This window comes from Geomonas propionica (assembly GCF_016458235.1).
Taxonomy (GTDB): Bacteria; Desulfobacterota; Desulfuromonadia; order Geobacterales; family Geobacteraceae; genus Geomonas; species Geomonas propionica.
In genome coordinates, this window is sequence record NZ_JAEMHK010000001.1 from 169,542 (window position 1) to 227,212 (window position 57,671).

The 57,671-nt window shown below is 61.3% G+C and carries 44 protein-coding genes (1 of these 44 only partly in view); 21 read left to right on the forward strand and 23 right to left on the reverse strand.

Features of this window, described 5'->3' with window-relative positions; all coding sequences use genetic code 11:
- Positions 1–77 precede the first annotated feature (77 nt).
- The 6 genes from JFN90_RS00815 (at position 78) to JFN90_RS00840 (ending at position 6,262) form a co-directional block, all read left to right on the forward strand.
- Positions 78–266, forward strand: a complete 189-nt coding sequence (locus tag JFN90_RS00815) for a hypothetical protein (protein WP_199393203.1) — start codon at positions 78–80, stop codon at positions 264–266.
- Positions 267–433: 167 nt separating this feature from the next.
- Positions 434–1,990, forward strand: a complete 1,557-nt coding sequence (locus JFN90_RS00820; protein ID WP_199393204.1) for a bacteriohemerythrin — start codon at positions 434–436, stop codon at positions 1,988–1,990.
- A 224-nt stretch (positions 1,991–2,214) separates the two neighbouring features.
- The gene (gene hemH, locus JFN90_RS00825) at positions 2,215–3,171 is read left to right on the forward strand and encodes a ferrochelatase (protein ID WP_199393205.1); all 957 of its coding nucleotides are present in this window, start codon (positions 2,215–2,217) and stop codon (positions 3,169–3,171) included.
- Entirely contained in the window at positions 3,168–3,347 is a 180-nt protein-coding gene (locus JFN90_RS00830; RefSeq protein ID WP_199393206.1) for a hypothetical protein, read from the forward strand. The genes hemH and JFN90_RS00830 overlap by 4 nt, the downstream gene beginning before the upstream one ends.
- A gap of 135 nt (positions 3,348–3,482) precedes the next feature.
- Positions 3,483–4,301, forward strand: a complete 819-nt coding sequence (locus JFN90_RS00835) for an AAA family ATPase (RefSeq protein ID WP_199393207.1) — start codon at positions 3,483–3,485, stop codon at positions 4,299–4,301.
- 8 nt (positions 4,302–4,309) lie between these two features.
- Complete coding sequence (locus JFN90_RS00840; protein ID WP_199393208.1) at positions 4,310–6,262, forward strand: TraB/GumN family protein; 1,953 nt, start codon at positions 4,310–4,312, stop codon at positions 6,260–6,262.
- Positions 6,263–6,370: 108 nt separating this feature from the next.
- Here the strand turns inward: JFN90_RS00840 and selB are convergent, their stop codons facing one another.
- The 3 genes from selB to JFN90_RS00855 all read right to left on the reverse strand — a co-directional run bounded on the left by selB (position 6,371) and on the right by JFN90_RS00855 (position 12,196).
- Positions 6,371–8,281 (reverse strand): selenocysteine-specific translation elongation factor, encoded by a 1,911-nt coding sequence (selB, locus tag JFN90_RS00845; protein WP_199393209.1) that lies wholly within the window; start codon positions 8,279–8,281, stop codon positions 6,371–6,373.
- A 241-nt stretch (positions 8,282–8,522) separates the two neighbouring features.
- Positions 8,523–10,328, reverse strand: coding sequence for an ABC transporter ATP-binding protein (locus tag JFN90_RS00850; protein WP_199393210.1), 1,806 nt, complete (start codon positions 10,326–10,328; stop codon positions 8,523–8,525).
- A 158-nt stretch (positions 10,329–10,486) separates the two neighbouring features.
- Entirely contained in the window at positions 10,487–12,196 is a 1,710-nt protein-coding gene (locus tag JFN90_RS00855; RefSeq protein ID WP_199393211.1) for an ABC transporter ATP-binding protein, read from the reverse strand.
- Between the two features lie 578 nt (positions 12,197–12,774).
- Here JFN90_RS00855 and JFN90_RS00860 point away from each other — a divergent pair.
- The 11 genes from JFN90_RS00860 (at position 12,775) to JFN90_RS00910 (ending at position 25,195) form a co-directional block, all read left to right on the forward strand.
- Entirely contained in the window at positions 12,775–13,359 is a 585-nt protein-coding gene (locus JFN90_RS00860) for a 4Fe-4S dicluster domain-containing protein (protein ID WP_183344161.1), read from the forward strand.
- The gene (locus JFN90_RS00865; protein ID WP_199393212.1) at positions 13,356–14,309 is read left to right on the forward strand and encodes a CoB--CoM heterodisulfide reductase iron-sulfur subunit B family protein; all 954 of its coding nucleotides are present in this window, start codon (positions 13,356–13,358) and stop codon (positions 14,307–14,309) included. The genes JFN90_RS00860 and JFN90_RS00865 overlap by 4 nt, the downstream gene beginning before the upstream one ends.
- Positions 14,310–14,342: 33 nt before the next feature.
- A complete protein-coding gene (locus JFN90_RS00870) occupies positions 14,343–16,340 on the forward strand; it encodes a CoB--CoM heterodisulfide reductase iron-sulfur subunit A family protein (protein ID WP_199393213.1) in 1,998 nt (665 codons plus the stop codon).
- Between the two features lie 171 nt (positions 16,341–16,511).
- A complete protein-coding gene (locus JFN90_RS00875) occupies positions 16,512–17,045 on the forward strand; it encodes a hydrogenase iron-sulfur subunit (RefSeq protein WP_199393214.1) in 534 nt (177 codons plus the stop codon).
- A gap of 145 nt (positions 17,046–17,190) precedes the next feature.
- Positions 17,191–18,135 carry a 4Fe-4S dicluster domain-containing protein gene (locus JFN90_RS00880; protein WP_199393215.1) on the forward strand — a complete coding sequence of 315 codons (945 nt, stop codon included), beginning with the start codon at positions 17,191–17,193 and terminating at the stop codon, positions 18,133–18,135.
- A 145-nt stretch (positions 18,136–18,280) separates the two neighbouring features.
- Positions 18,281–19,285, forward strand: coding sequence for a 4Fe-4S dicluster domain-containing protein (locus tag JFN90_RS00885; RefSeq protein WP_199393216.1), 1,005 nt, complete (start codon positions 18,281–18,283; stop codon positions 19,283–19,285).
- A gap of 191 nt (positions 19,286–19,476) precedes the next feature.
- Positions 19,477–20,319 (forward strand): FAD/NAD(P)-binding protein, encoded by an 843-nt coding sequence (locus tag JFN90_RS00890; protein WP_199393217.1) that lies wholly within the window; start codon positions 19,477–19,479, stop codon positions 20,317–20,319.
- Between the two features lie 181 nt (positions 20,320–20,500).
- Positions 20,501–21,376 (forward strand): DMT family transporter, encoded by an 876-nt coding sequence (locus JFN90_RS00895; protein ID WP_199393218.1) that lies wholly within the window; start codon positions 20,501–20,503, stop codon positions 21,374–21,376.
- A gap of 358 nt (positions 21,377–21,734) precedes the next feature.
- A complete protein-coding gene (locus JFN90_RS00900; RefSeq protein WP_199393219.1) occupies positions 21,735–22,577 on the forward strand; it encodes a sulfide/dihydroorotate dehydrogenase-like FAD/NAD-binding protein in 843 nt (280 codons plus the stop codon).
- The gene (gene gltA, locus JFN90_RS00905) at positions 22,574–23,983 is read left to right on the forward strand and encodes an NADPH-dependent glutamate synthase (protein ID WP_199393220.1); all 1,410 of its coding nucleotides are present in this window, start codon (positions 22,574–22,576) and stop codon (positions 23,981–23,983) included. Before JFN90_RS00900 ends, gltA begins: the two co-directional genes overlap by 4 nt.
- Before the next feature lie 168 nt (positions 23,984–24,151).
- Positions 24,152–25,195: a cytochrome-c peroxidase gene (locus JFN90_RS00910; RefSeq protein WP_199393221.1), complete on the forward strand. Its 1,044-nt coding sequence runs from the start codon at positions 24,152–24,154 to the stop codon at positions 25,193–25,195.
- 25 nt (positions 25,196–25,220) lie between these two features.
- On the opposite strand, the gene JFN90_RS00915 is transcribed toward JFN90_RS00910, so the two are convergent.
- The 20 genes from JFN90_RS00915 to dnaA form a co-directional block, all read right to left on the reverse strand.
- The gene (locus tag JFN90_RS00915) at positions 25,221–25,511 is read right to left on the reverse strand and encodes a response regulator (protein WP_199393222.1); all 291 of its coding nucleotides are present in this window, start codon (positions 25,509–25,511) and stop codon (positions 25,221–25,223) included.
- A 6-nt stretch (positions 25,512–25,517) separates the two neighbouring features.
- A complete protein-coding gene (locus JFN90_RS22480) occupies positions 25,518–28,187 on the reverse strand; it encodes an ATP-binding protein (protein WP_199393223.1) in 2,670 nt (889 codons plus the stop codon).
- Positions 28,184–29,242, reverse strand: coding sequence for an ABC transporter substrate-binding protein (locus JFN90_RS00925; protein ID WP_199393224.1), 1,059 nt, complete (start codon positions 29,240–29,242; stop codon positions 28,184–28,186). Before JFN90_RS00925 ends, JFN90_RS22480 begins: the two co-directional genes overlap by 4 nt.
- 232 nt (positions 29,243–29,474) lie before the next feature.
- Complete coding sequence (locus JFN90_RS00930) at positions 29,475–30,704, reverse strand: OmpP1/FadL family transporter (RefSeq protein ID WP_199393225.1); 1,230 nt, start codon at positions 30,702–30,704, stop codon at positions 29,475–29,477.
- Positions 30,705–30,817: 113 nt separating this feature from the next.
- Positions 30,818–31,771: a magnesium/cobalt transporter CorA gene (corA, locus tag JFN90_RS00935; protein WP_199393226.1), complete on the reverse strand. Its 954-nt coding sequence runs from the start codon at positions 31,769–31,771 to the stop codon at positions 30,818–30,820.
- Positions 31,772–31,887: 116 nt separating this feature from the next.
- Positions 31,888–32,907, reverse strand: a complete 1,020-nt coding sequence (hemE, locus tag JFN90_RS00940) for a uroporphyrinogen decarboxylase (RefSeq protein WP_199393227.1) — start codon at positions 32,905–32,907, stop codon at positions 31,888–31,890.
- Between the two features lie 122 nt (positions 32,908–33,029).
- Positions 33,030–34,106 (reverse strand): radical SAM/SPASM domain-containing protein, encoded by a 1,077-nt coding sequence (locus JFN90_RS00945; RefSeq protein ID WP_199393228.1) that lies wholly within the window; start codon positions 34,104–34,106, stop codon positions 33,030–33,032.
- A 215-nt stretch (positions 34,107–34,321) separates the two neighbouring features.
- Positions 34,322–35,077 (reverse strand): ABC transporter permease, encoded by a 756-nt coding sequence (locus JFN90_RS00950; protein ID WP_199393229.1) that lies wholly within the window; start codon positions 35,075–35,077, stop codon positions 34,322–34,324.
- Positions 35,078–35,097: 20 nt separating this feature from the next.
- Positions 35,098–36,024 (reverse strand): ABC transporter ATP-binding protein, encoded by a 927-nt coding sequence (locus JFN90_RS00955; RefSeq protein WP_199393230.1) that lies wholly within the window; start codon positions 36,022–36,024, stop codon positions 35,098–35,100.
- Between the two features lie 142 nt (positions 36,025–36,166).
- Positions 36,167–38,314 (reverse strand): hybrid sensor histidine kinase/response regulator, encoded by a 2,148-nt coding sequence (locus tag JFN90_RS00960; RefSeq protein ID WP_199393231.1) that lies wholly within the window; start codon positions 38,312–38,314, stop codon positions 36,167–36,169.
- 107 nt (positions 38,315–38,421) lie between these two features.
- Entirely contained in the window at positions 38,422–39,510 is a 1,089-nt protein-coding gene (locus JFN90_RS00965) for a PAS domain-containing sensor histidine kinase (RefSeq protein WP_199393232.1), read from the reverse strand.
- 183 nt (positions 39,511–39,693) lie between these two features.
- The gene (locus tag JFN90_RS00970) at positions 39,694–41,226 is read right to left on the reverse strand and encodes a hybrid sensor histidine kinase/response regulator (protein ID WP_199393233.1); all 1,533 of its coding nucleotides are present in this window, start codon (positions 41,224–41,226) and stop codon (positions 39,694–39,696) included.
- A complete protein-coding gene (locus tag JFN90_RS00975; protein ID WP_199393234.1) occupies positions 41,198–43,483 on the reverse strand; it encodes an ATP-binding protein in 2,286 nt (761 codons plus the stop codon). The genes JFN90_RS00970 and JFN90_RS00975 overlap by 29 nt, the downstream gene beginning before the upstream one ends.
- 109 nt (positions 43,484–43,592) lie before the next feature.
- The gene (locus JFN90_RS00980; protein ID WP_199393235.1) at positions 43,593–44,600 is read right to left on the reverse strand and encodes an NAD(P)H-dependent glycerol-3-phosphate dehydrogenase; all 1,008 of its coding nucleotides are present in this window, start codon (positions 44,598–44,600) and stop codon (positions 43,593–43,595) included.
- Positions 44,601–44,670: 70 nt separating this feature from the next.
- Positions 44,671–46,194: a HEAT repeat domain-containing protein gene (locus tag JFN90_RS00985; RefSeq protein WP_199393236.1), complete on the reverse strand. Its 1,524-nt coding sequence runs from the start codon at positions 46,192–46,194 to the stop codon at positions 44,671–44,673.
- A 204-nt stretch (positions 46,195–46,398) separates the two neighbouring features.
- Entirely contained in the window at positions 46,399–48,912 is a 2,514-nt protein-coding gene (gene gyrA, locus JFN90_RS00990; protein WP_199393237.1) for a DNA gyrase subunit A, read from the reverse strand.
- A 235-nt stretch (positions 48,913–49,147) separates the two neighbouring features.
- A complete protein-coding gene (gene gyrB, locus JFN90_RS00995; RefSeq protein WP_199393238.1) occupies positions 49,148–51,538 on the reverse strand; it encodes a DNA topoisomerase (ATP-hydrolyzing) subunit B in 2,391 nt (796 codons plus the stop codon).
- Positions 51,539–51,721: 183 nt separating this feature from the next.
- Positions 51,722–52,816, reverse strand: coding sequence for a DNA replication/repair protein RecF (gene recF, locus JFN90_RS01000; RefSeq protein WP_199393239.1), 1,095 nt, complete (start codon positions 52,814–52,816; stop codon positions 51,722–51,724).
- A gap of 116 nt (positions 52,817–52,932) precedes the next feature.
- Positions 52,933–54,051 carry a DNA polymerase III subunit beta gene (gene dnaN, locus JFN90_RS01005; RefSeq protein WP_199393240.1) on the reverse strand — a complete coding sequence of 373 codons (1,119 nt, stop codon included), beginning with the start codon at positions 54,049–54,051 and terminating at the stop codon, positions 52,933–52,935.
- Positions 54,052–54,268: 217 nt separating this feature from the next.
- Positions 54,269–55,654 carry a chromosomal replication initiator protein DnaA gene (dnaA, locus tag JFN90_RS01010; RefSeq protein WP_199393241.1) on the reverse strand — a complete coding sequence of 462 codons (1,386 nt, stop codon included), beginning with the start codon at positions 55,652–55,654 and terminating at the stop codon, positions 54,269–54,271.
- Between the two features lie 272 nt (positions 55,655–55,926).
- Between dnaA and rpmH the strand changes: the two genes are divergently transcribed.
- The 4 genes in view from rpmH to yidC are tightly spaced (at most 18 nt apart) and all read left to right on the forward strand, a layout consistent with a single transcriptional unit that may run on beyond the window.
- Positions 55,927–56,076 carry a 50S ribosomal protein L34 gene (gene rpmH / locus JFN90_RS01015; RefSeq protein ID WP_183344104.1) on the forward strand — a complete coding sequence of 50 codons (150 nt, stop codon included), beginning with the start codon at positions 55,927–55,929 and terminating at the stop codon, positions 56,074–56,076.
- An 8-nt stretch (positions 56,077–56,084) separates the two neighbouring features.
- Entirely contained in the window at positions 56,085–56,438 is a 354-nt protein-coding gene (rnpA, locus tag JFN90_RS01020; RefSeq protein ID WP_199393242.1) for a ribonuclease P protein component, read from the forward strand.
- Complete coding sequence (gene yidD, locus JFN90_RS01025) at positions 56,428–56,640, forward strand: membrane protein insertion efficiency factor YidD (protein WP_199393243.1); 213 nt, start codon at positions 56,428–56,430, stop codon at positions 56,638–56,640. The genes rnpA and yidD overlap by 11 nt, the downstream gene beginning before the upstream one ends.
- Before the next feature lie 18 nt (positions 56,641–56,658).
- A protein-coding gene (gene yidC / locus JFN90_RS01030) for a membrane protein insertase YidC (RefSeq protein ID WP_199393244.1) crosses the window boundary here: on the forward strand, positions 56,659–57,671 show its 5' portion. 598 nt of this gene lie beyond the right edge of the window; only the first 1,013 of its 1,611 coding nucleotides appear in the window; its start codon is at positions 56,659–56,661; its stop codon lies off the right edge, out of view.

The following is a 57,671-nucleotide window of genomic DNA, read 5'->3' on the forward strand; positions in this document are numbered from 1 at the left end:
CTGTGCCAATATTTTTCCTCATATGGCAGTCTGGCCGGGGGCTCTCTTATGCATTCCCGGCAACAAGGAGGCCGACTATGAAGAGTTTTCCCTGCAAGATCGTGATGGCAGCCATCATCCTCTCATGTGGTTTTGTGATGCAGATCGAACAGTCGGAAAAAACTCAGCACAGAGAGAGAAACCACCAGATCACCAACCCCGAAGTCGCCGCCAATCTCGCCGCCGTGCAGGATCGACTGCACCAAAGCGGTCGCCCTTCCTGGTAACAACGACCCATCTGGACATGCCAGTAACATTCGACTGCGCCCTCAGATCGGGTTGCCGCAGGATCAGTTGCGGATTTTTATTGTAAACAACTCGATACCTTTAAAGTTTTAGTCTTGTGCAGACGATAATCTCCTTGAGTGTGAAAAGCCAAAAAAGGAGATCGTTCATGTCTTTTAGTGCCCGCCTTATCACGATCAACCTGATTGCTGTCTGTGCGACGGTCACCTCTACCATTGCTTTGGGGAACTGCGGCAATATCCTCATGATGGTGGGGGCCGGAACCTTCATCTTTTTGATTTCAGGGCTGGCCAGCTGGTTCGTGGCCCGCTCGGAATCCCGAATCCTGCGGGAGATCGCCGACGCGATTGAGGCCGCTGCCCAAGGGACCCTATCCCGACGCGTCGAAAAGATCCCAAGCGGCGAGATCGGGCGCATTGCGACCGCCTTCAACAACATGATGGGGGACTGGAACAAGACCATGCACCAGTTCTTCACCGTCACCGACCTGGTCCGCGACTCGGTCGCGCTGGTGAGCGCCACCAACGACGCCATGGCGTCGGCCGCTGAAGACGTCGCCATGCAGGCGTCCACTATCGCAACCGCCAGCGAGGAAATGTCCGCCACATCCGCCGACATCGCGCGCAACTGCATCTACGCCGCCGAAAACGCGCACAAGGCGACCGCGGAGACCACGGCCGGCGCGGAGATCGTCAGTAACAGCGCGCGGCTCATGGAGAACATCGCGCAGCGGGTGACCTCCACCTCGACCTCCGTAGCGGGACTCGGCGAGCGATCCGACCAGATCGGCGCCATCGCCGGCACCATCGAGGACATCGCCGACCAGACCAACCTGCTCGCTTTGAACGCGGCCATCGAGGCGGCCCGCGCCGGGGAAACCGGCCGCGGCTTCGCGGTCGTGGCCGACGAGGTACGCGCCCTGGCCGAGCGGACCACCCGCGCCACCAAGGAGATCGACAGCATGATCAAGTCGATCCAGAGCGAGACCCGGGACGCCGTCGGCGCCATGAGCGAAGGGGTGCAACAGGTGAACCAGGGAACCGCGGAGACCTGCCGCTCGGGCGAGGCGCTGAACGGGATCCTGAGCATGATCAACGACCTGACCATGCAGCTGTCCCAGATCGCCACCGCCGCCGAAGAACAGACCGCCACCACCCACGAGATCACCGGTAACATCCAGATGATCACCTCCGTGGTGAACAGCAACGTGGAGAGCGCCCGCAACACCAAGGCGGCCACCAGCAAGCTGGTGCAGCAGGTGGACGAACTGCACGAGCTGGTGTCCCACTTCCAGCTCTCCGACGCCATGGTCTGGGACCAGAGCTTCGCCACCACCATCAACACCTTTGACGAACAGCACAAGAAGCTTTTCGCCATGATTAATGAGCTGGCGCAGGCAATGCAGCAGAAGCGCAGCAAAGAAGCGATCGGCACCGTCCTTCAGCGCCTGATCGAGTACACCGGCAGCCACTTCGCCGCCGAGGAGGAAGTCTTCCGTAAGTTCGCCTATCCCGAGGAAGCCGCGCACGTCCAGCAGCACAAGGCACTGGTGAGCCAGGTGCTCGAGTTACAGGCGAAGTTCAACGCCGGCGAGACCGTGCTCACCCACGACGTCATCGAGTTCCTGCAGAACTGGCTGGTGAACCACATCAAGGGAACCGACAAACGCTACGCCCCCCACCTCACCAAGGCCGGCGTCCGGTAAAACCGTTTAACAGGGATAAAGGGGATGAAAGGGATAACTGCACAGACCTTGGAACCTTAGGTTTCCAGGTCAAGCTGTCCGGCTTTTGCTTTCATCCCTTTTATCCCTTCTATCCCTGTTTCATTTGTTTTTGTCTCTTCTTCCTCCAATGAATTAAACCGGTTCTACTTCCCCGCGTTTTCTGCTACATTTCTTGGGCCACTATTCTCGCCCAAGAGGTTGCCATGTCAGACAAAACCGCACTCCTGCTGCTCCAGATGGGAGGCCCCGATTCTCTCGATGCCGTGCACCCTTTCCTCATGAACCTGTTCACGGATCGCGACATCATCAAGATCGGCCCCGCCTTTTTGCAGCCCTTCATCGCCCGGCGCATCGTCAACAAGCGGGCACCGGAGGTCACCGAGTTTTACCGCCAGATCGGCGGCAAGTCCCCGATCCGCGAGCTGACCGAGGCGCAGGGCGCGGGGCTGCAGGCGCTTTTAGGCGACCGCTTCCGCTCCTTCGTGGCCATGCGCTACTCCCGCCCCACCACCATCGACGCCCTGGCGGCGATCAAGCGCGAAGGGATCAAGCGCGTGGTGGCGCTCTCGCTCTACCCGCACTACTCCAAGGCGACCACCGGCTCCAGCGTCAATGAACTGCAGCGGGTGATGAAGGAGGCGAAAGCCGACTTCGAGGTCATCTACGTCGACCGTTTCTACAACCACCCGCTCTACATCAAGGCGCTGGCCGGCAAGGTGATGCGCGGCCTACAGGCCTTCCCGGACCGCAACGACGTCGAGATCGTCTTCTCGGCCCACTCGCTGCCGCAATCCTTCATCGATGAAGGGGACCCGTATCTCGCGCACATCCAGGAGACGGTGCGGCTGGTGATGGAACAGGTCGGCGAAGCGAGCCATTTGCTCTGCTTCCAGTCCAAGGCGAGCAAGGTGAAGTGGCTGGAGCCCTCCACCGAGGCCACCATCCAGCGGCTGGCGAAAGAGGGGAAAAAGAACGTGTTGATGGTGCCGCTCTCCTTCGTCTCCGATCACATCGAAACCCTGTACGAGATCGACATCCAGTATGCGGAGGAGGCCAAGGCGCACGGCATCAAGCGTTTTGTCAGGACCGAGTCGCTCAACTCCGACCCCATCTTCCTGGACTGCCTGGCGGACCTGGTAAGGACCACGGTAAAAGCATGAAAATCTGCAGCATCTGCAAGACCGAGTACGACGAGAACGAGCCGGATTCGCTGTACGGAGAGGCGGGGGAGTGGCTGGCGGAGGAATTCTTCAAAGACGCCGGTGAACTCTGCAAAAGCTGCCGCGAGAACCGCGCCCGGCTGGTCATGATGTATGGGCACGAGATGAATACCTAAAACCTAAAACCGTTAGCCACGGAGCACTTCGGAGAAAGTCTGAGAGAACCAAAACAAAATCTTTGGGTTTAGGTTTTCTCAGATGTCCTCAGATGTTCTCCGTGGCCAATGGTTTGGTTTTTTTCTGGAGTTTTTATGGATCGCATAACCCTGGATGGCATCAACCTGACCCTCGCCAACCCCATCGAGCTCCCCCTGCGCTGGGTGGGCGACGAGGAACTGCTCCGCCAGCTCCTGGCTGCCTGGATGGTGATCGACGAGCGCGACATCCCCTTCAACCCGCGCCTGATCGGCAAACCCGGCGTCGGCAAGACCACCCTCGCCTACGCCGCAGCGAAGAGACTGGAACGCAAGGTCTACCTGTTCCAGGCCACCATGGATACCCGCCCCGAGGACCTGATCGTCACGCCGGTCATCGGCCCGGAAGGGACCATCCAATACGCCGCTTCGTCCCTGGTCTCGGCCATGATCTCCGGGGGCGTGCTGATCCTGGACGAGGGGAACCGGATGAGTGAGAAGGCGTGGGCCTCGCTCGCGCCGCTTCTGGACGACCGCCGCTACGTCGAATCGATCATCACCGGCCTCAGGATCCAGGCCCACCCGGACTTCCGCATCGTGGTGACCATGAACGAGGACTCCTCCACCTTCGAGGTGCCGGAGTACATCCACTCCCGGCTGCAGCCGCAACTCTTCATCGACTTCCCCGAGGCGGAGGAGGAACTGGCCATCCTGAAGGAGAACCTCCCCTTCGCCAGCACCTCCATTCTCAACTATGTCGTGCAGTTCCTGCAGCGCGGCCACGCGGCCGACGAGCCGTACTCGGTGCGCGACGGCATCAACATCGCCCGCTACGCCCTCAAGATGATGACCGCGACCGAGAAGGACCCGCGCGAATTGCTGCCGCTCGCGGTGGAGCGAATCCTCGGCGAGGAAGCACTGCGGTATCTGAAGTAGCGGTTCTTATGACCGACCAACTCTACCTGGAACATTTCGGCAACGTTCACGCCCTCCCGATCCTGCATTACCGGATGGAGTTCGCCCACCTGGTGCGGGAGGCGTTCGAGACGGTGAAGCCGGACTGCATCGCGCTGGAGCTCCCGCAGACGCTGGAACAGCAGTTCCTACGCGGTGTGCGGCGGCTGCCCGAGATCTCGGTGCTCGCCTACCACGTCGCCGCTCAATCCGTGTTCCTGATCATCGAGCCGGCCGACCCCCTCATCGAGGGAGCGCGTCTTGCTCTCGACAACGACGTTCCGCTGCACCTGGTCGATATCGACCTGGACTCCTATCCTTCCCACCCGGAACAACTCCCCGACTCCTACTCGGTGCAGCGCATCGGCCTGGAGCCGTTCTACCGCGAGGTCGCCAAGCTGTACCGGGAGATCCCGCCCGGCGAGGAGGACCTGCGCCGGGAGCGCGGCATGGCGTACCGCTTGCGGCAGCTTTCCGCCCAGCACGAGCGCGTCCTCTTCATCTGCGGCATGGCGCACCTGGAGCGGATCCGGCAGGATTTTGAGGCACCGCAGGCCCAGCCCCTGACCCGCACCCACCGCGAGGGGATCACCATCTTCAACCTGCACCCGGAATGCTGCCACGAGGTCTTGGCCGAATATCCCTTCCTCTCCGCCCTCTACGAGACCAGGCGCTCTCCCCTAACACCGGAACCCGCACCGGGTGGCCCTTCGCTGCGAAAGAGCTTCAACGCTTTCGAGCTGATCCTGGGAGGGAAGCAGAATATCCCCGAGGAGGAGGCGCTGGCCGAATCGGTGCAGAGGAGCGCGCACCGCATCGGGCCGGAGGGGGAACTGCCGGACCGGCAGAAGATCATGCTGCGGCTGTTCCTGGAAGCGGCGCGGCACTACCGGCAGGAAACCGGTGACAAGGTGCACTTCTGGCAGAAGCGCGCTTTCTTCCGCTTCGCCCGTAACTACGCGCTGTTGTCGCGCATGCTGCTCCCGGACCTGTTCCAAATGTTAGCGGCCGCGCGCGGCTGCCTGGACGACAACTTCGCCTACGCCTTCTTCCGGCTCGCCGCCCATTACCCCTGGCAGCGCGAGACCGCCGACATCCCCACCCTGCGCCTCTCCGCCGCCGAACTCTGGTCCGCCACCAAGCGGATCCGGTTCCGTCCGCGCGAGCAGGTGCGCGCCAAGGGGCTGTCGCGACTCAAGATGATGAACCGGAAGAAGGAAAAGCGGCCCGGGGACTGGCTGGAAGGGTTCGACGATCCCTACATCTGCTCCTTTCCGCCGGAGGACCTGAACATCGAGGAGTACGGACGCAACCTGAAGCGGATCGGGGCCCGGCAGTTGAGCGAAGAGGCCAGCAAGTCCGAGCCGTTCAGTTCGTCGCTCCTGGACGGGATCGACATGCGCGAGACGCTGCGCAACGTGCACGAAGGAAAGATTTACGTCCGGGAGAACAAGCGGCTGAAGAGCGGCGTGGGGTGCGTGGTGGTGATCCTCGACGAGGACAAGGAGGGGACGAAATACCCGTACTGCATGACGTGGCTCGGCGAGCACGCGCAGGAGTCCGACATGGCCTTCTACGCCACCCCGCCCACCGACAACATCGTTGGCCCCGGGATTTCGCGCTGCGAGTACGGCGGGTTCCTGTTGAGCTATCCGCCACGGCGCATGCTGGATGTCTGGCACGACCCGGACTACCGGTACGCAGTGAGTAAATCGGAGCTCCTGCTGATGGCAGCGCTCGATTATTCTTTGGAGAAGGATGTGGTGTATGCCGCCGCCAAGCCGCCGCGCAGTTTCCTGAAGCAGCACGCCGCGCGGCTGGGGAAGCGGATCGTCTACCTGCCGCTCGGGAGCCTCTCCCCCGTCGCCCTCAAGAAGCTGCGCGCTTTCCACATCCTCTACGGGCGGGACAAGCGCGACATCGCCAGGGATTACATCTGGTAACAGCAAAGCATTAACCACAGAGGGCACAGAGGACCACAGGGTAAAACCTGTCTGTCCTCTGTGCCCTCTGTGAACCTTCGTGTCCTCTGTGGTAACGCTTTTCCGTCCCTATCCTTTCCTCAACACCCTCTTATCCCCCATCCGGATGGTGAGCTTCTCCTGGTCGAAGTATTCCAGGAGTGGGATCATGAACTTCCTGGAGAGGCCGGTGATCTCCCGGAACTCCGGCGGGGTGATCTCCCCCTTTTCCTTCAGATGCGCCACCAGCTTGTCACGCAGCTCGTTGACGGCGCCGGGAGCATAGAAGATGTCCCCCTTGATCTTGGCCACCCTCCCCTCGCGGAACATCATGTTGGCGTGATCGAGCACCTGCTTCTCGGTCGCGCCGACCAAGTCGCAGAGCTCCTTCAGGGTGGGGGGCTCGAACCAGGCCTTGGTGAGCGCCTCCTCGAGGGCGCGCTGCACGCTCGCCTGGTCCTGGGTGACGCCGACCTTGCGGCCCGGAAGCTTCACCAGCTCCCTGTCGGACAGCGCCAAGCCGTCCTTTTCCAGGCTCGCCAGCACCGGGCCGAAGAAACGCGCGTCGCTGCGCTTCGGAATCCGGGACTTCAACTCTTCCTTACCGATACCTTCCTGCATCGGGTTTTCCTGGAGGTACTCGTGCAACTCCTCGGAAAGCTTTTGCTTCAACTGGGCAAAGGCGTCCTTGCTGAGGAAGATGCGCGGCTCCTTGACCACCTGCAACACCGCACCGCTCGATAGCAGCGGGGCCAGGGCTCCCTCGATCCGCTTACCCGACATGCCGGAGCGGTTCACCATCTCCTGGATGGAAATGCCCGAAAGCAGCGACGACTCGACCAACAGCCTGATGCGCTCCTGGTCCACGCCGGATTCGACGGCCTCCAAAAGCGCGAGCGCCTCCGCGGACCGGCGGCGCCGCCGCGGCGGAGCGGGGTCCAGAACGGTCCCGCCACCAAGAGTGGCCTGTGGCGAATAGGTGCGCAACACGAAGGGGTCGCCCGGCAAGAGCAATACCGGGTGGTCGAGACGGAGCTGCACGTAGGCACTCTCGCCAGGCTGCAGCGTGTCACGGTCGAAGAGGATGATTTTGGCGGGAACCTCGTAGGTGGCGGAGTGCAGGCGGACGCCGGCGCGGTGCTTAAGCTCCTTCCCCATGGAGGCGAGATAGTTGAGCCGCACATCGACGGCGCTGGTCGGCTTATAGAGCCCCTTGGGCACCACCACGTCGCCGCGCTGCACGTCGGTATGATCCACCCCCTGGAGGTTGACCGCAAGCCTTTCGCCAGCGCCACCTTTCTCCACCTTGGAGCCGAAGGACTGCACGCCGCGCACGCGGCAGGCAATGCCGGAGGGAAGGATCTCGACCTCGTCGCCGACGGTGACGGCACCCGAGAGGAGGGTGCCGGTGACCACGGTGCCGAAGCCGGTCACGGTGAAGACGCGGTCTACCGGGAGCCGGAAGGGCGAATCGACCCGCTTCTGCTCGATCTCCTTCGCCATCTTGGTGAGTTCGGTTTTCAGGTTGTCGATGCCGTCGCCGGTGCGGGAGGAAACCGCAACGATGGGAGCGGCGGCGAGAAAGCTTTCCGCGAGGTAGTCGCGCACCTCCTCGGTGACCAGGTCGAGCCAGTCCGGTTCCACCATGTCCTTCTTGGTGAGCACGACGATGCCGCGCTTTACCCCCAGCAACTGGCAGATCTCCAGGTGCTCGCGGGTTTGGGGCATGATTCCCTCATCCGCAGCGATCACCAGGAGCACCAGGTCCATACCGCCCACGCCGGCCACCATGGTGCGCACGAAGCGCTCGTGGCCTGGCACGTCGACGATGCCGAAGCGGAGGTCTCCCGGGAGTTCCAGGTGGGCGAAGCCGAGCTCGATGGTGATGCCGCGAGCCTTCTCCTCTTTGAGACGGTCCGTATCCATGCCGGTCAACGCCTTCACCAGCGAGGTCTTGCCATGATCTATGTGTCCGGCGGTGCCGAGAATGAGATGCTTCATGGTGGCGCTCCGTGAAAAAATTCTTTCCTATATCTCAATTTTTGAATCAAAGGTCAATCGGTCTTTCCGGATTCGCGAATTGAAGCGGACCACCTGTAGGGGCGAATAATCATTCGCCCCCCTTGATCGCGTCATAACCTCTGTCGCCAAGCAGCGGAGGTCGGGGCACCGGCGCCCGGGCGAATAATTATTCGCCCCTACAGATCAGGTTATTCGCCCGTACAGATCAGGTGACTAAGGACTAATCCTTGAACTGCAGCTGGTAAAGCCGGTAATAGACACCCTGTGCGGCCATGAGCTCGGCGTGGGTCCCCTCTTCCGCCTTCTCGCCCCGGTGGATGACGACGATGCGGTCGGCGTCGCGGATGGTGGAAAGCCGATGGGCGACCACCAGCGTGGTGCGCCCCTGCATCAGCCCTTCTAGTCCCTGCTGGATCAGCCGCTCGCTGGCTGTGTCCACGCTGGCCGTCGCCTCGTCCAACACCAGGATTTCCGGATCAAAGGCCACCGCACGGGCAAAGGAGATCAGCTGACGCTCGCCCGCCGAGAAGTTCACCCCGCGCTCGCGCACTTCCTCCTCGTATCCCTTGGGCAGTTCCCGGATGAAACGATCGGCCCCAACCACGGCCGCCGCCTGCTCGACCCTTTTCAACGCCTCAGGGTCGCCCAGCGAAATGTTGTAGGCGATGGTGCCGGAGAAGAGATAAGGATCCTGCAGCACGACGCCGATGCGCTTGCGCAGCGCCGGGAGCTGCAGCTCACGGATGTCGGTGCCGTCGATGGTAATGGAGCCGCGTTCTACGTCGTAGAGCCGGGACAGGAGCCTGGTCACCGTGGTCTTACCGCCGCCGGTCTCCCCCACCAGCGCCACTTTCTCGCCGCGCTTCATCTGCAGGGAGAATCCTTTGAGCACGTAATCGCGTTCCTTGTAGGCAAACCAGATGTCGTTGAAGCAGATGCTCTGGAGTGCGTGCCCCGGAGCGCCCCCGCAGGCGGGCGCTGCTCCGGCCGGTTTATCAGTCGCCGGTAGCGCGCCGGGCTCGCGGTCCTGGTTGTCCAGCAACGCGAAGATCCGCTCCAGCGAGGCCATCGCTCCCTGCATCACTGAGTACTTGGCGGACAGGTCGCGGATCGGGGAGAAGAACTTCTCTATGTACTGAATGAAGGCGACCAGCGATCCGAAGGAGAGCGTCCCCTTGACGATCTCGCCGCCACCATACCAGATGATCAGCGCCACGGCGACCGAGGACAGGGATTCCACCACCGCGTAGAGCGCCGCGTCCCAGGTGATGACGGGGAGGTTGGCCTCGATGTAGGAGGCGTTTAGCCTGCGGAATTCCGCCGCCTCATCCCGTTCGCGGTTGAAGAGCTGCACCACCGCCATGCCGCCGATGCTCTCGGCGAGAAAGGCGGAGAGGTTGGCCTGGCGCGCGCGTACCTGACGGAAGGCGAGTCGCATCCACTTGCGGAACGCGAAGGCGACCCAGATCAGCACCGGCAGCACCGAGAAGGTGACCAGCGAGAGCTGCACGTTCATATAAAGCATGATGCCGACGATACCCGCCAGCACCAGGATGTCGCCGACCACCGTCACTATTCCCGCGGCGAACATCTCGCCTAGGACCTCGATATCGCTGGTAAGCCGGGAGACCAGGCTTCCCACCGGCGTCTGGTCGAAGAAGCGGGTGGAGAGGCGCTGGATATGGCTGAAGAGGCGGACCCTTATGTCGTACATGACCCGCTGCCCCACCCACTGCAGCAGGTAGACCTGGGCAAACATGAGGATGGATTCGGCGAAGATGATGGCCAGGAAGGCCGCGGCAAGGGCGGGAAGTCCCTCCATGCGCCCCTTCACGATGTGCTCGTCGATGGCGACCTTGATGATCCAGGGCTGGGCGAGTTTGGAGGCGGCGATCAGGGGGAGCACCATGAGTGCCGTGACCAGCATGCGGCGATAGGGGAGGACGTAAGCGAAGAAGCGCCCCATCAGGCGGCGATCGTACATCTTACCTACCGTTTCATCCTCGTATATACCGCCAAAGTGCATGCTGCTCCCTTAAAACCGAAAAGCTCATTATTTAACGCAAAGCCGCAAAGGCGCAAAGAAAAGCATTGGGGACGTGAAAACTCAAAGCCCCAAAAGCCTTTACTCCAGATTTAAGGTTCTCTTAGCGCCTTTGCGTCTTTGCGTTACAAATTTGGTCGTTAAAGCCTCTCGATTTCGGCTTTGAGCTGTTCTTCCCTGTGGATCGCCGCGTAGCGGCCGGCCAGTTCCAGGAGCTCGGCGTGGCTCCCCTGTTCGACGATGCTCCCCTGCTCCAGCACAATGATCCGGTCGCAGTTGCGCAAGGGCGAGAGCCGGTGCGACACGATCAGCACGGTCCTTTTGCCGTAGTAGCCGGAGAGCGCGGAGAGAATCTCCTCCTCGGTATCGGCATCGACGGCGGAAAGGGGATCGTCCAGTATCAGTATGCTCGGCTCCTTGATTAAGGCCCGCGCGATGGAGACGCGCTGCTTCTGCCCCCCCGACAGGGTCACCCCCCGCTCTCCCACCAGCGTGTCCAGGCCCTGTGGGAACCGGGTCAGATCGCCGGAAAGCCCCGCAATCTTGGCGGCACGCTCTATCTCGTCACGTGTCGCCCCCGGCTTGCCGTAGCCGATGTTTTCAGCGATGGTGCGGGAAAAGAGGAAGGTCTCCTGGGGCACGAAGCCGACTGCCTCCCGGACCCGCTTGAGCGGGAGCCGGTTCAGATCGATGCCGTCGATGAACAGCGTCCCCTCGGCAACCGGGAAGAGCCGCGGAATCATGCGCACTAGGGTGGACTTGCCGCTTCCCACCACGCCGACAATGCCGATGCGGGCCCCTTTGGGGATCTTCAGGTCGATGCCGCGCAGCATCTCGGCGCTGCCGTAGCTGAAGCTGAAGTTGCGGTACTCGATCTCCCCCTTGATCTCGCCGGGGTCGACTGGCTGCTCCGGTTCCACCACCTGGGGGCAGGCGTTTAGTATCTCGCCCAGGCGTGTCATGGACGCCGCTCCCCGCTGCAACAGGTTCAATATCCAGCCGAACATGATGGTGGGCCAGACCAGCATGGCAAGGTAGCCGTTGAAGGCGACAAAGCCGCCCAAGGTAAGCTCGCCCCGGATCACTTGGTTGCCGCCGACGAAGAGAATAACGAGGGTGCCGATGGCGCCGGTCGCCGCCATCACCGGCAGCATCAGGCCGCGGATCTTGGCCATTGCCATGCTGGCGTCGCTGTAGCTGTCGCACACGGCGCCGAAGCTTTCGATCTCACCGTCCTCCCGGCAATAAGCCCGCACCACGGCCGCAGCGGAAACGTTCTCCTCGACCCGGGTGGTGAGACGCGCCAGCGCCTCCTGGGTCCGCTTTGATATGCGGAACATGGAGGCGCTCATCTGCTTCACGATCAGGATCATGACCGGGAACGGGAGCACGGCACACAGGGTGAGAAACGGGGAGATCCGGGTCAGCAGGATCAACGAGGCGGTGTAGATAACTACGGTGTTGAGCAGGCTCAAGACGCCGAAACCGAGCAGCATCCGGACGTTGCTGAGATCGTTGGCAAGTCGGGAGAGGATGTCGCCGGTACGCCAGCTGGCAAAGTAGGTGCGGTCAAGGGTGAGCAGATTGGCGTAGAGGTCTTCGCGCAGCTCGTACTCGATGCGACGGCCGGCGTTGAGGAGGGTGGTGCGGGAAAAGACGCGAATGATCCCTTGTGCCACGGCGGCTGCGGCGATCATGGCGCCGTACTGGGCGGGGGTGTACCCTGCCTTGGCGGGAGTCTGCAGCGCCTCGATGGCCAATTTCAAAAGCCACGGGATGGCAAGCCCGCACAGGTTGGTCCCCACCAGCAGCAGGGCCCCCAGCAGGTAAGCCCCCCGGCGAGTGCGCATGTAGCTGTATAATCTTCTCAATTCGCCGATGGCTCACCTCACGGATAACGCCCCGGTAGTATTATTACATTTCAGTTTTTCTGTCAAAGTATTATCCGATTCCAATGATTTAGCTTCCTTGTTTTATAAAGATGTAAACACCTGCTTTTGACCTCATCAAACGGCTGTGCAGCCAAATTTTCCTCGCATCGGAATTTTCTAACCACTAACCGCGCTACTTCAAGCACTTCCGGCTCAAGCGAACCCGAGAGGACGGTTGTTCTAAAATTTCACTTTTTGGCACAAATTTCCTGCTCCGCGAAGGGCCGCAAAAACTCATTTTTCGGCATTTTCGGACAAAAACCTTTCATTTTCAGACAGTTCCATTAAAAACAATTGCTTGCTTTTTTGTTTTAAAATGGCGTATAGTCCACTCCAATTTTTGTATGACAGAAAATTTCACTATTATAAAACAACGTTCTCCAGCATGACGTCCAGCCGATACAAAGGGCTTGCTCTTTCGCTTTCCTTGGGCGTATGATTTCGAACTGTTTATTAACAAAATGGTCGCCGACCATGAACCAGTCACGAGGTCCGCAGTGAAAAACAAGTTGATGCACCTCTCCAACGAGACCATGAACATCGGGTTCGTGAAGAAGGTGGAGGCACTCTCCGGCAGTTCGGTGCGGCGCTGCTTCCAGTGCGGCAAATGCTCCGCCGGCTGCCCCATGTCCACCTTCATGGAGCATCCCCCCAACCGGGTGGTGCGCCTGCTGCAGTTGGGGCAGGGCCAGCGCATCCTGGCGGGGCGCTCCATCTGGTACTGCGCTTCCTGCGAGACCTGCACCACCCGCTGCCCCAACAAGGTCGATCTCGCTGCGATCATGGATGCGCTCAGAAAACTCTCCTGGGATGCCGACGGCCCCTCGAAAGAGAGCTACGTGCAGCTCGCCAACCGGCTCTTCATCGAGAACATCCGCACCTACGGCCGCCAGTATGAGCTGCGCCTGGGCGCCGCCTTCAACATGAAGAGCGGGCAGTTCCTGAAGGACCTCATGCTCGGACCGAAGCTGATCTCCAAAGGGAAGCTGAAGATGTTCCATTCCAAGAACAAGAACATCGCGGAGATCGAAGGGATCTTCAAGCGGATCGAGGAGATGCGCAAGAAAGGGGAGGCGCTGTGACACCTGGCAAGAAACGTCTTAGTTATTCCTATTACCCGGGGTGCTCGCTGCACGCCTCCGGGCGCGAATACGATATCTCCACCCGGGCGCTGTTCAAGGCGCTCAACGTGGGGCTGAAGGAAGTACCCGATTGGTTCTGCTGTGGCGCCACCCCGGCCCACAACGTGGATGAACTGCTGTCGCTGTCGCTTTGCGCCAAGAACCTCTCCCTAGCCGAAGAGGTCGAGGGAGACCTGGCCGTCGCCTGCGCCGCCTGCTTCTCGCGCCTGAAGACCACACAGCACCACCTGAAAGAGGACGACAGCAAGAGAAAGCAGGTCGAGGTCGCCATCGACGGCCCGGCGGCGCTGAACAAGCCGGTGAAGCACATCCTGGAGATCCTGGCCCGCGAGTACGGATTGGCCAAGCTCGAGGAAAGCGTGAAGAAGCCGCTTTTGGGGCTCAAGGTCGCTGCTTACTACGGCTGCCTGCTGACCCGCCCGCCGGAAGTGCCGGAGCTGGACGACTGCGAGGATCCGAGCATCATGGAGGACCTCCTGCGCGCGCTGGGGGCCGAGCCGGTCAAGTGGAGCCACCGCATGGAATGCTGCGGCGCGAACTTCACCCTGTCCCGTCCGGGCGTGGTGCTCAAACTCTCCAACGCCATCCTGGAATCGGCGAGGTTCGCGGGCGCGGACTGCATCATGGTCGCCTGCCCCTTGTGCCACGGCAACCTGGACATCCGCCAGAAGGAGATCAAGGATGCCTACGGCGCTCCCGATTCCACCCTGTTCGGCAATATCTTCGGTTCCGAACTGCACGGCGGCAGCGCCCCCGACCAGCGTGACCTCCCCATCTTCTACGTCACCCAGTTGGCGGCGCTCGCCATGGGTGTGGCATCGGGGAGCCTCGGTTTCGAGAGCGTCATCACCGACCCGAAACCGCTGTTGAGAGATAAACAGCTGCTGTAGCCCGCGGGCGGCAGCGCATGGATTGAGGAGCTTATGTCCAGAATCGGCGTTTTTGTGTGCCACTGCGGTGAGAATATCTCCCGCACGGTGGATGTGGAGCAGGTGGCGAAGGCCGCCGGGGAGATCCCCGGGGTAGCCTATTCCTGCGATTACAAGTACATGTGTTCCGACCCGGGGCAGACCTTGCTGAAGAAGGCGGTCGCCGAACACAAGCTTGACGGCGTGCTGGTGGCGGCGTGCAGCCCGCGCATGCACGAAAAGACCTTCCGCAAGGCGGCCGAAGCCGCCGGGCTGAACCCGTACCTGTGCGAGATGGCCAACATCCGCGAGCACTGTTCCTGGGTCCACGAGGACCGGGACATGGCGACCGCCAAGGCCAAGGACATCGTGAAGCTCATGGTGGAGCGGGTCAGGAAAGGCAAGTCGCTGGCACCGATCACCGTTCCGGTCACCAAGCGCGCGCTGGTCATCGGCGGCGGCATCGCCGGGATCCAGGCGGCGCTCGACGTCGCGGACGCCGGCCACCATGTGATAATGGTGGAGCGCGATCCATCCATCGGCGGCCACATGGCCCAGCTTTCCGAAACCTTCCCGACACTCGACTGCTCCCAGTGCATCATGACCCCGAAGATGGTCGACGTGGCCAACCACCCGAACATCACTCTGTACACCTACTCGGAGATCGAGAAGGTCGAGGGGTACATCGGCAACTTCCAGGTGACCGTGAAGCACAAGGCGCGCTCGGTGGACGAGTCCAAGTGCACCGGCTGCGGCGTCTGCATGACCAAGTGCCCGAAAAAGAAGATCCCCAACGAGTTCGACCAGGGGCACGGCATGCGCCCCGCTATCTACGTCCCCTTCCCGCAGGCGGTCCCCAACACCCCGGTGATCGACCGCGAGAACTGCACCATGTTCCAAAGCGGCAAGTGCGGCGTCTGCGCCAAGGTTTGCGGCCCCGGGGCGGTGGACTATGAGCAGAAAGATACCTTTACCGTCGAGGACGTCGGCGCCATCGTGGTCGCCACCGGGTTCAAGCTCTACACCATCGACAGGAAACCGGAAGGGAGCCCGATCCAGGGGTACGGCGAATTCGGCTACGGCACCATCCCCGACATCATCGACGGCATGACGTTCGAGCGTCTCGCCTCCGCCTCCGGCCCGACCGGCGGCAAGATCCTGCGTCCCTCGGACGGCAAAGAGCCCAAGCAGGTGGTCTTCATCCAGTGCGTCGGTTCGCGCGCCAGGGAGAAGGGGATCTCCTACTGCTCCAAAGTCTGCTGCATGTACACCGCCAAGCACACCATGCTCTACCACCACAAGGTGCACGACGGACAGGCCTACGTCTTCTTCATGGACGCAAGGACCCCGGGCAAGGGGTACGACGAGTTCTGGCGCCGGGCGGTTGAGGAAGAGGAAGCGGTCTACATCAGGGGGATGGTGTCGCGCATGTACCAGCGCGGCGACAAGATCGTGGTGATGGGGAGCGACATCCAGGTTGGCACCCAGGTAGAGATCGAGGCCGATCTCGTGGTGCTCGCCACTGCGGTGCAGCCCCAGGATGGCGCGGATCTCTTGGCCCAGAAGCTCGGCATATCCTATGACAAGTACAACTTCTACTCCGAGGCGCACGCCAAGCTGAAGCCGGTCGAATGCGCCACCGCCGGGATCTATCTCGCCGGCGCCTGCCAAGGGCCCAAGGATATTCCCGACACGGTGAGCCAGGCGTCCGCCGCGGCCGCCAAGGTGATGACCCTGTTTGCCAAGGACAAGCTGGAGCGCGATCCGGTAGTCGCCAAGGTGAACGAGAAATACTGCGTCGGCTGTTTCGCCTGCAAGAAGGTCTGCGCTTACGGGGCTATCGAGGAGAAGGAAATCCGGGATCGCCAGGGGAACCTGGTGAAGAAGGTCGCCTACGTGAACCCGGGTGTCTGCGGCGGTTGCGGCACCTGCCAGGCCACCTGCCCGTCCAAGTCCATCGAACTCGACGGCTACACCGACGAGCAGATCATGGCGATGATAGAGGCGCTTTAAAATCAAAACCCCAAAGCATTACCACAGAGTACACTGAGGCCCACGGAGGGCACAGAGGAAAGCGGAACCAGGAGAAAATCAAAAACCTGATCTTTGATTTTCTGCGTGACCTCTGCGATCCTCTGAGACCTCTGTGTTGAGCTTCTGACCCAGTTTTTAAAAGGACTTTTCATGCACGCTGAACACATCAAGCATGACTTTGAACCGAAGATTGTCGCCTTCGTCTGCACCTGGTGCACCTACGCGGGGGCGGACCTCGCGGGGACCAGCAGGATGCAGTACCCGTCCAACGTCCGGGTGCTCAAGTTCCCCTGCACGGGGAGGATCGACCCGGTGTTCATCCTGCGCGCCTTCCAGAAAGGTGCGGACGGGGTGCTGGTGTCGGGGTGCCATCCAGGCGACTGCCACTACATGGCCGGGAACTTCCACGCCCGGCGCCGCTTCGCCGCCTTCCGTGCCCTGCTGAGCTTCGTCGGGGTCGACCTGAACCGGCTCCAGTTTTCCTGGGTTTCCGCGGCCGAGGGTGGCAAGTGGGTCGACGTGGTGACCGAGCTGACCGAGCGGGTGCGCACCATGGGGCCGATGCCGGAGTTCAAGGAACTCGAGCACGAGGAACAGTGGTCCACCTTCGCCGGGGCTTCGGTGGACAAGTCCACCGTGCTCAATTCGCCGGAGTTGAAAGAGGCGTACGACAGCATCGGGTAATGCCAGATCATCGGGCGCTGTAGGGGCGAATAATTATTCGCCCAGCCGCCGGTGCCCCGGCCATCGCAATTTCGGTCAGGGCGATGATGCGACAAAGGCGGGCGAATGATTATTCGCCCCTACAATCCTTCACACGGAAAACGACATGAACGCTAAAGCAAACAAGAACCAGGTGACCAGCATCGAACCGGCCTACTACCAAGCGATAACCGAGGCTATCCGCAAGGAAGCGGTTCAGATCCTGAAGGATGAGACCGTAGTCGGCGTGGTCGGCTACCTCCCCGGCCGCCGCAAAGGGACCGCCAGCCCCGCGCTGGTCACCACGGTGGAAGAGGCGGAAAAGCTGATCTTCTCACCCGCCTGCGTCAACAACCTCTCGGTCTACCTCACCAAGGCCAAGAAAGGGGTACTGAAGCAGGGCAAGGTCGGCATCGTCGCCAAGGGGTGCGACATGCGCGCCCTGGCCGGGCTGATGACGGAATCGCAGCTCCAGCGCGAAGACCTGTTCATCATCGGCGTGGTCTGTCCCGGCGTGTACGGCTTCGGTGTCGAGCGGACCGGAACCCTGACCGAGGCGAACATCGCCCGCAAGTGCCGCGAGTGCACGGTGCATATGCCGGAAGGTTCCGACGTCGCCGCCGGAACCCACACCGAACTTGCCGACCTGACGCCGGAGGAGGCGGAGGAAATGGCCCGCATCGAGGCGATGCCGCAGGCGGAGCGTTGGGCCTTCTGGAAGGAGCATTTCTCGCGCTGCATCCGCTGCATGGCCTGCCGCCAGGTCTGCCCCTTCTGCTATTGCGAACAGTGCCTGTGCGACAAGAACCGCCCCCAGGCGGTGGAAAGCTCGCCGCGCCCCGCGGGCAACATGGCCTGGCATCTCGTGCGCGCCATGCACCTCGCAGGGCGTTGCGGCGGCTGTGCCGAGTGCGAGCGCGTCTGCCCGATGGACATCCCGCTGAACCTCTTGAATCGCCGCATGGCCCAGGAACTGAAGGAGCTCTATGACTTCGAGGCCGGCCTGACTCCGGTGGAGAAGGGGCCGCTGAACGAGTACAAGGAAAACGACGACCAGTCGTTTATTAAGTAGGAACAAGGTCCCCTCCCCCGGAGGGGGAGGGACAGGGAGGGGGCTTTTCACCGTTAGCGCCCCCCCTCCCAGCCTCCCCCCTCCGGGGGGAGGAGCTGACACCACCACGGCAGCCCGGTAACGGGCGCTATGAAAGAGAAAACCTATGCCGCAGATCATTACGGAACAGAACCTTCGCAGTCTGATCGACCTCCTGGTCAAGGAAGCCAAACTCGTGGTGGGCCCGAAGCTGTCGGGATCGGTGGTGCTCTACGAACCGCTGACGGCGGGATCGGACCTCACCCTCGACGCGCTGCCGCGCCGCTCCTCCAAGGAGCTCTTCTTCCCGATCTGCGAGGACATCCTCTCCTACAAGCGGGAAAACGGCGCGATGAAGGTGGCCGACGTCGATCGTTCCAAGTTTCCGGAGACGGTCCTGATCGGCCCGCCCCCCTGCGATGCCGGCTCCCCCGCCATCCTTGATGCGGTGATGTCCTGGGACTACAAGGACGAGTTCTACCTGGAGCGCCGCAGAAAGAGCACCATCGTCGGGATCGCCTGTACCAAGGGCGACGACGCCTGCTTCTGCCGGGCCGTAGGCCTCGCACCGGACGCCGAAGCGGGAAGCGACCTGTTCCTGACCCCGCTCAAGGACGGCTCCTACTCCTGCAAGGCTGTCACCGAGAAAGGGGAGGCGCTGGTAGCCGCGCACCTGAACCTTTTCGCGGAGGGAGCGGGCGCCGAGCCGGTGCCGTTCGTGGACCAGGCGGTCGAAAAGCTCGACCTGGTCAAGATCAAGAAGTGGCTGGAAGAGCATTTCGAGGACCCGCTCTGGGAGAAGATCGCCGACATCTGCGTCGGCTGTGGCGCCTGCGCCTTCATCTGCCCGGCCTGCCACTGCTTCGACATCAACGACGAGGGAAGCACGGACGACGGCGTCAGGCGCAAGCACTGGGACGCCTGCGGCTTCTCCAAGTTCACCAACCACGCTTCCGGCCATAACCCGCGCGACGTGCAGAACAAGCGCTACAGAAACCGGATCATGCATAAGTTCAAGTACTACGACGACAAGTTCGGCAAGACGCTGTGCACCGGCTGCGGTCGCTGCATCCGCGCCTGCCCGGTCGGCATCGACATCGCCGACATCCTGGCGCAAATAAACAGAGGTTAAAGACAGGTACACCAACACCAGGTTAAAAGCAGGTTACGCAAAGAACGCTGAGTATTCGCGAAGAACGCAATGAAACCAAAAGCGCCTTCAGGTTTTAAACCATAGTGCCTTTCTTTGAGTCCTCAGCGGATTCTTCGTGTCCTTTGCGTAACTGCTTTTGATTGTTCCCTTCGCCTTTTGGAGAGATTTCCATGTGTAAATCCGACAACATCTACCTTCCCAACCTCGCCACCATAGAAGCCATCGTCGACGAGACGCCGGACGTCAGGACCCTGCGCCTGGTGTTCCAGGACGAGCAGGTCCGGGAGAACTTCAGCTTCCGCGCCGGCCAGTTCGCCGAGTACTCCTCCTTCGGCTTCGGCGAATCGACCTTCTGCATCGCCTCGGCACCGACACGCAAGGGGTACATCGAGTGCTGCTTCCGGAGCGTCGGCCGCGTGACCGAATCGCTGAGAAGGCTGGAGGTCGGCGATACCGTCGGCGTGCGCGGCCCCTACGGCAATTCTTTCCCGATCGAGGAATTCTTCGGCAAGAGCTTGGTCTTCATCGCGGGAGGCATCGCCCTGCCGCCGCTTAGGACGGTGATCTGGAACTGCCTCGACCTGCGCGACAAGTTCAAGGACATCACCATCGTCTACGGCGCCCGCTCCGAGGCGGACCTGGTCTACAAGCACGAGCTGAAGGAGTGGCAGGAACGCGGCGACGTGCGCCTGGTGAAGTGCGTGGACCCCGGCGGTGCCGGCCCCGATTTCGACGGCAAGGTTGGCTTCGTCCCCACCGTACTGGAAGAAGCGGCGCCCAGTGCCGAAAACACCATAGCCCTGGTGTGCGGCCCGCCGATCATGATCAAGTTCACCCTCCCCGTGCTCGAGCGTCTCGGTTTCACCGATGACAACATCTACACGACCCTGGAGAACCGGATGAAGTGCGGCGTCGGCAAGTGCGGCCGCTGCAACGTGGGCAATGTCTATGTCTGCAAGGACGGCCCGGTCTTCACCGCGCGCCAGGTGAAGGCGATGTCGCAGGAGTTCTAAGGCCCGCTGCTGCTTCAACAGGCTTCATTTCCCCCTCCCCTGCCCTCCCCCTCCGGGGGAGGGTTTTGTTTTCTATCCGCCTTTATCCCTTTTATCCCTGTTCAATTCGCTTGACACAAGTGCCTAAAATGAGAGAGTCTTTCGCCTTTGGCGCCACCCTTACTCTGTGACAGGATATGCAATGCCGTACCTTCTCCTAACCCTCAGCGCCCTGATCTGGTCCGGGAACTTCGTGATCAGCCGGGCCATGAACAACGTGATCCCTCCTGCCGGCTTTGTCTTTTGGCGCTGGGTGGTGGCGCTTATCGTGCTCCTCCCGGTGGTGCTGCCGCGACTGCGCGAGCAGTGGCCCATCGTGCGCGCCAACCTGCCGCTGGTCGGGATCTCCGGGCTCTTCGGCGTCACCCTCTTCAACTTCCTGATCTACACAGCCATGCACTCCACCACCGCCATCAACGCGGCGCTGGTGAATTCGGCCATCCCCATCTTCATCATCATGTTCGCCCGCATCTTCTACGGTCAGCGGGTCATGCTGCGCCAGCACGCGGGCATCGCCCTTTCCCTGGTCGGTGTCGCCGCCATCATCCTGCGGGGAAATCCCGCCCGAATCCTCACTCTCAGCTTTAACCGCGGGGACCTGCTGGTGCTCCTCGCCGCCATCGTGTGGGCGCTCTACTCGGTGGCGATCAAGCGCTACCCGCAGGGGCTGAACCCGTTCGTGTTCCTGTTTTGCATGACAGTGTGCGGCCTGGTGCTGCTGATCCCGTTCTACGGCTACGAGATTTCCCAGGGACACCTGATGACCTGGAACCTCCCCACCATCCTCAGCATCCTGTATGTCGGTGTCCTTGCCTCCGTGGTCGCCTTCACCGCGTGGAACCACGGGCTACGCGTGGTCGGCCCCCACGTCGGCGGACAGTTCGTGCACCTGATGCCCGCGTTCAGCACCATCATGGCGGTCGCCTTCCTGGGCGAGCGGCTACAGTCCTTCCACGTGGCCGGCATAGTCCTCATCTTCGCCGGGATCATCTGCGCAACGTACAAGGTAAAAGTGTAAAAGCAGTTACGCAAAGAACGCTGAGAATGCGCGAAGACCGCAGAGAAAGACCCTTTGGGGTTACCCCAAAAGCTTTTTCTCTGCGTACTTTGCGGATTCTTTCCTCACCCACTTTGCGTAACCGCTTTCAAAGCTTTTGTCCTTTCAGCTCAGCCTTCATCCACGCAGTAAGGGGACTGGCACCTGACGGAGCCAGTCCCCCTCAGCCCTCACCCCGACCATTGTCAATTTTCCATTGTCAATTGTTCATTACCCCAACCTTTCCGTATACTTCCTTGCGCTTTTTCCCCCGCAGCTGATATCGTATTCACTACGCTAAAACAGCTGCAACACACTCTCTCTCCAAGAAGGTGACCCAATGTTCGAAGTTGTAAGCAACGAGATTCTCGCGGAAAACCTCCACAAGATGGTGTTGGTCGCGCCCCGGATCGCCAAGGCCAGGAAGGCGGGACAGTTCGTCATGGTCCGGCTGGCACAGGGCGAAGAACGGATCCCGCTGACCATCGGCGACGCGGATCCGGCCGCCGGAACCATCACCCTGTTCATCCAGGCCATCGGCGCCTCGACGCGCAAGATCGTGGAGACGCCCGTCGGCAGCTTCATCCGCGACGTCGCAGGCCCTTTGGGCAAGGAAACCCATATCACCAACTGGGGGCGGGTCGCCTGTGTCGGGGGGGGCGTCGGCACGGCCGTGCTCTTCCCGCTGGTGAAGGCGCTGGCCGAAGCCGGCAACGAGATCACCACCATCATCGGCGGACGCTCCGAGCGCTACGTCATACTGGCCGACGAACTGGGCGCGCTTTCCAAAAACCTGCTGATCACCACCGAGGACGGCAGCCTGGGCTACAAGGGCTTCGTCACCGGTCCCCTTTCCGAAATGATCGCGGATCCGGCCCGCGCGCCGCAGGCGGTCTTCGCCGTGGGCCCGGTGCCCATGATGAAGGCGGTGGCCAACCTGACTCGTGAGCCTGGTATCGAGACCATCGTGAGCCTTAACCCGATCATGATCGACGGCACCGGGATGTGCGGCGGCTGCCGCGTCCAGGTGGGCACGGAGACCAAGTTCGCCTGCGTGGACGGTCCCGAGTTCGACGCGCACCTGGTGGACTTCGACGGTCTCTCCGATCGCCTCACCAGCTATCGCAAGGAAGAGGCGCACGCGGCCGAGGGCTGCAAATTGGCTAAGGAGGTAGCAAAGTGAGCAACAACCTGTCCCCCAAAGAGAGGATGGCTATAGATAGGGTCCACATGCCGGAGCTGCCGGCGGACGAGCGGAGCACCAATTTCGAGGAAGTGAACCTGGGGCTCTCCGCGGATCAGGCGCTTTCCGAGGCGCAGCGCTGCCTGCAGTGCAAAACCAGGAACTGCGTGGCCGGCTGCCCGGTCGGCGTTTCCATCCCCGAGTTCATCGACGCGCTGGCCTGTGACGACCTCCCGAAGGCCGCCCAGATCCTGCGCGGCGACAACGCCCTTCCTGCGGTCTGCGGCAGGGTCTGCCCTCAGGAAACCCAGTGCGAGGCGCTCTGCGTGCGCGGGAAAAAAGGCGACGCGGTGGCCATCGGCTACTTGGAGCGCTACGTGGCCGACTGGGCCATGCTGCACCCGGATCGCCTGCTCAAAGAAGCGAAGCCCGCGTCAACCGGCAAAACCGTGGCCGTGGTCGGCTGCGGCCCCGCCGGTCTCACCGCTGCCGGCGAGCTGGCACGGATGGGGCACCAGGTAACCATCTTCGAGGCGCTGCACGACACCGGCGGCGTGCTCCGCTACGGGATCCCCGAGTTCCGTCTCCCCAAGGAGATCATCGACCGCGAGGTTGCCGTTCTCGCCGACCTGGGCGTCACCATCGAGTGCAACGTCATCATCGGCAAGACCCTGACCGTCGCCGAACTGACCGAGGACTTCGACGCCGTCTTCATCGCCAACGGCGCAGGTCTGCCGACCATGCTCAACATTCCGGGCGAAAACCTGAAAGGGGTCTATGCCGCCAACGAGTTCCTCACCCGCGTCAACCTGATGGAGGCCGGGCGCAGGGAGGACAGCGCAACGCCGATCCTGCAGCGCGACGAGGTCGCCGTCATCGGCGGCGGCAACACCGCCATGGACTGCGTCAGGACCGCGCGCAGGCTGGGCGCCAAGCGCGCCATGATCATCTACCGCCGCGGCGAGGCCGAGATGCCCGCCAGGGTCGAGGAGATCAAGCACGCCAAGGAGGAAGGGGTCGAGTTCGTCATGCTGACCGCCCCCCTCGCCATCGTCGGCACCGAGAACGGCTGGGTCCAGGCGCTGCGCTGCCAGAAGATGGAGCTGGGGCCGGCGGATGAGTCCGGGCGCCGCCGTCCTCAGGCGATCGCCGGGTCGGAGTTCGACATCCCGGCAGGGATCGTGATCAACGCGGTGGGCACCAACGCCAACCCGCTCTTGACCGCCACCGCTCCGGACCTCAAGCTGAACAAGTGGGGCAACGTCGTGGCGGACGACGAAGGGCAGACCAGCATCCCCGGCGTCTTCGCCGGCGGCGACATCGTCAGGGGCGGCGCGACCGTCATTCTGGCCATGGGCGACGGCAAGCGCGCCGCAGCCGCCATCGACCAGTACCTGAAGCGCTGATTACGGCGCAAAAGACGTGAACCAGAAGGGGGGCCGCAAGGCCCCCTTTTCTTATATCCATTCTTCCCTCTCCTCAGAGAAATGGATGAGGGCACCCGGGAGTTGACAACAACCATTCCCAAAGTACCTTTTTATAGTTTGCCACTCTACCAGTAACGAGGAGGCCACATGAAAAGGATACTTTTGTCGCTGTTAGTGCCGCTCTGCCTCAGTCTCTGCCTGTCCGCATACGCTGCGGATGACCTGATGTCGCGCGCCAACAAGTTGTTCAAGCCGATCCCAACCAAGGCCCCATCTCTCAAGGGGAATCCCGCCACTGCTGCAAAGCTTGAACTGGGCGCGAAACTGTTTTTCGATCCCCGACTTTCCTCCTCGCAACTCATCAGCTGTAACACCTGCCACAACGTCGGATTGGCCGGGGCCGACCTCCAGGAAACCTCGACCGGGCATGGCTGGCAGAAGGGGCCGCGCAACTCCCCCACCGTCTTCAACGCCGTGTTCGACGCGGCGCAGTTCTGGGACGGCCGCGCCAAGGACCTGCAGACCCAGGCCAAGGGGCCGGTGCAGGCAGCGGTGGAGATGAACAGCAATCCGGAACTGGTGGTGAAGACACTGAAAAGCATTCCGGGCTACGCGCCGCTGTTCAAGGCTGCCTTCCCCGGGGCCACCGACCCCATCACTTTCGACAATATGGCAAAAGCCATCGAGGTCTTCGAGGCGACCCTGCTCACCCCGAACTCCCCGTTTGACCGTTTCCTGAAGGGTGACGCCGCGGCCCTTAACGCTAAAGAGAAACGGGGGCTGCGCATCTTCATGGACAAGGGGTGCGCCCCGTGCCATGCCGGCACCAACGTGGGAGGCGCAGACTACTACCCCTTCGGCGTCAGGGAGACCCCAACTACCGAAATCCGCCCCGCCGGCGATACCGGCCGTTTCATGGTCACCAACACCGAAAGCGACCGCTACGTCTTCAAGGCCCCTTCGCTGCGCAACGTTGCCGTAACACAGCCCTATTTCCATTCCGGAAAGGTCTGGAAACTACAGGAAGCGGTTACGGTTATGGGTTCTGCTCAACTGGGGGTGAAGCTGAAGGAGGGCGAAGTAGCGGACACGGTGGCTTTTCTGAAGACGTTGACCGGCAGGCAACCCAGGCTTTCCTACCCGCTGCTCCCCGCCGGTTCCGATGAGACACCCCACCCTCAGCTCAAGTGAGGGCGGGACACAGGTGATGTGAGGTTCAAGATGACGGGTCAGGGTCGACCTGGCCCAGCACCTGTTTCAGTGACACCAGGTCGTACGGTTTCTGGATGAACTGCGCGCCCTGGTGTCCGGACAGGCGCCTCGCCTCTTCCGCCGCGCTGAAACCGCTGGAGAGGACGATGCGCACATCGGGCCGGATACTGCGCAGATGCTCGGCGGCGGTCATGCCGTCCATCTGGGGCATGGAGAGGTCCATGATCACCACCCCGATCTCGTCGGCATGCTCACGAAACAGCGCTACAGCCTCGGGGCCGTCCGAGGCAACCATGGTTTGCTAGCCCAGCCCCCGCAGCATGGCCCGACATACCAGGCGCACCATCTCCTCGTCATCCACGATAAGAACCATCCCCGTGGCAGCCCCCCCAGGCTCTTGACCTTCGGCCGCCGCGGACGCTGCGACGCCGGCCGGCGGGACCTCCCTGGCACCCTCCTCCCTGGCACCCTCCTCCCTGGCACCCTCCTCCCTGGCACCCTCCTCCCTGGCATCCTCCTGCCTGGCCGCTGCACGTTCCAGTACCGTTTCCCTCGCGACAGGCCTGACCGGCTCCGCCTGCGCCACGTCGTCAATGCGGTCGCTTCCCGATGCAGCGAGCGGGAAAAGCACCTGCACCCTGGTTCCGGCTCCAGGCTCGCTCGCGACGAAGATGGCGCCGCCATGCCCCCTGACGATCCCCTGTACCGCCGACAGCCCCAACCCCCTCCCCGTGAACTTGGTGGAGAAGAATGGGTCGAACATGCGCTCGCGCGCGGTCTGGTCCATGCCGCAACCGTCGTCCGCGACCTCGATGGACAAAAACCTCCCCGGTTGCGGCTTTTGCTCCAGGCGACTTTGCGCCAGTTGCGCCACGCCATAGTCGGACAGCCTGGTCGCCACCGTGATCGCTCCCCCCTCCCCCGCCGCCTCGATGGCATTGGTAACCAGGTTCACGACCACCTGCTGCATCTGCCCCGGGTCCGCCTCGAGGAGCGGGAGCCCCGACTGCAACTGGACCGCGAAGGTGGCGCCCTTGCGCAGCGACGCCTTCATCAGGTCCACGTTCTCCCCAACCAGCCGGTTCAGGTCCACCAGCTTGACGCTGTACCCCCCTTTTCCGGAATATGCCAGCATCTGCCTGGTCAGGTCCCCTGCCCGCTTGGTGGCTTGGTGCGCGTTCTCCAGGTACTTGACTGCCGGGCTCTCCGGCTCCAGCACGTGACGCACCAGTTCCAGGTTGCCGCCTATGGCCATGAGGAGGTTGTTGAAATCGTGGGCGATGCCCCCGGCCAGCACCCCGAGGCTCTCCAGTTTCTGGGTGTGCAGGAGCTGTCGCTCCAGTTCTCCACGCTCCAGGTCTGCCTGCCGCTTCCGGGTGATGTCCTCGCCGGAGCACAACACTCCCTGGATGCTCCCGTCTTCGTCCCGCACCAGGATGTTGTGCCAGGAGATGAGCCGCTCCCCCTGGTCCCGGGTCAGGATGAGGTTGTCATAGAACTCCAGGATTTGCTGTTCGCCGCGCATCAGGGCTTCGAACACCTCCCGGACCTCCTTCCTCTGACCGGCAGGAAGAAAGTTATCGAACCAGTTCAACCCGAGAGACTCTCCCTCCGGCAGGCCCAGCAGCTGCGCGCCGGCCCGGTTGATCATCTTGATGCGGCCGTCGTCCCCCAAGAGGACCATCATGGTGCCGGACAGGTCCAGGTAGCGCCGCGCTTTCTCTTTCTCCAGGCGCAGCTCCCTGGTCCTTTCGGCGACCGTCCCCTCCAGTTCCTGGTGCGAGTTCTCGATCCGTCCTGCCATGCCGTTGAAGGCGGCCGCGAGTTCCCCGATTTCCTGCGGCGCTCCCCCCTTGGCCGCGGCTCGCGCCGAGAAATCCCCCCCTTCCAGGGCCAGCACCTTATCTCTCAGGTCCCTGATCGGCGCGGCGACCCTACCGCCCCCCCACCCCACCAGGACCAGCGCGATCGCGATCATGGCCAACCCGAACAGGGCGGCGCGGGCCTTGGTGGAGACCAGGGGCGCGAACGCCTTGTCCTGGTCGACCGCCACGGCGATGCCCCACCCCTGTGCCACACCCAGGGGCACGTAACGGTATGCGGAGAGGACCCGGCGCCCGTCGTCCAGGGTCTCCAGGCGCGACGACTCGGTCCTGGTCATGGCCTGCCGCGACAGCCTCGCCAGCAGCGGGTCCCGGGCCGCCAGTTCCTGCTTGCGCTCGGGCACCGAGGCCAGGAGCTCCCCCTGCGTCCCGACCAGGATCATCTGGTGCCCTTCCGCGTCGGCCAGCCCCGGCAGCAGCGCCAACGCCTCCAGGCTCTGCTGCGGCCTGGTCACGCTCACCAGGACCGCCGGCACCTCTCCTGTTTCCCGTCCGGTCCGGTCCCGGGTGGCAACCTGCCGCGAAATCAGGATCACCGGATGTCCATCGGCCCAGGCTGTACCGATCTGCTCGGTGGCCCCCATGGTAAAGGCCGCGTCGAGAAAGTCCCGGTAGCGGTAGCCGCTCCCGACCTCGTCGGGAGCGCTTGAGGCGATGATCTTACCGCTCGGTGCGACCAGGGCCAGGGTATCATAGGCGTCGGGAATGGTCCGCTTGAGTGTGATCAGATGCTGGCAAAGGATGCGCACCCGCTCTTCATCACGGGCGCCCGGTGTCGCCTCCTGCTTTAGCAGGACAGCCGCCGCGCCGACGAAATCGCCGGAACTGGCCACCACCGCCAGCTCCGTGCGGCGCGAGGCGAGCCAGGTCAGGATCGATTGCTTCTTCAGGTCCGCCGCGTTTTCCAGGGCCCGGACGATCTCCGCCTCTTTCAGGCCGTGGATCCCTTCGATGCCGAGCCACGGTGTCCCGTACACCAGGACGAACAGGAGCGCTCCTCCCCCCGCGAGGGCAAGGATGCCGAAATAGGCGATGATGCGCTCCCGGATACCCTGCAGCCAGCCTTGTCTCCTCCTCGGCGCGATCACGGCCGATACTCGAAATCCCCCAGCAGGTGGCGCTGGGGGGACTTGAATACCTGCTGCAGGCCGTCATAGGCGAAAGCGCGCTCCACCCTCTGGTACGCCGCGTCCTTCGGTATCTTGCCCTGGCGCATCAGAAAATCGAACTCACCCTGCAAGGGGAGGTTACCCCGGAGCTTCACGATGACCGGCGCGGCGGGGACATCGAGGATCTCGCGGCGCGTGATCTCGATTACCTGGCTTTGCGCCAGCTTTCTCCCGCGTGGGGCGAGCGCGGCGCGGTCCTTTTCCGCCCAGAGCGCCGCTTGCTGCAGGTTGGCGTTGCTCTTGCGCATCCAGTTCAAGGCGCGTGCCCAAGCGGCGCAGAGGGCCAGCGCTGCCTGGGGATCTTTATCAGCCAAACTCCCCGATACCACGAAGAAGTCGCTGCTCGCGCCCCTGAACAGCACCCGCGCCTCGGTATTCTGCACCAGCGCCAGGCTAGGGGCCGGTTCCCAGGCGGAAAAGGCGTCCACCTTCCCGGCCTCGAGCGCGGCGGGCATGGCGTCGACGTCCATCGGGACCAGCCGGACATCCCGCTCGGTGAGTCCCACCCCCGCCAAGGCCTGCAGCAGCGTGTGATGCGCCGACGACCCCTCCGCATACGCCACCCGTTTGCCTTTCAACTGCTCCAGCAGCGTGATGTTGCGCCCCACCAACGACGTGAAGGTCTTTTTGGCCAGCCCCACCACGCGGATTTCGGTGCGCACCGCCATCCGGATGACCGGCATGTCCCCGACGACGGCGGCGCTGAGCGTGGTCCCCATCAGGTCGACCATCTCGTTACCCTTGCGGAAGGGGAGGAATTTCAGGACGTAGCCGGACTCCGCCAGTTCCCTCCTCAGGATGGCGTCGTGCCCGAGCACCGCCCCGGTCAGGGCCGCCGGGTATCCCAACGGCTGGACGCCGACCGCTATCACGGCTGGCTGCCGGAAAGGGGAGGGGGCCGCGTCCGCCGGACGCACCTGCATGAAGAGCAAGATGAACAGAATCAGGAAATGGGGGCGTAATAAGGACTGCATGAACGGTCTCTCTTACCATCGGCTCTAGCGCTGAACCTGCCATACGGGACAGGCAACGCCGCCGCACGTGACTGCGAAAAGGGGTGCCCAAACAATGGAAATATCTGGTTGACGTATCGGCACCAAGGGGTGGCACTTGAGGGTTTTAGCTGGGGGGAGGGTGCAGCTGCAGGTTCGCGGTGTGGCGGGACAGGAGAGCGCCGCCCCGGCTGGGGCGGCGCCTTGCTCGCGGTTACATGAAGTGCCAGATCAGGCCGAGGTCGTAGGAGGTTTCCCGTACCTTGGACCCGAACGTAAAGGTACCGCTGGAGTCAGTTTCGCTGGTGCTGTTGTCGAGGGCGTACATCCCGCCCACGTGGGCCTCAAACCTGCTGGAAAACTGGTAACCGACACCGAAGGTGAAATGGTGCTCGGCGACGGCGGGGAAGCCGATCATGCGCAGGTACTCGTAAGAAAGCGTGGGCAGCGTGTTCCCCTGCACCTTGGTGGTCCCCCCGGCATCGAAGCCCTTGTGCAGGCGCACCGGGCTCTTGCCGTAGTTGTACCCCAGGCGCAGAGTGAGGCCGTCGGGATCCTTGTACTGCATCCCCAGGGCGTAGACCCACTGGTTCTCCCAATCGAAATCCTTGTAGCCTTCTGCATCCTGCCAGTTGAGCCACTTCACATCCGTTTCGATGAGAAGCGTGTCAGTGGGACGCCAGGCGATACCGACCGAGGCGGTGCGCGGCGACTCCATGTCCAGCTCCCGCTTCTGCTGGCCGCTGCCGAAATCGGTGACGTTTTGATGCGAGATCTTCTCCGGGGTGGTGTAACTCGCCCCGAGCGACCAGGAGCCGATGCGGTAGAGCGCCCCGAACTGCTCTCCGAAGCCGTAGTTGTGCGCGGTCCCCTGGCCCAGGTCGAGCGAACCGTAGAGCAGGTGCATGGAGGTGCCGATGGAGAAGTTCGGGGTCACTAGGAAGGCGAGGTTGGGGGCGAACTTGAGGATCTGCAATTGGGTGTAGATGTCACCTTCGCTGCCGGGATGGGCCGGGTCCAGGTCGACTCCCTTGTTGCGGTAATCGACCCCCATGCCGGTGATGCCGAACATGCCGAGGCCGAAGCGGAAGCGGTCGCTGATGGGGGTGATCATGCCGACGGCCGGGATGACGAAGGGCCTCATATCGCTTTTAACGGTGCTGGTGGTGGGGCCGACCCGGACGGTGGCCTTGACGGAGGGATCGTAGATGGTCGAGGCGAAAACGAACTCGCTGCCTGGACAGTAGGGGCCCATGCAGACGGCGGCGGGGTTGGCGAAAATGGCGCTGATGGCATCCTGGGGCGCCGCGACGCCGGCGCCTCCCATGGCACGGGAAGCCGGCGCCACGCCGATCAAGGTGTCCCCGTTGGTTGCCCAGGCTTCGGGTAAGGAAAAGGAAAGTACCAGTGCTGCCGCCGCTGCCAGGACCGCTCTCTTTGCCATAAGACCGCCTCAATTAGATTAATTCAAGCTGCCTTATAGCACTTTTCTTATAGAGTGTAAATCATCCATTTATTCGTATACAGGACGGCTATGCCAGTCACTGCTGGCTGCTGTTACAGCCATCCCTTGCGTTTGAAGTACCAATAAGGTGCGAATCCGGAAATGACCATCAGCAACAGGGCCCAGGGGTAGCCGAGTCCCATCTTCAGTTCGGGCATCATCTCGAAGTTCATGCCGTAGATGCTCGCCACGAGGGTAGGGGGGAGAAAGACCACTGCGGCGATGGAGAAGATCTTAATGATCTGGTTCTGCTCGATATTGATGAAGCCCTGGGTGGAGTCCATCAGGAAGTTGATCTTGTCGAACAGGAAGGTGGTGTGCGACATCAGGGTCTCGACGTCACGGGCGATCTCCCTCAAGGTCTCGGTCTGGTCGGTGCGGTCCCGCAGGTGGCGCAAGAGGAACGAGATGTCCCTCTGGGTATCCATCAGGCAGAGGCGGATCTTCCCGTTGCTGTCCTCCAGCCGGGCCAGCTTGCCTATGGCGTCCTCCAGCTCGGACTTGTCGTCCTCGAGCACCATGTGGCTCACCCCTTCGAGCTGGCGGTGGATGTCCTCCAGGGTGTCCGCGTGGTTCTCCACCTTCTGGTCCAGAAGGAGCACCAGCAGTTCGGCCGGGGATCGGCATTCCACGTGCCCGCGGCGGGCGCGCATGCGCAAGAGCCGGAAGTCGGCGAGGTCCCCCTCGCGGATGGTGATCAGGTGCTTGTTCTGCAGGATGCAGGCGACGGTCAGCGTTATGTGACGCCCTTCGGTCTGGGAGAGGAACAGCGGGTGTACGTGGATGCCGGCTGCGTCCACGAAGCAGCGCGCCGAGATCTCGATCTCGTCTACCTCGTCCGACTCCGGGATGTCGGTGTGCAAGAGCAGCTCAAGGAGATCCCTCTCCTCGTCGTCCGGCTCGTGCGCGTCGATCCAGTCGGCCTTGAGGATCTGGTTCGGAAGGTCTTCCCTCTGGGAATCCATCTCCTTGATGAGCCCGTTGTCTATTTTGAAAAGCCTAAGCATGGTGCGCTCCTGGCAGGACGGCGCCGGGGGCCGGCCGCGGCGACACGGCCGCCGGATCCTTTACGGGGTCAACAAAAAGGGCGGCCTCATCGGCCGCCCTTGTCTGTGGTCCTGAACTATTTCTGCGTCAGTCGGTGCACGCAGTCGACCATGAAGATCGCGTTTTCCGGTGGTACGGTGGGGAGGATGCCGTGGCCCAGGTTGAAGATCAGGCCAGGCCTGCCGGCGTTCTCGTCGAGGACGCGCTTCACCTCGCGCTCGATGATCTCCTTGGGAGCGAAGAGCACGGTCGGGTCGAGGTTGCCCTGCACCGCCATGTCGCCCAGGATGTCGCGGGCCTTGCCGAGGTTCACGTGCCAGTCGAGGCCCATGACGTCGCCGCCGGCCTCTTTCACGATCTCGAGCATGGTGCCTGCGCCCTTGACGAAGTGGATCACCGGGACGTTGGTGCGGTTCAGGCCGTTGATCAGGCGCTGGGTGTAGGGGAGGACGTAGCGCTCGTAGTCGGCCGGGGAGAGCATGCCGCCCCAGGTGTCGAAGATCTGGATGGCCTGCGCGCCGGCGGCGATCTGGGCGTTCAGGTACTCCATGTCCATGGTGGTGATCTTGTCCATGAGGGCCGCGTAGACGTCCGGCTCGGCGTACATCATCTTCTTGAGTGCGGCGAAGTCCTTGGAACCCTTGCCTTCGACCATGTAGCAGGCGAGGGTGAAGGGCGCCCCGCCGAAGCCGATCAGCGGCACCTTGGCGGCGAGTTCTTTCCTGAGCAGTTTGACGGCGTCCAGCACGTAGGGGACGTCGGTCTCCATTTTCGGGATCTTGAGCGCCTCGACGTCGGCCATGGTGCGGATCGGCTTGGCGAATACCGGGCCCGGGGTGAAGTCGAGCTCCATGCCCATCGGCTCGATCGGGGTGAGGATGTCGGAGAAGAGGATCGCTGCGTCGACGCCCAGGATGTCCACCGGCTGAATGGTAACTTCAGCGGCGAGTTCCGGGGTCTTGCAGAGTTCCAGGAAGGTGCATTTGGAACGGACGCGCATGTAGTCGGGGAGATAACGGCCAGCCTGACGCATCAGCCATACCGGCACTCGGTCTACCGGCTTACCCCAACAAGCGTCTAAAAAGCGAGTATTCATAGTAATCCTCCTGGGTGAAATATGTATATCTCTCTTCAGTTCATGGCATTGCCCCCTCCCGTCAAGGGACGGGGGCGGCTTTGAAAGTCCCCCCTTTGCAAAGGGGGGAGCAAATCATCGAATTATTTCTGCTCTTTTCTCTGCACCTTGATCGGGACGTAGTTGCAGAACGGTTCCTCTTCCATGTAGTCGCCGTAGACCGCATCGGCGCGGGCACGGCAGCCGCCGCAAACGTTCAGGTACTCGCATTCGCCGCACTTGCCCTTGTAAGCTTTGAAGTCGCGCAGATCTTTGAAGATCTCCGAGTTCTCCCAAAGCTCCTTGAAGGGGGTTTCCTTGACGTTGCCGGCGGTCCTGTGGAAGTAGGAGCAGGGCTTCAGGTTGCCGAAGCAGTCGATGAGGCAGATGGTCTGGGCCGCGATGCACCCCTTGCCGCCGCCGGTGGAGAAGGTGAGCGAGCGGCGCTCGAACTTCTCGCCTTCCGCCTTCGCCTTCTGCGGCACGATGCGGTAGTAGTGCGGCGCGCAGGTGGGACGCATGAGGATATCGTCCTCGTTCTTCTCCTGGTGGTAGTGCCAGTCCAGGATCTCCTCGTAGTCTTCCTTGGAGATGAGCTCGCTCATGATGTCCTCGCCGCGGCCGGTCGGGACGATCATGAACATGTACCAGGCGGTGGCGCCGATGGACTTGGCGACCTTGAAGGTGCTGGCGATGTCGGTCTGGTTCCTCTTGGTGAAGGAGGAGTTGACCAGGAACTTCTGGCCGTGCTTCTTGAACAGCTCGGCGGCACGCATGACCCCTTCAAACGACCCGGGGCACTGGCGGAAATTATCGTGGACTTCGGCGGTGGAGCCGTCCAGGGAGAGCGACACCATCTTGATGTCGGCCTTTTTCATCTTCTCGCAAACTTCGTCGGTAACCAGCGAGCCGTTGGTCGCCATGCACATCCGCAGGCCCAGCGAAGTACCGTACTCGGCCAGTTCGAAGATATCCTGCCTCATCAGCGGCTCACCGCCGGAGAGAACCACGACCGGCTTGGAGAAGTCGGCGATTTCCTTAAGGAGCTTCTTGCCTTCCTCGGTGGTGAAGTCACCTTCCGACGAAGTCATCTCGGACGAGCAGCGGCAGTGCACGCATTTGAGGTTGCAGCGCTGGGTGGTCTCCCAGGCGATCCATTTGGGTACGAACTCTTCGGCCATGGTTTCTCCAATAGTTACCCTGGAAAGCGTTGCGATGCGGCGGGGGGCTAATCGACTCGGGCAGGGAACGAATTCACGCCAAAAACGGTTGGCTCTGCGACAAGGTACGCTCGGTTTGCCGGCTTCGCGACACGGCGCCGGAAGGGGCATCCAGGAGGTAAAAAGTTTACTGCAAACTTTACTATGAAAGGTGCGGCAAACTCAAGAAGAATCGCTTATTCCGCCATTTTGCGATTGAAGGTGTATACGGCCACGGTGAAACAGAATGCGGCGCTCAGCACCAAGTTCACCAGGTACTGTGACGGGATGGTTCCTGTGAGCAGCGCGTCGCGTGCTCCCTCGAAAACTGCGGTGGTGGGAAGAAGCTGTATCAGCGGCAGGATCGATGAGGGGTAGGATGAAAGCGGGAAGAAGATCCCCGCCATGAAGATGAGCGGCACTATGACAACCGATTGCACCCGGCCGATGTTTTCCGGCTTGTCTATGACAGTGCCGCAGATGGTGCCGAGACAGGAAAATGTCATCGATGACAGTGCGATGCACAGAAGGTACATGGGCAGGTTCGCGTAGTCGATGCGGAAGGGGGTGAGGATGAGGATGACCAGGAAGACCACGGTCCCCTTGACCGCGCCCTGCGAGAAGCCGGAGAAGATCTTGCCGATGACGATGTCGTAGACCGTGACCGGCGTGACCCGGTACTCCTCGATAGTGCGCTGCACCTTGCGGTGGAACCACATGCTCCAGGAGCTCTCGTCGAAGGCCGCGTTGACCGCGGTCATCGAGATGAGGCCCGGTGCGATGAAGAGAGGGTAGGGGACGCCGTTGACGGCGGTTATGTACCCCTTGAGACCGAAGCCGAAGGCAAGGTAGAGGGTGAGCGGGTAGGCGATGACGGAGACGAGCTCCGAGAAGATGCTGCGCCTGAGCACCAGCATGTCCCTGCCCCATATGGAAAAAGCGCCTCTAAACATGAAAACCTCGGTTCTACGCTCTACTCCCTGACCTTTTCCCCGGTCAGCGAAATGAAGACGTCCTCCAGGCTGGGCTCCTTCAGGCAGATGCGGCGGATGTCGGAGCCGGCCAGGTGGTCCATGAGCGGCTTGATGGACGCCTCGTCGGCCAGGGTGATCTGGAAGAGACTCCCGTCGCGCTCCACTCCCTTGACGAAGGGAAGCCCGGCCAGCACCCCCTGGTAGCGGTCGGCGTCGTTGCGAAACTCGACCTGGTAGGTGTGGGCCCGGGAGAAGGCGTCCTTCAACTGCGTGGCGGTGCCGTCAGCGAGGCAATGGCCGTGATCCATGATCATGATCCGGTCGCACAGGGCGTCAGCCTCGTCCATGTAGTGGGTGGTAAGAAAGACGGTCATAGTCCGGCGCAGGCCGCGGATGTGGTCCCAGAGGGAGCGCCGGGACTGGGGGTCCAAACCGGTGGTGGGCTCGTCGAGAAAGAGCACCCGCGGCTCATGCACCAGGGCGCGCGCCACCACGAGACGGCGCTGCATCCCTCCTGAGAAGGTATCGGGGAAGTCGTGCTGCCGCCCGGCGAGCCCGGTCATCTCCAGCAGCTCGTCGAGGCGCGGGTTGTAGACCGCCGGCCGCATGCCGTGCAGCCTCGCGTGCAGTGCCAGGTTCTCGCGCGCGGTCAGGTAGCGGTCCAGGTTGTTTTCCTGGGGGACCACGCCGATCATCCGGCGCACGTCCTTGCCTGCCGTGAGGACGCTGTGCCCCTCGACGAAGGCGTCACCGAGGGTAGGGCGCATCAGGGTGGTGAGGATCTTGATCAGGGTGGTCTTGCCGGCGCCGTTGGGGCCCAGGAGGCCGAACACGGTGCCGCGCTGCACCTCCAGCGAAAAGGCGTCCACGGCCGTAAAGCCGTCGTAGCTCTTGGTGATGTCATGCAAGGTGATGGCGAAATTCATAACCCACCCCTGACAGGGACAAAAGGGATAACAGGGATAAAAACCTAGGGGGACTGGCTCCGCCAGGTGCCTGTCCCCTTTACACTGGTTGAGGGATTATCCGGTGTTATCCCTTTTATCCCTTTTATCCCTTTTATCCCTGTTAATTTTGCAGTGGGAAAAGCAGCGAGAAGGTGCTGCCGCCGCCTGCGGCCTCTTCCACCCAGACCACGCCCTCGTGGGCGTCCATGATGCCGCGCACGATGGAGAGCCCGAGCCCCGCCCCCTTGGACATGAAGGCGGTGTCGCCGGAGGAGTGGTGGGCGATGTCGCCGACCCCGTAGAACTTGTCGAAGATCCTGACCCGCTCGTCGACGGGAATCCCGATGCCGTTGTCGCTCACCTGCAACTGGTAATAGCTCTGTGCGTTGGCGATGTTGTTCGGGAACGCCGAATAGAACAGGCGCAGGGTTGGGGTCAGCTCCTTTAACTGCGCGTGCTTCAGCACCCGTCCGGAGAGCCGCACTTCCCCTTGGTCGCGGGTGAACTTGATGGCGTTTTCCAGAAGGTTCCGGATGGCCAGCGTGACGAATCCCTCGTCGACCGGCACGTCGGCCTCGTCCCCGCCGATAGTCACCGTGATGTTCCGCTCCGAGAGCGGCAGCACGAAGAGGTTGTGCACCTCGCGGCAGACATGGATCAGGTTGGCCGGCTTCTTCTGGGCCAGCGGCCCCTGCGCCTCGATCCTGGAAATGGAAAGGAGATCCTCGACCAGCTTTCGAAGCTGCACCGTCCCCTCGTACACCGAGGCCAGGATGTTGTGCTGCTCCGGCGTCATCGGGATGCCGGAATACTTCAGGAGGAACTCGGCTCCTCCCATGATGGAGGTGATCGGCGTCTTCAGCTCGTGGGAGGCGATGCCGATGAAGTTGTTCTTGGCGGTGTTGAGCCGGCCGAGCTCGATGTTGGCCCGCTTCACCTTCTGAAGGTTTTCCTTGAGCTCCATCTTGCTCTTGTAGAGTTCCTCGGCCTTCTCCTTCATCTTGTCGTAGAGGCTGTAGTTGTCGATGAGGACGGCGAGCTGGCCGGCGATGGAGCAGAGCAGGAACACGTCGCGGTCGCTGTAGCCGCGCCCCGACAAGGTTCCCACCGTCATCACCCCCATCACTTCCTGCCCGATCTTCAGGGGGACCGTGCACCAGGAGTGCAGCCCCATGGCGACGGCCGCCTTCTTGGCCTTGTCCGGGAAACGCGCATCCGGCTCCTCGCCCAGAAACGGGCGGCCGCTCTGGGCGAGCCGGGTCCACTCCGCGTCGGCCGGCAGCGATTTCATCGCCTTCTCGAAGGTCGGGGACAACCCCAGCGAGGCGCGCAGCTTCAGTTTTTCCCCTTCGAAGAGGTGGATGCAGGATAAGTCCATCTGCAGCATGTTGTGCAACTGGAACAGGAGGTCGCTCATCACCTTCTCCACCCCCTTGGTGTACTGCAGGCGGAAGGCCACGGCATACAGGGTGAGGAGCTCGCGGTCGCTGGTCCGCTTTTCCTCTTCGACCTCGCGCCGCTTGGTGATGTCCTTGATGATATGCACGAAACCGCGGTCGTTCCCTTCGATGCGCATGGGATAGCTGGTCACGTTGTACCAGCCGCTCAGGTTGGGAAACCGGACGTCCTCGTCGGCTTCTCCCTGCATGTGCAGGAAGCGGAAGACCTTCCCCTCGGGCTGCTCCGCGCCGAAGAAGATTTCATCGATGCGCTTGCCGAGCACCGCCTCGTAACCGCCCGGGAAGTAGGAGGTCACCCGGCCGTTGCAGCGGGAGATGACCCCTTCGGTATCGGTGATGATGATGAGGTCGGAAACGGCGTCGAACACCGATTCCCACTCCGCCTTGCCGCGGCGAACCTTGTCCTGGGTCTGCCGGTGCCTCCGGCGTTCCGCCGCCTCGCGCAGCTCGCGTTCCACTACCGGCACCAGGCGCGCCATGTTACCCTTCATCAGGTAGTCGCTGGCCCCCGATTTCATGGCGGCGACGGCGAGGTCCTCCCCGATCTTGCCGGAGACGATGATGAACGGGAGGTCCTGGCCGCTTTCGTGCAGCACCTGCAGTGCGCCCGGGGCGTCGAAGGAGGGCATGCTGTAGTCGGAGATGACGACGTCCCACTTGCTCTCTTCCAGTGCGTGCCGCATCGCCTCCGCAGTCTCCACGCGCTGGTGCTCGAGCTTGTAGCCGCCGCGCACCAGTTCCCGGACCAGAAGCACGCTGTCTTCCAGGGAATCCTCAACCAGCAGAACTTTGAGCTCTTTCGACGACATGAGTAGACCCAATTGATAATTGATAATGGACAATGCTTCTTGAATCGGCTGAGACTGCAACCGTGGCCGCTCGGAGCGGCTCTATCGACTTTTTCGGACTTTTGTTGTCAATTGTCCATTGTCAATTGCCTGCGTCCCAGCGTGAAGTAGAAGGTGGCTCCCTGCCCGGGTGCGCTTTCCGCCCAGATCCTGCCGCCGTGGCGGGTCACGATGCGTTGGGCGATGGCCAGCCCGACGCCACTCCCCTCGAACTCATCGGCGCGATGCAGCCTGTGGAATACCGTGAAGAGCTTTTCCGCGTAGGCCATGTCGAAACCAGCGCCGTTGTCGCTGACGAAGTAGATGCGCTCCCCCGCCTCGTCCTTTGCCCCGAAACGGATTCGTGCCTCCGGGGTCTTGGAGCTGAACTTCCAGGCGTTGCTGATCAGTATCTCGAGGAGCTGCCTTGCCAGCTTGGGATCGGCCTCGGCCTTGATCCCCTCATCAATCTCGAACTCCACCGGCCGCCCCGGTTCCTCGTGCTTCAGCTCCAGCGCGATGATCTGGGCCTTGACGCTCAGGTCGACCTCGCGAGGCTCCAGCTCGCACCGTCCCGCCCGCACCAGTTGCAGCACCGCATCGATAAGCTGCGCCATCTTCCCGGTCGCCTGGCAGATCCGGATCAGGTACTCCTGGCCCTGGCTGCCGATCATTTCCCCGTAGTCGTCCAAGAGGGCGTGGCTGAACCCGTCGATGTGCCTCAGGGGCGCCCGCAGGTCATGGGAGACCGAGTAGCTAAATGCCTCCAGCTCCCGGTGCGCCGCCTCCAGTTGTGCCAATTGCTCGGTCACCTGGCGCTGTAACCGCGCCTGGTCCTGAGCCTGCGGGGTGGGATCGAGCAGCCGCGCCAGCACCAAGTGGGCCGGCTCGTTCTGGAAAGTGACGGGGTGCCAGGTGAGCTGCAACTCCATATCGGTGCCGTCCAGCCTGCGCTGCCGGCATGGGACGACCCTCTGCTCGTCGCCTGTGGGGGGACGAGCCGGTCCCAGGTGGGAAAGGTTCAGCTCCATGAACTGGGGGCGACGATAGCCGTACAGCCTGAGGGCGGCCTCGTTGACCGCCAGGAATTGCCCGCTCTCACGGTGACAGACCCACATCGCCTCCGGGTTTTCCTCGAACAACTCGCGGTATCCCGCGTCGCTTTCTCGCAGCGCCACTAAGCCCCTCCCGTCCCCAAGATCATGTCAACGTGCTGCCGGCTCTCCCATGAGAGGGTCCACCTCTCCGACGCTGCTCTACTTTACTATATTTGCCGAAAGAAAAAAGAGGAATAATTAAAGAGTCTTTTTAAACTTCCCTAACGGTCAGGCCATATTTTGAACTAATGAAGCGGCAGCTTCCTACTCTTCGGGCTCCTCCGGCTGGGCGGGAAGCAGGATCGTGAAGACGCTGCCAGCCCCCGGCGCGCTCTCAGCCCAGATGAAGCCGCCGTGGGCGTCCACCGCCTTCCTGCAGAAGGCGAGGCCCAGCCCGGTGCCGCGAGTCTTGCCCTGGCGGCGGTTCCTGGCCTGGACAAAGCGGTCGAAGATGGAGCCCAGCGCTTCCTGCGGGATGCCTATTCCGCTGTCACGCACCATGATCCGTACGAAGTCTCCTTCAGTCGGGAGCTGCAGCGGCGCGTAGTTCTGCTCAGGGACTGTTCCCGTCACGGTGGTCGGGTCGTGCACCAGGTCGGCGGAAACCTCGATCTCGCCCCCTTCGGGAGTGAACTTCACCGCGTTGGAGAGAAGGTTCCCCATGATCCTGTTGAAGGAGGAACGGTCCGCCGAGACGGGCGGGAGGCCTGAGGGGAAGGTGGTGAAGAGCTTGATGGCGCCGCGCTGCGCCAGGGTCTGGAACTTGTTGACGCTGCGGTTGACCAATGCTGCCGGATCCTCGTCTCTGAAGGAGAGCTTCATCTTGCCCGCCTCGAACTTGTGGATGCCGAGCAGGGTGTCGATCATCTCCACCATCTCCTCGCAGCTCTCGATGGCGGCGTTTAGGTACTCGCGCTGGTCCTCGTTGATCGGGCCGAGCTTCGCCTCACGCACCAGGTCGATGGAGCCGACCACGGCGGTGATCGGAGACTTCAGGTCGTGCGACAGCATGCTGACGAAGTCCTCCTTCTCCTGCTCCAACTCCTTCAGCTTGGAGATGTCGCGGATGATCTCGACGCTGCCGACCAAGTCCCCGGCCGAGTTTTTCAGCGGCGCAGCCGACGAGAGCACTGGCACCAGTTGCCCCCCGATCTGGAGCTGGTAGCCGACACCCAGGCAGGCTTCCCCCGTGCGCAAGACGGTGCGGGCCGGCAGTTCGCCCCCCGGCACCTCCGCTTTCAACACCTCTTCCAGGACCTTCCCCTCGATCGCCCCCTCGCAGGAGAGTACGCTCTCCGCCTGGCGGCTCGCGGTGATGATGGTCCCGTTCAGGTCGACGGCCAGCAGGAGATCCGCCATCCCCTGCAGCACGGCTGCCATCTTGAGGCGCTCCTCGTCCAACTGCCTCTGCAGCCTGGCGTTTTCCTTCCTGGTGCGATCGATGCCGATGGCGCGCTCCACCTTCTGCAGCATGTCATCGGACGAGAAAGGCTTGGAGATGTAGTCCAGCGCCCCCTTCTTCATGGCATCGACCGCGATGTCCTCGCTGCCGTGCGCGGTCATCATCACCACCGGGGTCTCGTCGCTGCGGATCCGGCTCAGCACCTCCAGGCCGTCCATGCGGGGCATCTTGATATCCAGCATGATCAGGGAAAAATATTCGCGCTCGACTGCCTCCAGCGCCTCCACCCCGTCGCGGGCGCGCTCCGTCTCGTACCCGGCGTCTTCTAACTGCAGCTTGAGGATGAGGGCGATGTCCGCCTCGTCATCAACTATGAGAATCTTGTCCTTTTGCATCGGTCTCCCCTATGATTGGTACCGTGAAGCTGAAGGTGTTGCCGCGCTCCTGGGCGGCGGTGTAGAAGATCCGGCCGTGATGGCGCTCGACGATCTCCTTGCATATGGCGAGTCCGAGACCGGTGCCACCCACCTTGCCGCGTTCATGGCATTCTATCTGCTGGAATTTCTTGAAAAGTTTGTCCCGGTCCGACCACTGGATCACGCGCCCCTTGTCCGCCACCGACACCACGACGTAGTTTCCTTCCTGCTCCGCGCTGATCATGACCACCTTTCCCTCCGGCGAGAACTTCACCGCGTTGGACAAGAGGTTGGTGAGCACCTGGATCAGGCGGTCGCTGTCGCCGTACACACGGGGGAGGTGCTCACCGACCGTGTTGACGATGGTGATGTCGCGCCCCATGGCGTAGGACTTGATCTCCTCGACGGCGTACACGGTCAGTTCGCCGATGGAGACCGGCTTGAACTTGAACACCATGCCCCCCGATTCGATGCCGGAGATGTCCAGGATCTCGCTGATAAGCCGAATCAGGCGCTGCGTGTTGCGGAAGCAGACGGTGAGGAGCTGCCGCTCGGTGTCGGTGAGCCACTTGCTCCGGGTCAGCAGTAACTGCAGCGATCCCTTGATGGAGGTGAGCGGGGTCTTGAGCTCGTGCGAGACCGTCGAGATAAACTCCGTCTTCATCCGGTCCACCTGCTGCTCCACGGTGACGTCGCGGATGGAGAGGACGATCCCGGCGAAGTTGCCGAATTCATCGGAGAGCGAGGAGAGGTAGACATGCAGTCTCTTCCCCTTCACCGTCAGTTCCTCCTTGGTCCCCCCCGCGCGCTCGGGCTGCGCCAGCTCCCGGATCCGTTCCAGCAGCGGGGTGAAGCCGACCAGGTCGCACACCTGTTCGATGGGCTGGCCGACCACTCGGTGCGGCACCATCCCGAAGAGCTGCTGCGCAGCCGGGTTGAAGAGCACCACCCGGTTATCCAGGTCGGTCACGACGACGGCTTCGGCCAGGCTGGTCAGCACCGCCTCCAGCCTCCCCATCTCCATAACCAGGGCCGAGGTCCGCTCGTCCACCATCCGCTCCAACTGCTCGTTCAGCTCCTGGAGATCATTGGTCTTCTTGTTGATGATGGAGTCGCGCTCCTTGAGCGCCTGCACCATCTTGTTGAAGGAGGAGGCGAGCGCCCCCACCTCGTCGTCCTGATCCCCCTCGACCCTCTGGTCCAGGTCCCCTTGTTCGATCTTGCGGGCGCTCGACGCCAGCTGCCGCAGCGGACCGGTAAAGTGCCGGGAGGCAAGAAAGGCCAAGCCGAAGGAACAGAGGATGCCGATGAAGGCGGAGGCGAGGATGTTGCCGAGGTTTTCCCGCCTGGTTTCCCTGAACCGTTCGATGGCCACAGCGACCGAAATGGAACCGACGAATTCGCCCCGGCTATTCAGGATGGGGTCGATGACCGTCTCGTAGTCTCTTGATCCGATGCGCGCCTCGCCGCGGTACACCTCGCCCCGCTCCAGCACTTCGATGACCTTTGGGGAGAGGGTGGAGGCGTCACGCATGGTGGCCGGCAGGCTGCTGGCGATACGCAGGTCCCGCTGGGTAATGCTCACTTCGACGTCGTTGCCCGCTACCTCCTCAAGGTCGCTGGGGAGGGTCGCTTGGTTGTTAAGGATTTCGGCGGCAACCAGGCAGCCCAAGACGCTGCCGCCTTGGCCGAGCACCGGGATCACCACGGTGTTTACCAGGGCCTCCGTATTGCTTTCCTGCTCGCAATAGCGTTGGGCCCCTGCCTGACACAGCGTTGCAGCCGGCAGTATCTCTGTCGAGCTCACCACACCTTTCCCTGCCACTGCCTGGTCCAGTATCCCGGGCAGGTACAGCTCCTCGCCATACGAAGTGGTGTCGATGCCCGCCAGGATCCTCTTTTTGCCATCCAGCACCAGCAAAATGTCCAGGGAGGGGAGCACCCTGTGCATCCTTTTCAGCCGCTCGTCCAGCCATTTGCGATCACGCGCCCCAATATGTCCCTGCACCACCGGCGCGGTGGCAGGCTGCAGCAGCGAATAATTGATTACATTGGCGCGGTCGCGGTACTGGCTGCGGGCGTAGGTGAGGTTGGTTTCCAGGTTGCGGTCGACCTCTGTGCGCAGGGACGCGCTCATGGTCTTCATGGTCGAGTAGATCAGGGTGGAATAGGAGATGAGAAGGATGGCGAGAATGGACAGGAGCAGTTTGGTTCTGATGCCAAAACGTGGTTGCATTACCTATCCTTGAAAAAACAGATAAAGACTGAGATTAAGACAAAGAAAGCCCTGGTAGATGCCACATCTACGGCCTCAGCTTAATCTCAATCTTAATCTTGATCTGTTGCTAAGCTCCTTCGGCCTTCAGGTTCCTGGTCATAAGCTCCAGGACCGCTTCACGCGCCGGCTTGTTCTGATAGAGCATCTGGTACATCTGGTTGATGATGGGCATCTCGACCCCCAGCTTCTTGGCGAGGTTGTAGGCCGACTCGGTGGTCTTGACCCCTTCGGCGACCATGCGCATCTCGCCGAGGATCTCCTCGAGGCGCCGTCCTTGCCCGATCTGGATGCCGACGCTGCGGTTCCTGGAAAGGTCGCCGGTGCAGGTGAGCACCAGGTCTCCCATTCCGGCTAGCCCCGCGAAGGTGGCGGGCTGGGCTCCCATGGCAAGCCCGAGGCGGGTCATTTCGGCAAGGCCGCGGGTGATGAGGGCCGCGCGGGTGTTGCTCCCGAAGCCGAGGCCGTCCGAGATGCCGGCGGCGATGGCGATGACGTTCTTGATGGCGCCGCCCAGTTCGACCCCCACCACGTCGGAGTTCCGGTAGACGCGGAAGAAGTTGGTGGTGAACGCTTCCTGAACCCGGCGCGCGATCTCCTCGGAAGCCGCGGCGGTGGCGACGGCGGTCGGCATCTCCTGCGCCACTTCCCGTGCGAAGCTCGGGCCTGAGAGTGCCGCGAACCTGGCGTACATCTCCGGGGGAAGGACCTCCTGGTAGATCTCGGAAACCGTGGCCAGGGTGTCCACCTCGATCCCCTTGGAGGCGGAAATGATGACCGCGTCCCTCGGGATGAAGGGGAGGGAGTTGGTGATCACCCGGCGCACCAGCTGGGACGGCACCACGCAGAGCACCATGGTGCAGCCGCGGTAGGCCTCCTCGAGATCGTTGGTGAAGGCGAGGCTTTCCTGCAGCTTGATCCCCGGCAGGAAGAGATCGTTCTCCCTGGTTTCACGCATGGTGAGGACCAGTTCGGGCTCGTAGGCCCAAAGGGTGACCTCGTGTCCCTTCTTGGCGAGCAGGTCGGCCAGCGTGGTACCCCAACTGCCGGCACCGATTACAGCAACTTTTTCTAGCATCTATTCAAGCCCTCTTACCGTGTATCTAGCCCTCATGAGGACTTCATTGTAGCATAAATAATTAAATCCCCTACAGCTCTTCGACCGCCCTCAGCGGCGGTTCCTCGCCGCGCTCCAGGGATTCCCTAGCGATTTCCATGCTCTCCAGCGCGAAGCGACGCAGAAACGGGTGCAGGTGGTGCGGCAGCGGGTTGTCCAGCAGGCTGTCGGCCATCCCCACGATCTTGGCCACCTCAAGGTTGTCCCTGCCGCAGCGGCGCATCAGGTCCGCACTCACCAGCAGCCGCTCCCGGATCAGTTCCAGCTCGGGCGCCAGCAGTTCGGAGCAGAAGCCCTCCAAAACCTGCTCGCAATCCTTGCCGCTGCGATATTCCTCGGCGAAATCATAGACCCGCTGGTCGGCCATGAACCAGCCGGAGAAGAAGGTGTCGCCAAAAAGCCGCTGTGCCAGTTGCTCGCCGTCCAGGAAGCTGAGCCGGCGGGAGCGGGGGAGGTCGGTGAGCTTTTCCGAGTAGCGCGCCGGCGTCATGTCTTCACCAGCGAAGATGCCGCGCCTCATGTAGAAGTCGGCGGGAAGATAGCAGAGGTCGCGGCTCCAGTATAGGGCGTCGCGCACCAGGTCCAAAAGGTACCCCGGTGCGACCTCTATCAGGTCGTCCTGCATGCGGAAGCCGTCCACCTCGGCGGCAAAGTTTTCGAGGGTGAGGTCGCCTGCACCCCATGCCGCCAACACCCCGCGCCTTTCGTGCACCTGCATGTACAGCACGCCCACCGTGTCCAGGCCGGACCAGCGCGACAGCAGCAGCGAACGGTACCCGTCGCCGTCGGGCGGAGTCGCGTACGCGATATAAAATGGGAGCAGCTTGCGCGGCGGCGGCACCGCAACGCCCAGGAAGCGCAGCCTGCGCAGCGCCTTTTCGGTGGCGGGGACAAGTTCCGCATCGCAGTCGGCCAGGAAGTTCTGCAACACGGCCGCGGCCCGCGAGTCCCTTATTTTGCCCAGTGCCGCCACTGCGGACTGCACCAGCTCGCGGTCCTCGTGCCAGAGCATCGCCTCGAGCAGACGGGGTGACTGGCTGTCGCCGGAGTTGCACAGCTCACGGATCACGGTCTGCTGCACCTCGGCAGGGTAGGAGAGGAAGTCATCCAGGAAGGTGACCATCCCTTCCTCGCCCAACTGCATGGCGCCCTGAACCTGCTGCCCCAGCGAACTGCCGCCGGAGCTTGGCTTGTCCTTCTTGAAGGGAGGGGAGTTGACGTCGACACCGTAGCCTTCCAGCGCGATCATCAGGGCCGCCTTGCCGTCGGCAGCGAGGTCCTGGCGTTTGAGCGCGATCTGGATCAACTGGTCGAGCCAGTCGCTGGTGTCGAAGAAGTCCAGGACGTAGGTGAACTTGGTGATCAATTCGCCCGAGTTCTCGCGCCAGAGCTCCCGCACCAGCGGACGCAGCGCCCGCTTGCCGGCCTCCTGGAACTTCTGGCCGATCCGCTCCATCTCGTGGATGGAGATGCCGTCACCCTTCAGCCGCCCCAGGAGATCCAGAATGTCGCGACGCTCGTTGAGGGAGTTATCTACCTTCTCGCTCTGTTGCATGGGCCTACCCTTTTTCACTGCATGGCACCCCTCCAAAGGAGGGCAAAGATTACATGTTCGACGTTTGCTGCCGGTGCTGCTCCTGCCGGGGGACTGCGCCGTGGTGGCATCGCCCTCACCCCTGCCCCTCTCCCGAAGGGCGAGGGGTCCTGCCTGCCTTTCACTCCCTCTCCCTCTGGGAGAGGGGCGGGGTGAGGGAGGTTTTTACTCCTCCCCTTCACCGCCATCGATTTCGAGTTCGCCGATCTCGTCGATGTCGTTTTCTTCCTCGTTATCCTCCTGGTCCTCTTTCTCGGCCAGGCGGGCCACGGCGACGACGCGCTCGTTCTCTTCCTTCACCATGAGGCGCACGCCCTGGGTGTTGCGGCCGATGATGGAGAAGCCGGCCACCGAGACGCGCAGGATCTTGCCCTGGTCGGTGATCAGCATCAGGTCGTTGTCGTCCACCACCTGCTTGATGTCCACCACGTTGCCGTTACGCTCGGTGGTCTTGATGGTGATGATCCCCTTGCCGCCGCGGGACTGGGTGCGGTACTCGCTGATCTCGGTCCGCTTGCCGTAGCCGTTTTCAGTGACGGTGAAGATGGTGGAGTCGGTGAAGTTCTCGTTGAGAATCTCCATGCCGATCACCACGTCCTCGTCCTCGAGGGTCATGCCGCGCACGCCGCGGGAAACGCGGCCCACGGTCCGGACGTCTTCTTCCTTGAAGCGGATCGCCTTGCCGGTCGCGGTGGCCAGGAGCACGTCCTGCTTGCCGTCGGTGAGCGCCACGGAGATGAGCTTGTCCCCGTCGTCCAGGTTGACGGCGATGATGCCGCCCACCCTCGGGTGCGAGTACTCCATCAGGTTGGTCTTTTTCACCACGCCGTTCCTGGTGGCCATCATGAGGTACTTGTCGTCCGCGAACTCCTTCACCGGCAAAATCGTCGTGATCTTCTCGTTGTTGGCGAGGTTCAACAGGTTCACGATCGCCTTGCCGCGCGCAGCGCGGCCCGCTTCCGGAATCTCGTACACCTTCAACCAGTACACCTTGCCGGCATCGGTGAAGAACATGAGGTAGTCCTTGGTGGAGGCGATGAACAGCTGCTCCACGAAATCCTCCTCTTTGGTCTTCATGCCGGTCTTCCCTTTGCCGCCGCGGCGCTGGGCCCGGTACAGGGTGACGGCGTTACGCTTGATGTAGCCGGTGTGCGAGATGGTGACCACCATGTCTTCCTCGACGATGGTGTCCTCGAGCGAAATGTCCGCGGTCTGCATCACGATCTCGGAGCGGCGCTTGTCGCCGAACTTCTCTTTCAGCTCCAGCAGCTCGCCCACGATGATCTTGAGGATCTCCGCCTCGGAGGCCAGGATCTCCTTCAAACGGGCGATGTACTTCAGGATCTCGCGCAGCTCTTCGAGGATCTTCTCGCGCTCCAGGCCGGTCAGGCGGTGCAGCCTCATGTCCAGGATGGCCTGGGCCTGCAGGTCGGAGAGCCCGAACTTCTCCATGAGGCCCACCTTCGCCTCGGCCGGCGAGGCGCTCGCCTTGATCAGCGCGATCACCGCGTCCAAGTTGTCGAGTGCTATCTTCAAGCCTTCCAGGATGTGAGCCCTCGCCTCGGCCTTCTTCAGGTCGAAGATGGTGCGGCGGGTGACGATCTCTTTCCTGTGCTCGATGAAGAACTCCATTGTTTCCTTCAGGGTCAGGACGCGCGGCCGGTTGTGCACGATGGCCAGCATGATGATGCCGAAGGAGGACTGCATCTGGGTCTGCTTGTACAGGTGGTTCAGGAGGATGGTCGGGTTCTCGTCCTTCTTGAGCTCGATGACGATGCGCATGCCCTCGCGGTCGCTCTCGTCTCTCAAGTCGGAGATACCCTCGATCTTCTTCTCCTTGACCAGCTCGGCGATCTTCTCCACCAGCCTGGCCTTGTTCACCTGGTACGGTATCTCGGTGACCACGATGGACTGGCGCTCGGTCTTCTTCTGGGTCTCGATCTGCACCTTGGCGCGCATCTGGATGATGCCGCGGCCGGTGGAGTAGGCCTTCATGATCCCCTCGCGGCCGTAGATGAAGCCGCCGGTCGGGAAGTCCGGTCCCGGGACCAGTTCCACCAGCTCTTCGAAGGAGAGCTGCGGGTTAGCGATGATGGCGACGATGGCGTCCACCACCTCGGAGAGGTTGTGGGGCGGGATGTTGGTCGCCATGCCGACCGCGATGCCGGCCGAGCCGTTCACCAAGAGGTTCGGGAACTTGGAGGGAAGGACCAGCGGCTCCTTCAAGGAGTCGTCGTAGTTCGGGCCATACGGCACCGTTTCCTTGTCCAAGTCGTTCAGGAGTTCGTGGGCCAGCTGCTCCATCCTGATCTCGGTGTAACGCATTGCCGCCGGGGAGTCGCCGTCGATGGAGCCGAAGTTCCCCTGGCCGTCGACCAGCGGGTAGCGCAGCGAGAAGTCCTGGGCCATCCTGACCAGGGTGTCGTAGACGGCGGTATCGCCGTGCGGGTGGTATTTACCGATGACGTCGCCGACGACGCGGGCCGATTTCTTGTACGGCTTGTTCCAGTCGTTTGACATGTCGTACATAGCGTAGAGGCAGCGTCTGTGCACCGGCTTCAGGCCGTCACGTACGTCCGGAAGCGCGCGGCCGACGATGACCGACATGGCGTAGTCCATGTAGGAGCGCTTCATCTCGTCTTCGATGTTTACCGATACCTTGTTCAGTTGATTCAGCATTTAGGAAACCCTTTCCGGTCAAAAGGCGGCACTTTCGGGTGAAATCCCCCGGAATATGCCCTCACAATTGATTTGCAGTAGAAATATGCAAAACGCTATCCCCTCCCGAAGGGAGGGGAAATTTTTTTTATTTAAGGATTCTGAGCCCTTAACACCCACTAACCCAGCCTCTATCAACTACCCCTCGCCCTCCGGGAGAGGGTCGGGGTGAGGGCCTTGAAGGAGGGGGGGATTGCTACACGTCCAGGTTGACGACGTTGAGCGCGTTCTGCTCGATGAACTCGCGGCGCGGCTCTACCTGGTCGCCCATGAGCACGGTGAAGATCTCCTCGGCCGCCACGGCGTCCTCGATTTTCACCTGCAGCAGCACCCTGTTCTCCTGGTGCATGGTGGTCTCCCAGAGCTGCTCCGGGTTCATTTCGCCCAGACCTTTGTAGCGCTGGATGTAGAGGCCCTTCTTGGCGCTCTCCATGAACCAGGAGAGGATGTCGTCCTGGCTCTCGCTCTCGAACATCACCTTGTCTTCCGGCCCGAGGATGACACTGGCGCCGACCCCCATCACCGAGCGGACCCGCTTGTGGTTGTCGAGCAGCATGGCGTACTCGTAGGAATCCAGCACCTCGAAGATCTGCTGATCGATCTTCACCCTCAGGTTTCCAAAGGCGAAGATGATGCTTTCGTCGTGGACCTGGGCCTCCACCTCGGGGTAGGCCTCCTTCATCTTGGGCAACAGCGCGATCAGGTGCGACATCTCCTCCAGGCCCGGCTTGATGCCGGCCTTCAGGAAGACCTTCAGGAGCAGTTCGTTGATTCCCTTCTTGACCACCTTGTCGAAGAGCTCGTCGTAGTCGATCAACTGGGTCAGGATCGGGATGATCTGCTTGCCGCGGTAGACGCGCTCGTCGTTGCCGGAGCCGAGCTTCAGGGTCATGTCCTCGGTTCCTTCCTCGAGGAGGTAGGCCTGCAGCGCCACCTCGTTCTTCAGGTACTGCTCCTTCCTGCCGCGCTTGATCTTGTACAGAGGGGGTTGCGCGATGTAGAGGTAGCCGCGCTCGATCATCTCCATCATTTGGCGGAAGAAGAAGGTCAAAAGCAGCGTGAGGATGTGCGAGCCGTCGACGTCCGCATCGGTCATGATGATGATGCGGTGGTAGCGGAGCTTCGCGATGTCGAAGTCTTCCTTGCCGATCGAGGTGCCCAGGGCCGAGATCAGGGTCCTGATCTCCTGGGAGGCGAGCATCTTGTCGAAGCGCGCCTTCTCGACATTGAGGATCTTACCCTTCAGCGGCAGGATCGCCTGGTACTTCCTGTCACGCCCCTGCTTCGCCGAGCCCCCTGCGGAGTCACCCTCGACCAGGAACAGTTCGCACAGCGCCGGGTCCTTCTCCTGGCAGTCGGCCAGCTTGCCGGGGAGGGTGCCCACCTCGAGCGCCCCCTTGCGGCGGGTCAGTTCGCGCGCCTTCCTGGCCGCCTCGCGGGCGCGTGCCGCGTCGATGGACTTCTCCAGGATCTTCCTCGCCATGGCCGGGTTCTCCTCGAGGTAGGTGGCGAGCTTCTCGTTCATCATGGTCTCGACGTACCCCTTGACCTCGGAGTTGCCGAGCTTGGTCTTGGTCTGCCCCTCGAACTGCGGCTGGGAGATCTTCACCGAGATGACCGCGGTGAGGCCTTCGCGCAGGTCCTCGCCGGAGATGGCCACCTTGACGTTCTTCAGGAGGTTGTTGGCAGTCGCGTAGTTGTTCATGGTACGGGTCAGCGACGCCTTGAAGCCGATCAGGTGCGTGCCGCCTTCGTGGGTGTTGATGTTATTGGCAAAGGAGAACACCTTCTCGTCGTAGGAGTCGTTGTACTGCATGGCGATCTCGATATCGACGCCGCCCTTCTCCCCCTTGATGTAGATCGGTTCCGGGTTCACGAGGTTCTTGTTCTTGTTCAGGTACTCGACGAAGCTCTTGATGCCCCCTTCGTAGAAGAAGTCGTGGTCCTTCTCGGTGCGCTCGTCGTGGATCTTGATGCGCACGCCGGCGTTCAGGAAGGCGAGCTCCCTCAAGCGCTTGGAGAGGACATCGAAGGAGAACTCGGTGGTCTCGAAGATCTCGCCGTCGGGGAGGAAGGTGATCTTGGTGCCGCGCCTCTTGGTCTCGCCGGTGATGGCGAGCGGCGCCTGGGGCACGCCCCTGCGGTAGCTCTGGGTGAAGAGCTGGCCGTTTCTGCGAATCTCCAGCTCGAGCTTGGTGGAAAGCGCGTTGACGACAGACGAACCGACACCGTGCAGACCGCCGGAAACCTTGTAGGAGGAGTTGTCGAACTTTCCGCCGGCGTGGAGCACGGTGAGGACGACCTCCGCCGCCGACCGGCCCTCGGTGGGGTGCATGTCGGTCGGGATGCCGCGGCCGTTGTCCTCGACGGTTACCGACCCGTCCAGATGGATGGTGACCTGGACTGCGTCACAGTAGCCGGCGAGTGCCTCGTCGATGGCGTTGTCCACCAGTTCGTAAACCAGGTGGTGCAGACCCTGAGCAGCGGTGGAACCGATGTACATGGCCGGACGCTTTCTTACCGCTTCCAATCCTTCCAGAATCTGGATCTTATCCGCCCCGTAATCGTTTTGTTCTTCTGAGCTCATCGTTACCTCTTCTATGTGATTTCAGGCTTTTGCAAACTTACTTTTCTGTTCTGTTCCCCCGCCCCTCGCGGGAGGGGGCTAGGGGGTGGGGGAGGGTGCCATCATTGCCTCAGCTTGCGGCTTCACCCACCCCCCGACCCCCTCCCGTCAAGGGAGGGGGAGGAGTTTGTCTACTTCGCAGCATCACTCTGAAATGCGGCCTTCTTTGATACGAAACGTCTTGTTGTCTTCCATCTCCTCGACCGCCACGTTTGAGAGCGACGTGGTGGTGATGAAGACCTGCATCTCTCTTTTCTTTAAAAAATCCATCAGGTTCTGGTTGCGCTCGCGGTCCAGCTCGCTGGTCATGTCGTCCAGCAGGAGCACCGGCGGCGCCTCAAAGCACCTGGTGATGTACTCTATCTCCGCCATCTTGAGCGCCAGCACGAAGGACCTCTGCTGTCCCTGCGACGCGAAGTGCCGGGCCGAGCGGCCGTTCAAACCGAAGTAGAGGTCATCCCGGTGCGGCCCGATGGCCGTGGTCTGGCGTCTCTTCTCTTCCGCCGCGTGCGCCTTGAGGGCATCGGCGAGTGCGGCGGCCGGATCCGCGCTATAGGCCTTCTGGTCCACCCCGTGCAGCCGGTACTCGATCTGCACCGTCTCGTCGTTGCCGGAAATCTCGCTGTAGAAGCCCTGCAGCAGTTTTCCTATCTCGGCCAGGTACGCCTTTCTTCTCTCTATCACCAGTTGCGCCGCCTGGATCAACTGCTCGGTCCAGACCTCGATCCCGCTCCCGTCGCCGACCTTCAACAAGGCGTTGCGGTTCTTCAGTATCTTCGAGTAGTCGTGGAAGGCGGCCAGGTAACTCAGATCGCAGGTGAAGACCGCTCGATCCAGGTACCTGCGCCTAAGGTCCGGCCCTCCGCGCACCATGGAAATCTCTTCCGGCGTGAAGAGCACTACGTTCAGGCTGCCGAAGAAGTCGTCGAGACGCGTGGCTATCTTCGCGTCTATCTTCGCCTTCTTACCCTGCTTCTCCAACAGGAGGGCTATTTCCCTGCTGACCCGGTCCCGCTCCACGATTCCCTTGATCAGCGCAAACTCCGAACCGAACGCGATCAGCTCGACGTTTTTCGCCTGCTTGAAGGACTTCATCGTGGCGAGGAGGTAGATCGATTCCAGCAGGTTGGTCTTGCCCTGGCCGTTGTTGCCGTAAAAAACGTTGAACTTCTTGCCTGGAACAAGCTCGATGTTCTGCAGGTTACGGAATGAAGCAAGTTTGAGTTTTATAAGTTTCATAAAGACAGATTGAGACAAAGATTGAGATTAAGAAAACGAGGTGATTTCCAGTAATTCTTCCATATCCGCCTGCTGTTTCCGGTTTTCTTAATCTTTATCTTAATCTTTTCTGTCTTTTACAGCCTCATCGGCATGATGACCGCCAGGAACTCCTCGCCGTCCGCTGCCTTCATGATTACCGGGGAGAGCTCGTCCTTCAGCTTCAGCTCCACCTCGCGCTGCTCCATGACCGAAAGGACGTCGATCAGGTACTTGGCGTTGAAACGGGCCGAGATGGCGTTGCCGTCGTACTCGATCTCGATCTCCTCGCGCGCCTCGCCCAGTTCCGGGTTGCTGGAGGAGATGATCACCAGCTCCGGATTAACCTCGATCTTGACCCCTTTGAACTTCTCGCTGGAGAGGATCGACATCCTTTTCAGGGAATGGAGGAACTTGTCGCGGTTGATCTGGACGATGCGGTCGTTGGCGACCGGGATGACCTTGGTGTAGTCCGGGAACTCGCCGTCGATGAGTCGCATCACCACCACGGTGTTCCCCTTCTTGATGACGGCGCTGTTGTCCATGAAGCCGAGCATGATCTCGCCGTCTTCCTCCTCCACCATCTTCTTCAACTCGAAGATACCCTTCCTCGGGAAGATGACCCCCTTGGAGAGCTCGGCGGTGATGTTGCCGTTGATCTCCTTTTGGGCAACGGAGAGGCGATGACCGTCGGTCGCCACCATCTTGAGGACGTTGCTGCCGTTCTCGTCGAATGCTTTGATGAAGATACCGTTCAGGTTGTACTTGGTTTCGTCGTAGCAGATGGCATAGGAGGTCTTCTCGATCATGTCGGCCAGGATCTCGTTCTTGAAGACCAGGAAGCTCTCCTCCTTCACCTTGGGGAAGTAGGGGAACTCCTCCGACGAGAGACCTACGATGTTGAAGCGGGCCTTGCCGCAGGTGATCTCAACCCAGTCGTTGTCCTTGGTGGTGAAAAGGATTTCCTCGTCCGGCATCTCCTTGACGATCTCGTAGAGTTTCTTGGCGGAGACGGTAATCTTGCCTTCGCGGATCACGGTGGTCGGGTAGGAGCTCTTCATGCCGACCTCTAGATCGGTGGCGGTGATGAAGAGCTGGTCGTTCTGAACCTCCAGCAGTGCGTTGGAGAGAATGGGCATGGTGTTGCGTTTTTCTACGATCCCCTGAATCCTCTGGAGGGCTTTCATAAAAATCTCTTTGCTGATCCTGAATTCCATGTCTCTCTCCACTTATGGTTTTATTATTATGTTTTATCTTAAAGATTGTAGTAGTAGATAGTGTCCTGTTGATACTGTGGACAACCCCGTTACTCTTTGAAACTGTTCCGCTTTTGGGTCTTGCAACTCACAGGGATAAACCGCCCGTTTATCGTCATTTCTGCACAGGCTTTTTTGACAGTGCCTGCGACGGGCTGTTTGTCCACAGTTATCCCCACTATGTGAACAGCCTTTTCTTGATGTCTTCCACAGTCGCCTTCAGGTCCGCGTCGGCCGCCAATTGCTTCTCTATTTTCTTCACCGAGTGGATGATGGTCGAGTGGTCCTTGCCGCCGAATTTCTCGCCGATCTCCGGGTAGGAGGCCTTGGTCAGCTCCCGGCATATATATATGGCGATCTGGCGCGGCACCACCAGGGTCTTGATGCGCTTGTCCGACTTGAGCTCCGAAAGCTTGATGCGAAAGTGGTCGGCGACCATCTTCTGGATCATCTCCACGCTGATGTCGCGGGTCTTCTCGACGATGATGTCCTTCATCACCTCGCGCGCCATAGCAAGGGTGATCTCTTTACCGGTCAGGCTCGCGAAGGCCTCAAGGCGGATCAGCATCCCTTCCAGTTCGCGGATGTTGCTGGTGGCGCCTTCAGCGAGGAAGAGCGCCACGTCGTCGGGGAGGTTCACCGCGTGCATGTCGGACTTCTTCTTGAGGATGGCGACCTTGGTTTCTACACCCGGCGGCTGGATGTCCGCGATCAGGCCCCACTCGAAGCGCGATCTCAGGCGCTCTTCGAGGCCCGGGATGTCCTTGGGGAACTTGTCCGAGGTGACCACGATCTGCTTGTGCGACTCGTAGAGCGCGTTGAAGGTGTGGAAGAACTCCTCCTGGGTCGCCTCTTTTCCGGCCATGAACTGGATGTCGTCGATGAGCAGCAGGTCCATCTTCCTGAACTTGTTGCGGAACTCGTCCATCTTCTTGTAGCGCAGCGAGTTGATCATCTCGTTCATGAACTTCTCGGACGAGTAGTAGCAGATCTTTGCCCTTGGGTTCTTGGCCAGGATCTGGTTGCCGATGGCATTCACCAGGTGCGTCTTGCCCAGACCAACGCCCCCGTAAATGAAGAGCGGGTTGTAGTTGGAGGCCGGCTTGTTGGCGACAGCCTGGGACGCCGCATAGGCAAACTGGTTGCTCGGCCCGGACACGAAGGACTCGAAGGTGTACTTGGGGTTGAGGTTGGGGACCAGTTCCGGCTTTTTGTCCTTCTCCTTCTCCTTCTCCTTGTCCCTTTCGCCTTCCTTCTCTTTATCCTTATCCTTGCTCTTGGCCTTAGGCTCCTTCTCCGCCTTGGGCTCGGAAGACTCGGGCTTCGATTCGGCGACGTGGAACTCGACGTGGTAGGTCTTTGAGGTGATCGCGGAGAGTACTTCCTTGATCATTGAGAGGTACTTGTCAGTAACCCATTTCTGAAAGAACGAGCTCGGTACTTCGAGGACTACGGTGTCTACGGTGGCGCCAAGGAACTTAAGCGGCTCTATCCAGGTCGTGTAAGTCTGCTCAGTTAATACTTGTTTAAGATTTGCCTGGGCTTCCAGCCAAATATTTTCCATGGAGAGAGGCCTTTTTTTCACTGTTTTTAAACAGCTTTATCAACAACTGTTGATAATAGATAAGTTACACAATTTCAAAGGCTTAGCTGGTTTTAAACAGAATAAGCCTATGTTAAGATTTTCGGGGTGTCACACTACCATGTCATCCCCTTTTTTTGCAAGGCAAAACTTGGCTTTAAAGAAACGTCTTGACAAGAATTGGCCTTTATGTTTAAGTTCGACACTTGCCTTTAAAAACATTGATTACCCTAAGACTTAAGGAGTAGATAAAGATGAAAAGAACTTACCAGCCCAGCAATACTTCCAGGAAAAGGACCCACGGCTTCCTCGTGCGTATGGCCACCAAGAACGGCCGTCTCGTTATCAAGAGGAGAAGGGCGAAAGGTCGCAAGCGTCTCTCCGTAGGCATTGCCACCAAGTAATCTCCTTTTTGTCCTGCTCGGATTTCCCTAAGGCTGAACGCCTGCGCAGGCGCCCCGAATTCCTGCAATTTAACGACGGCGCGTCGAAGATGCACACGCCGCACTTTCTGTTGCTGTGGAAGGTTAAAGACGGGTGTGCCACCAGGGTCGGGTTTACCGTTAGCAAAAAGGTAGGGAACGCCGTAATCAGAAACAGCATCAAGAGAAGACTGCGGGAATTTTACAGGCAGAACAAGCCTCTTTTCATCTCGGCCGATTTCAATATCGTCGCCAAGAAAGGAGCTGACTTGCTTGACTTTCACCAGATCTCAACCGAGCTCGCAGCCGCCTTCGGGCGGCTGCGTAAAAAACATGGTCACTAGCACACTCAAAGGCCTGATCGTTCTCTACCAGAGATTCATCTCTCCGCTCAAGGCCCCATCCTGCCGTTTTTACCCTACCTGTTCGCACTACTCCTTACAAGCATTGGAAAAATACGGCCCTTTTAAGGGGTTGTGGCTGACGGCTGCGCGCATTCTCAAGTGTCATCCGTTTCACCCGGGTGGTTACGATCCGGTCAAATAGTCCTTCCAGGAGATTGAAATGGAAAAACGTACTATCATAGCGATACTGCTCTCCATCGGAGTTCTGTACGCTTATTCTTTTATCTTTCCGCCCGCTAAACCTGTTCCGCCTGCTGGTAACGCCAAGCAGGGCGCAGTGACCTCGGCCACCGTAGCCGCCGCTCCGCAGGCTGCGCCTCTTGCAGCATCCGCAGCAGCCCCCATCGCCGTGCCGGCAGCACCCGCTGGCGCCGCCCGCGACATCACCGTCGACACCGACCTTTACAGCGCCGTCTTCTCCACCCAGGGTGCTGGCCTCAAGAAACTGGTGCTGAAGAAGTACAAGGATGTCGCAGGTGCAAAGGGGCAGGGCATCGTCCTCGTCAACGAGACCGCAGCCAACCGGTACAATCTGCTCAGCGACTCCCGCGAACTCGGCCTCAACCCGACCGCACTCTACAACGTCAGTGGCAGCGTCCTGAAGCTCACTGGCGCCAACAAGGGTACCCTCGACTTCACCACTACCACCCCGCAGGGGATCGTGTTCAAGAAGACTTACAGCTTTTCCGGCGACGCTTACCGGATCCAGCTCACCGAGCAGGTGCAGAATGGCGGCACCGCACAGGTTGCCGCACCGCTGCACCTGCTGCAGAACTCTCGCGTGGTTGATCAGAAAGCCGGTGGCGGCCGCTACGAAGTGTACGGTCCCTCGACCCTCACTGACAACGCCGTCAAGAGCGAGAAGCTTGACAGCCTGCTCAAGACGCCGGTGCAGTTCGACAAGAACATCGTCTGGTCCGCCTTCGCCGACAAGTACTTCATGGAAAGCGTCATCGCCGAGAAGGGTAGCATCGCCCAGGTGCGCCTGTCCCGTCCGTCCACCGACGCGAGCGTGAGGGACATCGTTTCCCCGACCGTCACCGTTGCCCCCGGCCAGAGCACAGCCATTAACTACGCCGTGTACTACGGCCCGAAAGATCTCGACATCCTCAAGGCACAGGGCAGCAGGCTGGAAGAGGTCATCGACTACGGCTGGTTCGCCCCCATCGCGAA

Excerpts from the sequence above, each read along its gene's own strand:
- JFN90_RS00870 (WP_199393213.1), top strand. The coding sequence starts at position 14,343 with ATGTCCAGAATCGGCGTTTTTGTGTGCCACTGCGGTGAGAATATCTCC.
- JFN90_RS00820 (WP_199393204.1), top strand. The coding sequence starts at position 434 with ATGTCTTTTAGTGCCCGCCTTATCACGATCAACCTGATTGCTGTCTGT.
- JFN90_RS00840 (WP_199393208.1), top strand. The coding sequence starts at position 4,310 with ATGACCGACCAACTCTACCTGGAACATTTCGGCAACGTTCACGCCCTC.
- corA (WP_199393226.1), bottom strand. The coding sequence starts at position 31,771 with ATGCTTAGGCTTTTCAAAATAGACAACGGGCTCATCAAGGAGATGGAT.
- rpmH (WP_183344104.1), top strand. The coding sequence starts at position 55,927 with ATGAAAAGAACTTACCAGCCCAGCAATACTTCCAGGAAAAGGACCCAC.
- JFN90_RS00960 (WP_199393231.1), bottom strand. The coding sequence starts at position 38,314 with ATGTCGTCGAAAGAGCTCAAAGTTCTGCTGGTTGAGGATTCCCTGGAA.
- hemH (WP_199393205.1), top strand. The coding sequence starts at position 2,215 with ATGTCAGACAAAACCGCACTCCTGCTGCTCCAGATGGGAGGCCCCGAT.
- yidD (WP_199393243.1), top strand. The coding sequence starts at position 56,428 with ATGGTCACTAGCACACTCAAAGGCCTGATCGTTCTCTACCAGAGATTC.
- JFN90_RS00980 (WP_199393235.1), bottom strand. The coding sequence starts at position 44,600 with ATGCTAGAAAAAGTTGCTGTAATCGGTGCCGGCAGTTGGGGTACCACG.
- JFN90_RS00915 (WP_199393222.1), bottom strand. The coding sequence starts at position 25,511 with ATGGTTGCCTCGGACGGCCCCGAGGCTGTAGCGCTGTTTCGTGAGCAT.
- gyrA (WP_199393237.1), bottom strand. The coding sequence starts at position 48,912 with ATGCTGAATCAACTGAACAAGGTATCGGTAAACATCGAAGACGAGATG.
- JFN90_RS00925 (WP_199393224.1), bottom strand. The coding sequence starts at position 29,242 with ATGCAGTCCTTATTACGCCCCCATTTCCTGATTCTGTTCATCTTGCTC.
- JFN90_RS00930 (WP_199393225.1), bottom strand. The coding sequence starts at position 30,704 with ATGGCAAAGAGAGCGGTCCTGGCAGCGGCGGCAGCACTGGTACTTTCC.
- JFN90_RS00880 (WP_199393215.1), top strand. The coding sequence starts at position 17,191 with ATGAACGCTAAAGCAAACAAGAACCAGGTGACCAGCATCGAACCGGCC.
- JFN90_RS00945 (WP_199393228.1), bottom strand. The coding sequence starts at position 34,106 with ATGGCCGAAGAGTTCGTACCCAAATGGATCGCCTGGGAGACCACCCAG.
- JFN90_RS00985 (WP_199393236.1), bottom strand. The coding sequence starts at position 46,194 with ATGCAACAGAGCGAGAAGGTAGATAACTCCCTCAACGAGCGTCGCGAC.
- JFN90_RS00815 (WP_199393203.1), top strand. The coding sequence starts at position 78 with ATGAAGAGTTTTCCCTGCAAGATCGTGATGGCAGCCATCATCCTCTCA.
- JFN90_RS00855 (WP_199393211.1), bottom strand. The coding sequence starts at position 12,196 with ATGCGCACTCGCCGGGGGGCTTACCTGCTGGGGGCCCTGCTGCTGGTG.
- dnaA (WP_199393241.1), bottom strand. The coding sequence starts at position 55,654 with ATGGAAAATATTTGGCTGGAAGCCCAGGCAAATCTTAAACAAGTATTA.
- JFN90_RS00970 (WP_199393233.1), bottom strand. The coding sequence starts at position 41,226 with ATGCAAAAGGACAAGATTCTCATAGTTGATGACGAGGCGGACATCGCC.
- JFN90_RS00830 (WP_199393206.1), top strand. The coding sequence starts at position 3,168 with ATGAAAATCTGCAGCATCTGCAAGACCGAGTACGACGAGAACGAGCCG.
- JFN90_RS00835 (WP_199393207.1), top strand. The coding sequence starts at position 3,483 with ATGGATCGCATAACCCTGGATGGCATCAACCTGACCCTCGCCAACCCC.
- JFN90_RS00975 (WP_199393234.1), bottom strand. The coding sequence starts at position 43,483 with ATGCAACCACGTTTTGGCATCAGAACCAAACTGCTCCTGTCCATTCTC.
- dnaN (WP_199393240.1), bottom strand. The coding sequence starts at position 54,051 with ATGGAATTCAGGATCAGCAAAGAGATTTTTATGAAAGCCCTCCAGAGG.
- JFN90_RS00885 (WP_199393216.1), top strand. The coding sequence starts at position 18,281 with ATGCCGCAGATCATTACGGAACAGAACCTTCGCAGTCTGATCGACCTC.
- recF (WP_199393239.1), bottom strand. The coding sequence starts at position 52,816 with ATGAAACTTATAAAACTCAAACTTGCTTCATTCCGTAACCTGCAGAAC.
- hemE (WP_199393227.1), bottom strand. The coding sequence starts at position 32,907 with ATGAATACTCGCTTTTTAGACGCTTGTTGGGGTAAGCCGGTAGACCGA.
- JFN90_RS00955 (WP_199393230.1), bottom strand. The coding sequence starts at position 36,024 with ATGAATTTCGCCATCACCTTGCATGACATCACCAAGAGCTACGACGGC.
- JFN90_RS00890 (WP_199393217.1), top strand. The coding sequence starts at position 19,477 with ATGTGTAAATCCGACAACATCTACCTTCCCAACCTCGCCACCATAGAA.
- selB (WP_199393209.1), bottom strand. The coding sequence starts at position 8,281 with ATGAAGCATCTCATTCTCGGCACCGCCGGACACATAGATCATGGCAAG.
- JFN90_RS00875 (WP_199393214.1), top strand. The coding sequence starts at position 16,512 with ATGCACGCTGAACACATCAAGCATGACTTTGAACCGAAGATTGTCGCC.
- JFN90_RS00900 (WP_199393219.1), top strand. The coding sequence starts at position 21,735 with ATGTTCGAAGTTGTAAGCAACGAGATTCTCGCGGAAAACCTCCACAAG.
- JFN90_RS00895 (WP_199393218.1), top strand. The coding sequence starts at position 20,501 with ATGCCGTACCTTCTCCTAACCCTCAGCGCCCTGATCTGGTCCGGGAAC.
- JFN90_RS00850 (WP_199393210.1), bottom strand. The coding sequence starts at position 10,328 with ATGCACTTTGGCGGTATATACGAGGATGAAACGGTAGGTAAGATGTAC.
- JFN90_RS00950 (WP_199393229.1), bottom strand. The coding sequence starts at position 35,077 with ATGTTTAGAGGCGCTTTTTCCATATGGGGCAGGGACATGCTGGTGCTC.
- gyrB (WP_199393238.1), bottom strand. The coding sequence starts at position 51,538 with ATGAGCTCAGAAGAACAAAACGATTACGGGGCGGATAAGATCCAGATT.
- JFN90_RS00910 (WP_199393221.1), top strand. The coding sequence starts at position 24,152 with ATGAAAAGGATACTTTTGTCGCTGTTAGTGCCGCTCTGCCTCAGTCTC.